Origin of the sequence: Nitrosospira multiformis (assembly GCF_003050865.1) — a bacterium.
GTDB lineage: Bacteria > Pseudomonadota > Gammaproteobacteria > Burkholderiales > Nitrosomonadaceae > Nitrosospira > Nitrosospira multiformis_E.
Map to the genome: position 1 here is coordinate 1 of NZ_QAOK01000026.1, position 41,471 is coordinate 41,471.

At 53.7% G+C, this 41,471-nt stretch carries 35 protein-coding genes; 11 read left to right on the forward strand and 24 right to left on the reverse strand.

All coding sequences use genetic code 11. The features are described 5' to 3' along the window. Positions 1 to 124: 124 nt before the first annotated feature. Both C8R21_RS12195 and C8R21_RS12200 read right to left on the reverse strand, forming a co-directional pair. Positions 125 to 688: a sugar O-acetyltransferase gene (locus tag C8R21_RS12195; protein ID WP_181258929.1), complete on the reverse strand. Its 564-nt coding sequence runs from the start codon at positions 686 to 688 to the stop codon at positions 125 to 127. 87 nt (positions 689 to 775) lie between these two features. Beyond that, entirely contained in the window at positions 776 to 1,189 is a 414-nt protein-coding gene (locus C8R21_RS12200) for a winged helix-turn-helix transcriptional regulator (protein WP_107762952.1), read from the reverse strand. A gap of 206 nt (positions 1,190 to 1,395) precedes the next feature. Between C8R21_RS12200 and C8R21_RS12205 the strand changes: the two genes are divergently transcribed. The 4 genes from C8R21_RS12205 to ahr all read left to right on the forward strand — a co-directional run bounded on the left by C8R21_RS12205 (position 1,396) and on the right by ahr (position 5,534). Beyond that, positions 1,396 to 1,974 carry a hypothetical protein gene (locus C8R21_RS12205; protein ID WP_041352450.1) on the forward strand — a complete coding sequence of 193 codons (579 nt, stop codon included), beginning with the start codon at positions 1,396 to 1,398 and terminating at the stop codon, positions 1,972 to 1,974. Between the two features lie 210 nt (positions 1,975 to 2,184). Further along, a complete protein-coding gene (locus tag C8R21_RS15680) occupies positions 2,185 to 2,376 on the forward strand; it encodes a hypothetical protein (protein WP_146162487.1) in 192 nt (63 codons plus the stop codon). A 604-nt stretch (positions 2,377 to 2,980) separates the two neighbouring features. Beyond that, positions 2,981 to 4,438 (forward strand): patatin-like phospholipase family protein, encoded by a 1,458-nt coding sequence (locus tag C8R21_RS12220; protein ID WP_181258930.1) that lies wholly within the window; start codon positions 2,981 to 2,983, stop codon positions 4,436 to 4,438. Between the two features lie 55 nt (positions 4,439 to 4,493). Then, positions 4,494 to 5,534 carry an NADPH-dependent aldehyde reductase Ahr gene (gene ahr, locus C8R21_RS12225; protein ID WP_107762976.1) on the forward strand — a complete coding sequence of 347 codons (1,041 nt, stop codon included), beginning with the start codon at positions 4,494 to 4,496 and terminating at the stop codon, positions 5,532 to 5,534. Here the strand turns inward: ahr and C8R21_RS12230 are convergent, their stop codons facing one another. The 3 genes from C8R21_RS12230 to C8R21_RS12240 all read right to left on the reverse strand — a co-directional run bounded on the left by C8R21_RS12230 (position 5,535) and on the right by C8R21_RS12240 (position 7,346). After that, entirely contained in the window at positions 5,535 to 6,545 is a 1,011-nt protein-coding gene (locus C8R21_RS12230; protein WP_107762977.1) for a 2-hydroxyacid dehydrogenase, read from the reverse strand. It abuts the gene before it with no gap. 163 nt (positions 6,546 to 6,708) lie between these two features. Next, positions 6,709 to 6,933 carry a GDCCVxC domain-containing (seleno)protein gene (locus C8R21_RS16605; RefSeq protein WP_107762956.1) on the reverse strand — a complete coding sequence of 75 codons (225 nt, stop codon included), beginning with the start codon at positions 6,931 to 6,933 and terminating at the stop codon, positions 6,709 to 6,711. A 59-nt stretch (positions 6,934 to 6,992) separates the two neighbouring features. After that, positions 6,993 to 7,346 carry a hypothetical protein gene (locus C8R21_RS12240; RefSeq protein WP_181258931.1) on the reverse strand — a complete coding sequence of 118 codons (354 nt, stop codon included), beginning with the start codon at positions 7,344 to 7,346 and terminating at the stop codon, positions 6,993 to 6,995. Between the two features lie 85 nt (positions 7,347 to 7,431). On the opposite strand from C8R21_RS12240, the gene glgX reads away from it, so the two are divergent. After that, positions 7,432 to 9,537, forward strand: a complete 2,106-nt coding sequence (gene glgX / locus C8R21_RS12245) for a glycogen debranching protein GlgX (RefSeq protein WP_107762957.1) — start codon at positions 7,432 to 7,434, stop codon at positions 9,535 to 9,537. Positions 9,538 to 9,578: 41 nt separating this feature from the next. Here glgX and C8R21_RS12250 read toward each other — a convergent pair whose 3' ends face one another. The 14 genes from C8R21_RS12250 to C8R21_RS16495 form a co-directional block, all read right to left on the reverse strand. Then, positions 9,579 to 14,762, reverse strand: a complete 5,184-nt coding sequence (locus C8R21_RS12250; RefSeq protein ID WP_107762958.1) for a malto-oligosyltrehalose synthase — start codon at positions 14,760 to 14,762, stop codon at positions 9,579 to 9,581. Between the two features lie 54 nt (positions 14,763 to 14,816). Continuing rightward, entirely contained in the window at positions 14,817 to 16,772 is a 1,956-nt protein-coding gene (treZ, locus tag C8R21_RS12255; protein WP_258192391.1) for a malto-oligosyltrehalose trehalohydrolase, read from the reverse strand. Between the two features lie 21 nt (positions 16,773 to 16,793). Beyond that, positions 16,794 to 20,111, reverse strand: coding sequence for a maltose alpha-D-glucosyltransferase (gene treS / locus C8R21_RS12260; RefSeq protein WP_107762959.1), 3,318 nt, complete (start codon positions 20,109 to 20,111; stop codon positions 16,794 to 16,796). A gap of 1 nt (position 20,112) precedes the next feature. After that, positions 20,113 to 20,274 (reverse strand): small metal-binding protein SmbP, encoded by a 162-nt coding sequence (smbP, locus tag C8R21_RS16700; RefSeq protein ID WP_107762960.1) that lies wholly within the window; start codon positions 20,272 to 20,274, stop codon positions 20,113 to 20,115. Further along, positions 20,210 to 20,509, reverse strand: a complete 300-nt coding sequence (gene smbP, locus C8R21_RS12270; protein ID WP_181258933.1) for a small metal-binding protein SmbP — start codon at positions 20,507 to 20,509, stop codon at positions 20,210 to 20,212. The genes smbP (C8R21_RS16700) and smbP (C8R21_RS12270) overlap by 65 nt, the downstream gene beginning before the upstream one ends. 91 nt (positions 20,510 to 20,600) lie before the next feature. After that, entirely contained in the window at positions 20,601 to 20,939 is a 339-nt protein-coding gene (locus C8R21_RS12275; RefSeq protein ID WP_219906660.1) for a hypothetical protein, read from the reverse strand. A 122-nt stretch (positions 20,940 to 21,061) separates the two neighbouring features. Then, positions 21,062 to 21,190, reverse strand: a complete 129-nt coding sequence (locus C8R21_RS16485) for a hypothetical protein (RefSeq protein ID WP_258192392.1) — start codon at positions 21,188 to 21,190, stop codon at positions 21,062 to 21,064. 120 nt (positions 21,191 to 21,310) lie between these two features. After that, complete coding sequence (locus C8R21_RS12280) at positions 21,311 to 22,201, reverse strand: copper resistance protein B (RefSeq protein WP_107762963.1); 891 nt, start codon at positions 22,199 to 22,201, stop codon at positions 21,311 to 21,313. Then, positions 22,198 to 24,030 carry a copper resistance system multicopper oxidase gene (locus C8R21_RS12285; RefSeq protein ID WP_107762964.1) on the reverse strand — a complete coding sequence of 611 codons (1,833 nt, stop codon included), beginning with the start codon at positions 24,028 to 24,030 and terminating at the stop codon, positions 22,198 to 22,200. Before C8R21_RS12285 ends, C8R21_RS12280 begins: the two co-directional genes overlap by 4 nt. A 40-nt stretch (positions 24,031 to 24,070) precedes the next feature. Next, positions 24,071 to 24,424: a hypothetical protein gene (locus tag C8R21_RS12290; RefSeq protein WP_107762965.1), complete on the reverse strand. Its 354-nt coding sequence runs from the start codon at positions 24,422 to 24,424 to the stop codon at positions 24,071 to 24,073. A gap of 147 nt (positions 24,425 to 24,571) precedes the next feature. Continuing rightward, positions 24,572 to 27,715: an efflux RND transporter permease subunit gene (locus C8R21_RS12295; protein ID WP_107762966.1), complete on the reverse strand. Its 3,144-nt coding sequence runs from the start codon at positions 27,713 to 27,715 to the stop codon at positions 24,572 to 24,574. A gap of 1 nt (position 27,716) precedes the next feature. Then, positions 27,717 to 29,354 (reverse strand): efflux RND transporter periplasmic adaptor subunit, encoded by a 1,638-nt coding sequence (locus tag C8R21_RS12300; RefSeq protein ID WP_107762967.1) that lies wholly within the window; start codon positions 29,352 to 29,354, stop codon positions 27,717 to 27,719. Then, complete coding sequence (locus tag C8R21_RS16490) at positions 29,351 to 30,007, reverse strand: TolC family protein (RefSeq protein ID WP_258192393.1); 657 nt, start codon at positions 30,005 to 30,007, stop codon at positions 29,351 to 29,353. Before C8R21_RS16490 ends, C8R21_RS12300 begins: the two co-directional genes overlap by 4 nt. Before the next feature lie 10 nt (positions 30,008 to 30,017). Further along, complete coding sequence (locus tag C8R21_RS16495; protein WP_258192394.1) at positions 30,018 to 30,800, reverse strand: TolC family protein; 783 nt, start codon at positions 30,798 to 30,800, stop codon at positions 30,018 to 30,020. Positions 30,801 to 31,609: 809 nt separating this feature from the next. Between C8R21_RS16495 and ppk2 the strand changes: the two genes are divergently transcribed. Together ppk2 and C8R21_RS12315 are read left to right on the forward strand one after the other, a co-directional pair. Next, positions 31,610 to 32,428, forward strand: coding sequence for a polyphosphate kinase 2 (gene ppk2 / locus C8R21_RS12310; RefSeq protein ID WP_107762968.1), 819 nt, complete (start codon positions 31,610 to 31,612; stop codon positions 32,426 to 32,428). A gap of 541 nt (positions 32,429 to 32,969) precedes the next feature. Beyond that, positions 32,970 to 33,350: a hypothetical protein gene (locus C8R21_RS12315; protein WP_258192395.1), complete on the forward strand. Its 381-nt coding sequence runs from the start codon at positions 32,970 to 32,972 to the stop codon at positions 33,348 to 33,350. A gap of 151 nt (positions 33,351 to 33,501) precedes the next feature. Here the strand turns inward: C8R21_RS12315 and C8R21_RS15935 are convergent, their stop codons facing one another. Continuing rightward, positions 33,502 to 33,669, reverse strand: a complete 168-nt coding sequence (locus tag C8R21_RS15935; protein ID WP_219906661.1) for a hypothetical protein — start codon at positions 33,667 to 33,669, stop codon at positions 33,502 to 33,504. Positions 33,670 to 33,697: 28 nt separating this feature from the next. Next, positions 33,698 to 33,946 carry a hypothetical protein gene (locus C8R21_RS16140; protein WP_219906662.1) on the reverse strand — a complete coding sequence of 83 codons (249 nt, stop codon included), beginning with the start codon at positions 33,944 to 33,946 and terminating at the stop codon, positions 33,698 to 33,700. A gap of 218 nt (positions 33,947 to 34,164) precedes the next feature. On the opposite strand from C8R21_RS16140, the gene C8R21_RS12325 reads away from it, so the two are divergent. Together C8R21_RS12325 and C8R21_RS12330 are read left to right on the forward strand one after the other, a co-directional pair. Beyond that, positions 34,165 to 36,129, forward strand: a complete 1,965-nt coding sequence (locus C8R21_RS12325) for an ATP-dependent DNA helicase (RefSeq protein WP_107762980.1) — start codon at positions 34,165 to 34,167, stop codon at positions 36,127 to 36,129. An 8-nt stretch (positions 36,130 to 36,137) separates the two neighbouring features. After that, entirely contained in the window at positions 36,138 to 36,848 is a 711-nt protein-coding gene (locus tag C8R21_RS12330; protein WP_258192396.1) for a hypothetical protein, read from the forward strand. 174 nt (positions 36,849 to 37,022) lie between these two features. On the opposite strand, the gene C8R21_RS12335 is transcribed toward C8R21_RS12330, so the two are convergent. Continuing rightward, positions 37,023 to 37,256, reverse strand: coding sequence for a hypothetical protein (locus C8R21_RS12335; RefSeq protein ID WP_074975206.1), 234 nt, complete (start codon positions 37,254 to 37,256; stop codon positions 37,023 to 37,025). A gap of 580 nt (positions 37,257 to 37,836) precedes the next feature. Here C8R21_RS12335 and C8R21_RS12340 point away from each other — a divergent pair. Both C8R21_RS12340 and C8R21_RS12345 read left to right on the forward strand, forming a co-directional pair. Next, positions 37,837 to 38,445 (forward strand): DVUA0089 family protein, encoded by a 609-nt coding sequence (locus tag C8R21_RS12340; protein WP_107762971.1) that lies wholly within the window; start codon positions 37,837 to 37,839, stop codon positions 38,443 to 38,445. 119 nt (positions 38,446 to 38,564) lie between these two features. Then, positions 38,565 to 38,867 carry a hypothetical protein gene (locus C8R21_RS12345; protein ID WP_107762972.1) on the forward strand — a complete coding sequence of 101 codons (303 nt, stop codon included), beginning with the start codon at positions 38,565 to 38,567 and terminating at the stop codon, positions 38,865 to 38,867. Between the two features lie 52 nt (positions 38,868 to 38,919). On the opposite strand, the gene C8R21_RS12350 is transcribed toward C8R21_RS12345, so the two are convergent. Together C8R21_RS12350 and C8R21_RS12360 are read right to left on the reverse strand one after the other, a co-directional pair. Further along, complete coding sequence (locus C8R21_RS12350; protein WP_258192397.1) at positions 38,920 to 40,773, reverse strand: AMP-dependent synthetase/ligase; 1,854 nt, start codon at positions 40,771 to 40,773, stop codon at positions 38,920 to 38,922. A 506-nt stretch (positions 40,774 to 41,279) separates the two neighbouring features. Further along, a partial coding sequence (locus C8R21_RS12360) for an integrase core domain-containing protein (protein WP_146162488.1) occupies positions 41,280 to 41,471 on the reverse strand: 192 nt, incomplete at its 5' end.

Here is a 41,471-nt window from a genome sequence, read left to right on the forward strand (position 1 = left end):
GCTGATATTGGGTTTCGGTGATTTCCATACGGGCGTCGGTAGTTTTTATGCCCCAAGCATATCAGAAATTTAACTGTTAGTGTTAACACACCCTAGTGGCAAGCTGTGCAGGAAGAGTTTCTTCTTACGAAAGGTGACGTATCACCCTGCAAGGATTTCCTGCAGCGAAAACGTTTGCGGGAATATTTCTGGTAACAATGCTTCCCGCTCCGATCGTCGTGCCCCGTCCGATCGTGACACCGGGATTGATGATCGCTCCACCGCCAATCCAGACGCTGTCTTCCACGGTAATGGGTTTAGCGGCTTCCAGGCCGGTATCACGGTCCTTAGCCGCAAGGGGGTGGGTTGCAGTATAGATCTGCACTGCTGGGCCTAGAAAGACATTATGCCCTATGATGACCTGTGCGCAATCCAGCACGATGCAATTGAAGTTGGCGTAGAAGTTATCTCCTACCACGAGGTTGTAACCGTAGTCGCAATAAAACGGCGGCTCGATATGGAGGTTTGACCCCGATGTTCCGAGCAGTTCCCTCAAAATTGCAGATCGTTTTTCAGTCTCGTCCGGAAGGCTGTCATTGAAAGTCTTCGCTAATCTTCTGGCACGCTTTCTTTCCTCGACCAGCAGTCGATCGCTGGAGCGATATAGTTCCCCACTCAGCATTTTCTGCTTTTCGGTCTTATCAATCATGCCATCTATTTAATAGCGTTTGAAGAAGCTTTGGAAAGAAAGCAAAAGAAAGCTTTCTCGAGGAAACACCCGGCACTGCCACTTCAGTCAGGTTTCGGACATTCTGTCGGTATGTTGCAAGGAGCATGGCTGTTTATTGCTCTCGGGGTCATACTTGGCCCCCCAGTGGATGAGCGCATGAAGAGCCGGGGACAAATCCTTTCCTTTTTCCGTGAGCGTATAAATGACTCTTCTTGCATTAAGAGGATCGCGCTGCCTTGAAATGATATTGCACTCCTCCAGCTTTTTCAGACGATCTGAAAGAATATTGGATGCAATTTTTTCGGGTGAAGCGAGAAAATCCCCGAAATGCTGCTTGTCCTTGAACAGGATGTCGCGAATGACAAGCAAAGTCCATTTGTCACCCAATATATCCAGTGCGCAGCTAACGGGACAGGAAGAACGCTTGTTCTGGTCTTTAATCATGCTCACATTATGTTTGATTTTTCCGATACGATTCATTTATTATACTTTCAATATGCAACCAAATACGAGGATTGAGACTCTATCTGTGGTTGCCGATACAATTTTTTTCAGCTCGGAACGGCTTTATTTCTCATATGGCTCAGATAACCCGTTATAGCTCGTCCAGGCAAGGTTATACCTTTCTGGATGGACGATATGAGGCTGAAAGGCAGCGGCAAGCAAATACAAATCAAGAGGAGTAGATGATGAAGCAAGCGATACAAGCCGGTACCTCGATTCTTGTCCTTGTAGCAACGTTGTATAGCGGTTCAGCGACCGCTCATGGAAAAGTCTCTATGGAGGAAGATAGCTGCATGCGACGGCTTGGCGACAGCAGTATGGTTCATTTAAGTGCCTATCAGCCGCAGTATGAGCCTGCAGATCAATACTGCACCGAAATTCCCAAAGGGGGAAACACGTTTCTGGTGGTTGACCTCGTGGATCCCGCATTACGGGATATTCCCATCGGGATGCGAATTGTAAGAGGAAGCAATGAGACAGAAGATGAAACGGTATCTTATGTCAGGCCGAGCTATCACCCCGATGGAGTGATCAAGGGGGAAACCGCCCTGGACAAGGGAGAGTATACGGTTTTCATAACCGGTGAGGCAGTGCCTCCCGTGCGCTACGAATATCCGTTGCGCGTAGAAATGATCAATTACGCAAAAACTTTTCGCGCCGCGGTCGGACCGATGATAGCCGCTCTGCTGCTGACTTTGCTTGGTTACAAGATCATGCAGTCCAAGCGAGTGAGGCAATGGAGATCTTCTCGCGGGTCATAGGCACCCAGAGCCCTAGCGATAAGGGCCGGGCCTTTGCCGCACATTCCTTAATCGGCCATGGCATGGAGGATTTTGAACCCAAGCTTCCATGCCTGCTCGTCGACTGGCTGACTAAATCAGCAGTTGAGCCTAGCACTTGAGCCTTATGGAGGCCCTGTCGTTTCTCTTCCTTTATAAGCAAAAATTCAGTGCAGACTTCAGTGGAGACGAATGCTTGCTGATCAGATTGCAAGCATTGGTTTTTTCTCTGCCTCCCGAACTGAAGAATGGCTTTGCTTCACTCCTCTTGGGCATCCTCCAGATACCCTCCCTGAAGGCGTCAACTTGATTCGATGGGCTTATGGCCCCGGGTCGGGTCAAAACCTGACCGCTTTCTCTTTCTATTCAGAAAAAGCAGGATAGGACCAGATTTGGGCGGAGGCTAGGCGATCAACAAATTCCGCTCGCAGAATAACATCATGAGGACGTGCTGGAGCAGAACCCCCGTTTTCAAGAACGCGGCCAAGTCCCCGGTCATTCGCAGGAAAGTATCTTTCAAGCTCAAATCACGACCTGCCACCATTCCCTTCGCTTCCCCTGGCAAATGCCGTCTAATCCTTATAGTCTCTGAACCAAAGCCCCTGTATCATCTATGACGCGGAAAAAGAAAATGGCGGGAGAAAATGGGGCAGTAAACAATGTGTCTTCTCTCAGATTTTTAATACCCTGTTCCTCGATATGTTAATAAAGGCACTCCCGACGGCCTGAGTTTCCGCATAACTCCAATCTACTCGAAAGGAATAAGTCGTGTGGAGTTCGTAATAGTTAGCTATCCAACTCGGAGGCAGGTATATGTCGACGGCGATCTGACCGGCTATACCAATGAAGTCCTCCAGATGGATCCTGGCACGCACAAATTTACCCTGGGCCCTCCGGAGGATTGTGACCCCGTCTTTTGCGAGGTCATGGTTAAGGGAACCACTGTCCTGCTTCCCATGAAAATTGCCTTTATCAGGAAATGGTAGGTATGAGTATCCGACTTCGCACATGCATGGCTGTGTTTGCTGGAGCCTTATCCTTATTGTTGGCCGGATGTGGCTCCTTTCAGGTAAATCCGCCCTTGGCCAGGTACGATCCTTCCTCAGGTTACCGTTTCGAAAAACTGGAGCCAGGAAGCAATAGCGATAAACTGTTTGTCATTCTGGTTTTCTCGGGGGGCGGTACCCGGGCGGCGGCTTTATCTTATGGAGTGCTGGAGGCTCTCCGCGACACCCAGATCCAATGGGAAAACCGGAGAATATCGCTGCTGGACGAAGTTGATGTAATTTCGTCGATATCCGGGGGAAGCTTTCCTGCAGCCTATTACGCCCTGTATGGGTTACGGATTTTCGACGAATTCCCGAATCGCTTCCTCTACAGATCCATCCAATCCGAATTGATTGACTCGACATTGACTCCAGCGGGGCTGTTGAAGCTCGGCGGGGCGAGCTTCGGGCGCAGTGACCTGGCGGCGGAGTTTTACGACCGGGAGGTATTTGGAGCAGGCACCTATGCGGAAGTAATTGCTCGCGCTCGCCGACCTTTTGTGATCCTGAATGCCACGGATATGACGACGGGGACCCAATTTCCCTTTACCCAAGACCAGTTTGACCTTTTATGCTCCGACCTGTCAGGAATTTCACTGGGGCGGGCAGCAGCCGCATCCTCGGCATATCCGGGAGGACTTACGCCCCTCACTTTTCAAAACTATGCGGGCAAATGCGGCTACCATCAGCCTGAATGGGTGGATCTTGCCGTTCGGGATCATAAATCGCGCATCAATATACGTCGGGCCGCACGCGCGGAAAACAGGCTTTCGTATACCGATACCGAACACAACCCGCGTAAATACATCCACTTGACCGACGGCGGCGTGGCCGACAATATCGGGCTGCGGGAACCGCTCACGGCGATCAACAGTTTAAATAATTCCTGGAGCGTGCTTCGCCTGATAAACCAGAAGAAAGTGGACAAACTGGTGGTAATCGTAGTGAATGCGGGCACAAACCCCACTACCCGCCGGGATCAGACTCCAGAGGTTCCCGGGCTCGTTGATACCCTGACTGCCGCGGCCGTGGTCCCATTGGGCAATTATTCATTCGATACCCTTGAATTGTTGCGGCAGACGGTAAACGAGTTCAACGAATCGATGCGACTGGTATCCGGATGCAAGGAATTGGCTGCCAACAAAGGCCCGCGATGCGAGTTGGATATCCCCGTACCGCACCAGATTGAATTCTTTCCGATCGAGGTGGCGTTTGAATATATCGAAGCCGCCGACGAGCGAAACTGGTTCAAAAATCTTCCTACCACTCTGGAATTGCCCCGGGGAACGGTAGATAAACTACGGAAGGTTGGGCAACAAATACTCAACGAAGATCCCGAGTTCAAAAGACTGATGGAAGCGTTGCATGGATGCATCGCCCTTGCAGGACAGCGTTGCTGATGGAAAAATTCCATGGAATCACATCGCAGCTCACCTGAAAAGAAAAGGAAAGAACATGACGAAGATTCTCGGATTCGCGGCGCACGGCCCAAAACAGAAACTCGAACCATTCACCTATGACGCCGGACCTCTCGCGCCGGAGGAAGTGGAAATCGCAGTGGAGCATTGCGGTCTTTGTCATTCCGACCTTTCAATATTGAATAACGACTGGGGTATCACCCAGTATCCGATTATTCCCGGACACGAAGCCATTGGTCGGGTCGTTGCGATGGGTGAACAAGCGAAGGGATTGCAAATCGGGCAGCGGGTAGGGGTTGGCTGGAATGCCGGCAGTTGTATGCACTGCCATGAATGCATGACCGGTGATCACAATCTTTGTGCAAAAGCCACCGCGACAATCATCGGGCATTATGGGGGGTTTGCCGACAAAGTGCGAGCGCACTGGGCGTGGGCGATTCCCATACCTGAGAAGCTTGAAAGTTCCTCCGCAGGCCCGTTACTCTGCGGAGGGATTACTGTATTTGCGCCCCTGGCGGCCCATGTAAAACCGACCGATCATGTAGGTGTCGTCGGTATTGGCGGCCTTGGTCATCTGGCCCTGCAATTTGCGAATGCCTGGGGTTGCGAAGTTACGGCCTTCTCTTCCAATCCCTCAAAGGCGGAAGAAATGCGCACCCTCGGCGCTCATCGTGTTCTCTCCAGCCGTAAGAGCGACGAAATTCGCTCGGCAGCACGCTCGCTCGACTTTCTGCTGGTGACCGTCAATGTCCCGCTTGACTGGGCATTGCTGCTCCAGACGCTGAAACCGAAAGGACGCATGCATCTCGTTGGCGCAGTGCTCGAACCCCTGCCCATCCCCGCTTTCGAGCTTCTGAGTGGACAGAAGAGCATTTCAGGGTCACCCACTGGCGGCCCTGCGATAACATCGGATATGCTGGATTTTGCCGCCCGTCACGGCATTCGGCCCCAGGTAGAGCGTTTTCCCATGAACAGGGTCAATGAAGCGATTGCGCATCTGGCTGCCGGAAAGGGGCGCTACCGCATAGTCCTGGATGCGAATTTTAATCTGGAGCAGTCAGGAAGTACGAATGCATGATCAGCCGCTTCTTAGCAATTCAACCGTCACTTCATTCGAACACGATCCATCGCGTTCAAATTCCGTAATGTTACGCAGCGTGGTCTGCGCAATGCTTGATAGTGCTTCAGCGGTAAAGAATCCCTGATGTCCCGTTATCAACACATTCGGGAACGTGAGCAGACGTACGAACAGATCATCCTGTATCACCTGGCCGGTTAAATCCTGAAAGAACAAGTCACCTTCCTGCTCATATACATCCAGCCCCAGATATCCGATTCTCGAGGATTTCAATCCGACAATCACTGCTCGTGTGTCGATAACAGCTCCACGGCTGGTATTGATAAGCATCACGCCCTGTTTCATTCGCTCGACTGCGGCGTCGTCGATCAACCGATGCGTTTGCGGATTGAGCGGACAATGCAGCGTAATGATGTCGCTCTCTGCATAGAGCGTCTCCAGCGGAACATATTCGACCCCCAGTTGAGTGCATGTGGAATTCGGCTGCAGGTCGTAAGCAAGCAAGCGGCAACCGAAGCCGCGCAGTATCTGGGCTACCGCGGTCCCAATACGCCCGGTGCCGATAATACCGACAATTTTATTGCGCATTTCAAAGCCAAGCAGTCCCTGCAAGGTGAAGTTCCCATTGCGGACGCGATTATAGGCTTGATGAAGACGGCGATTGAGGGTCAGCATCAGCGCGACCGTATGCTCGGCAACCGAGTGCGGCGAATAGGCAGGTACCCGCACCACACGAATTCCCAGTGCGCTTGCTGACTGGATATCGACGTTGTTGAAGCCCGCGCAGCGCAGGGCGATGAGACGGGTACCCTGCGCTGCCAGCGTTTCCAGCACTCTATTGTCCAACGTGTCGTTGACAAATACGCACACGACGGGGAAACCTGTCACCATCTGCCGCGTTTCTTCGGATAGGTGGGACTCGAAAAATACCAATTCATGATGAGCATCACGATTGGCAGCCAGTAAAAATTGCCGGTCGTAGGATTGAGCGCTGCAAACGGCAACTTTCATTGGTTTCCTGCCTGCTTGTCCCTTCTTCGGGATGTTGAAATCCGATTTGGAGCTCTTTTCCAAATCACGTACACCATCAGCTTAACCTCTTCCAGGCATTACCTGAAAAAACTTTACCGATTTTACCGATGATAGCGACGCTCAGGACAAACTCTTCGGCAAGCTAAGGGGAGGATGAACAGCACGCCTGCATCTGAACCGGAGGGCATTTAATGGACCCGAAGGAACAAAAGACGCAGCAATCACCCGCGCGAGGCCGTAACAGCGCCTTGCAGCCTTCGCATTCATAATAAAACTGGCAGGCGTCAACTGGCATGATCTCTCGCTTGACGTGCTTGCAGTTCGGACATGTCAGTTCCGATTCCAGAAGAGGTGTGTTATTCGTCAAAAGAATTCCCGGGAGTGGTAAAAAATTGTGGCATCATGCCCTCCAGTTTACTGCTACTTCTACTGCTTCACTTCCTCCGCCATCTGACGGTGAGATTCCGCCATCCTCCTGTTTTCCTCTGCGGCTTCTTCATAGAGGTGAGCGAGTGCCTGGGCATGCTCTTTCACATCAGTGGTTTTCCTGCCATAGTAATATCCGTGCTTCCGATATTCGGTCAGACACCTTTTCTGCTCATCTGCCCTCGCCTGCATGGATTCCGCTGCAGCTTGGTAGTGTCGAGCCAGGGCATAATGGTCTTCACTGGTTTTTGCGCTCTGAATGGCACTCGTCATATCCATGGGATGTGGATTGACGTGGGCACAGGATATGAGAGTCAGGGCTGTTAGAATTATGAAACACCACCGAATTTTCATGGACTACCTCACTGTTGGCTTGGTCCAAAAATAATATAGCACTGTAAGTTATAGCAGTATTCCGCAATTTTATGCAGGTATCCGAATGAAAATCTGGCCAGGCACACCCTACCCCCTGGGTGCGACATACGATGGAGCGGGAACCAATTTCTCCCTGTTTTCCGAGGCGGCGGAACGCGTCGAACTGTGCCTGTTCGATGAAGCCGGTCGTGAAACCAGGGTGGATTTGCCCGAGGTGACAGGATACTGCTGGCACGGCTACCTGCGTGGCGTAGAGCCTGGACAGCGTTATGGTTTTCGTGTGCATGGGCCGTGGGTCCCGGAGCAAGGCAATCGCTGCAATCCAGTGAAGCTGCTGCTCGATCCGTATGCAAAAGGGATCGATGGCGACGTTACCTGGGATGAAGCTGTATTCCCCTATCTTTTCGATGACCCCGATGCACGGAATGACAAGGATAGTGCGCCTTTCATGCCCCGCAGTATCGTTCATCAACCGTTTTTCGATTGGTCCGGCGATCGTCAACTCCAGCGTCCCTGGCACGAAACAGTCATTTATGAGTTGCATGTCAAGGGCTTCACGGCACAACATCCGGACATACCCCCTGAACTGCGGGGCACTTATGCGGGTCTCGCACACTCCGCCTCCATCGAGTATCTGAAACAGCTTGGGGTCACTGCTGTCGAGCTGCTTCCAGTGCACTACTTTGTGCAGGACAAACATCTCCTGGATCAGGGTTTGCGCAACTACTGGGGTTATAACTCCATTGCCTATTTTGCTCCCCATAGCGCCTACGCCGCAGACAAGCGTCCGGGGGCCGCGAGTGCCGAATTCAAGCAAATGGTCAAGGCTCTGCATCAAGCCGACATAGAGGTTATCCTCGATGTGGTGTACAACCACACTGCGGAAGGCAACGATCTCGGGCCGGTGTTATGCCTGAAGGGAATCGACAACGCCTATTATTACCAGCTTATGGAGGATAGGCGTTACTACAGGGATTACACAGGCACAGGCAACTGCCTCAATATGAGGCAGCCGCATGTGCTGCAACTGATCATGGATTCGCTTCGCTATTGGGTGCTGGAAATGCACGTCGATGGCTTCCGCTTCGATCTTGCATCCGCGCTCGCACGCGAACTGCATGAAGTGCAAATGCTGAATGCATTTTTCAACATTATCCAGCAGGATCCTGTTACAAATCAGGTCAAGCTGATCGCGGAACCCTGGGACCTGGGAGAAGGCGGTTACCAGGTGGGGAAATTCCCATCAGGCTGGTCTGAATGGAACGGCAAGTACCGGGATTGTATTCGCAATTTCTGGCGCACTCAGGAACCCACTTTAAGTGAATTCGCTTATCGCTTTACCGGAAGCTCAGACCTTTACGAGGGGAATTCGCGTCATCCTTTTGCAAGCATCAATTTTGTCACCTCGCACGATGGTTTCACGCTGCGTGATCTGGTGTCTTACAACGAAAAACACAACCTCTCCAACGGCGAGGACAACAGGGACGGCACAGACGACAACCGTTCCTGGAATTGCGGTGTCGAGGGCCCTACGGATGACACGGAAGTGCTTACGCTTCGCGCCCGGCAGCAGCGCAATTTCCTGGCCACCCTGATATTGTCACAGGGTGTGCCCATGTTGCTCGCAGGGGATGAATCGGGTCGCACCCAGCAGGGAAACAATAATGCGTACTGCCAGGACAATGAAATTTCCTGGGTGGATTGGGGGAAGGTGGAGACCGGTCTACAGGAATTCACCAGACGCCTCGTTCGCTTCCGTCATGATCACCCGGTCTTCCGCCGGCGACGGTGGTTTCAGGGACAACCCATCCACGGCGGGGGTCAGGACGATATTGCGTGGTTCAATTACATGGGAGAACAGGCGAGCGAGGAATTATGGGGGAATGGGGGAATTCAAAGCCTGGGAATTTTTCTCAACGGAGACAGTTTCCCGAATCCCAATGCTCGAGGGGAGCCGGTGAAGGATGACAGCTTCTACCTGATTTTCAACGCGCATTTCGAGCCGATCGATTTCGTTCTGCCCCCGAACCATTGGGGGCTACGCTGGTTGAAAATACTCGACACCAACGAGGGCTGGGTAGAGAATGCAGCAGATAAGCGGGGGCTCGAAGCTGGATCCGCTTTGTCAGTCGCACCCCGGTCACTGGTGCTTTTGCAGCGGCAGGCGTGAAATTCTCTCATCCAGGATGAGCCTCTGCAAATATCCCCGCTTCAGCCAGTTGTCTGCTCGAAAGGGGATAGCAACGCATAAGGAAACGTCCCGAAAAGGTGAGCCAGCTCAAACCTCCTGCACGCCTCCCCCGTCCTCTGCACGGCAAGGATCTCGCCCGTCAACACATTGATCCACTTCTCACGCAACTCGTCTGAAGGCAGTTCCACGCAGGTGTCGGTCCAGATGGATTTACCGACTGGGAACCTGTGTTGCTCTCCGATGAGCCTGCCGAGCAATCGCGGTACAGCAACGACAATAATTTCATTTTCCCGACGCCGTGCAAACACGCATACATGGTCGCTACAATCCCCATGCGCTTTTAGCGGCAGGTAGTCTCCCTCGCGGAAAAGCTGTTCGTGCTCGCGGCGGAATGTAAGCGCTTTCCAGGTCAGATAGAGCTTGATCCCACCGTCCCGCAGGTTCTCCATCAGATGCTGGGTGCATGCGCCAGGGCCTTCTTCAGCATGCATCGAGCGGATAGCCTGCAAGGATCTGCGACGACCCGTGTAGTTCACAGGACGCCTGTTGTCCGGATCCACGAGGCTGAAATCCCAGGTTTCATTGCCCTGGTAGATGTCCGGTACTCCTGGTGACGTAAGTTTGAGTAGCACTTGTGACAAGCTATTGAAGGCGCCCGCCCATGCAACCCCCTGCTGGAAAGGCAAAAAATCGCGCAGGAACAGATTGGTGGGCTGCTCAGAGAGAAGTGCATGCACGAAGTCCTGCATTGCTGCCTCATATTCGCTATCAGGGTTGATCCAGGAGCTGCTCACCTTTGCTTCTCGCGCGGCCTTGCGCATATAGGCAACTACGCGGTCGGACAGCGCTGCCAATTCCTCGCCGTGCGGTATGTCGAAAGGCCATATGCCCAGCAATATCTGGTATAGCAGGTACTCATCATTCCGGCTCGGCGCATAAATGTTGCCCAACTCCCGGCGGCTGCTGCGATTGAGCCTGTGCCATCGTTTAAGAGCCCGTGCCCACTGATCGGGTATTTCGGAGAGAACACTTATGCGCGCCCGTACATCTTCCGACCGCTTGCTGTCGTGACTTGAAGTGGACAGCATGGCATGCGGCCAATGGCTCGCTCGCTCCTGATTTTCCCGGTGAAAGGCTGCGAGCGACACGCCGAACCGTTGCGGCTCGTTGCCGACCTCGTTGAGCGATACCAGACGGTTATACTGGTAGAAGGTCGTGTCCTCCATTGCCTTGGCCATTACCGGGCTGGTGTACTGTTGAAACTTCATGGCGAAGGCACATATGGCGTTTTTGTATGCTTCGCTTTGACCCCTGGCGTGCCGACCCAGCAACACCTCCCGCACGAAATCGAAGATAGTGGTGTCAACTGCCTGGCTGCGCTTCTTGGCTACCTCAACCGCCCAGTCGACGTAGCGGACATCATCAGCGGAACTTTCGCAATTGGATACATAAGTACGATAGACAGGAAAGTTGGCGACAACCTGGGCGAGAGCACTGCGCTGGCTGTTGAAGGTAAAATCGCACGTGCGGCGATCACCTTTGGCAATACGTGCCAATTGTATAGCCAGCACCTGAAGCTCACCTACCAGCGCGCTTTCCATGATCAAGTGTTTGTTCGTTCGTATCATTGCGCCGAGATCCAAACGTGTCCGAATAAAGCGCTCATAAATACGGGTGAAATGGTCGGCAGCGCCAGTGTCGACAAAAAGGCCGGAGCAAACCCCGGCAAAGTTGTATCCGGTAGTGCCGTGGATGGGCCAGCTCTTCGGAAGATGTTCATGGGAGGCGAGTATTTTCTCCGCCACGATGTAGAGCGGCTTGGCTCCCTCCTTCATCGTTCCCGGAAACAATGCTGCGGCGGCCATTGCCTGCAGACGCTCGAAGTATTCCTTGGGCGCGTACAAGCCATCCGGATGATCGATGCGTAAGCCGCTCACATACCCGCGCGCGATCAGTTCGCGAACCAGGTGGTGCGTGCTTTCGAACACTTCCGAGTTGTCCATGCGCAGCGCCGCCAGATCGTTGATATCGAAGAAGCGGCGGTAATTGATCTCGTCCGCCGCAGCGCGCCAGAAAGCCAGGCGATAGGCTTGGACGTCCAGCAGTTCATGTAGCAGATCGAAATTCCTGGGTTGCTCCGGTGCATCACCGTTGAATATGGTGATATTTTCCTGGACGAACTGGGCAATATCGGCGCTCTTCACGTACAGTGAAGCCAGATGGCGCTTGTGTATCTCCTTGTCGCGCGCTCGTTCGGTGATCGCATCGGGGGAAACGCGGTCGCGCAGTGGCAGATGGTTAAACGCCGTGACCAGGGACTGGAGTTCCAGAAACTCCGGGTGCTGCTCCCCCAGTCGCATCTCAAGCCGTCTCAGATCGTGACCAAGAATACGGGGATATTCACGCGGGTCTACAGGAAACCGGTGCTCATGATAAAAAACACTGAAGGAGCCTTGTTCGGTGTCGAACGCGAGTTTGAGCTCGCCGTTCTCCAGAATCGTGCCATAGTGATCGCCTAGAACAGGTAGCAGCACCTGGCCCGGCAGGTGCTCTCCCATCACATACCAGTCAATGTCAAAATAGCTGGCAAAGCGGGACGCCGGACCATTTTCCAGTACATCCAGCCACCATTGGTTATCAGCGCCAGTGATGCACATGTGATTGGGCACCACATCCATGATCTGGCTCATTCCATGACGTTTCAAGGCAGCAGCAAACCGTTCGAAGTCCCGGGCGCTCGTGATCTCCGGATTGAGCCTGCCATGGTCGGTTACGTCATAGCCATGGGCGCTGTCAGGGCGCGCTTTGAGGAGAGGCGAAAGATAGCAATGACTGATACCCAGCTCATCCAGGTACGGGACCAGTTCCGTTGCCTGCCTCAGATTGAAGTCCCGATTCAATTGCAAGCGGTAAGTTGCCCGTGGAATCTGCGCTTGTACATCCTGCGCAACCTCACCCTCTGAGGAGGTGGACGCTTGCGATAAGGGACGCTCCCGGCGCAATGCCAGCATTATCCCATGCAGCCAGGCGCTTCCCTGCCACTCCTCCAGATTGAGGGGCAGTTTGAGACGCCAGGAGGGGTAAGCGCCTCCTGGCGCACCGGGCAGATTCGGTTGCTCAAGGACCCCGAAGCCATCTTCGAGTTGCAGCAGCAGAAGTTTCGACGGTGCACGGGCCAGATAGGTGTACACTGCTGCCGCGAGTTCCGCCGTCATTTCCGGGAAGCCGACCTGATGAAGCCCGCCTCTCGACGGCAATACGCCTTCACTCTCCAATGCCACCAGAAGCTGTGCGCGGTCAGCCGCGCGCTCCACGATTTGCCTGTTCCGCATCTCATCCTCGGGAAACAGATTGTGACGGTCGCGCAAATCAATATCGAGTCCCTGCCAGAATCCCGCCAGGGTCGGAAGGTCGTGGGTTGTTACTGCCACTACGGCATTTGCCGGGTACTCCTGCGGCGACTTCAACTGCCCGTCGTGGCGCCGCTCGAAATATAACAATCGTGTGGACATCACGTTTGCGGGATGCAAAGCTTCGCGTACTTCCGGTGGTACTGTCCCTAAATCTTCACCTACCACCAGGCAGCGGTTGCGCTGGCTCTCCAGTGCCAGAATGCTCAGCATATCTTCAAAGGGATAGCGTATATACGCGCCCTCCGTTGCGGGCAGCCCGCGCACGACCCAGAACAGGCGGCGCAGGCCCATTACGTGATCTATGCGCAGCGAGCCACTGTCCCGCATGTTGGCGCGCAGAACTTCAATGAAAGGTGCATAAGCGGATGCAGTGAGCTGATGAGGAATCCAGGGCGGCAGGCCCCAGTTCTGCCCCAGGCGGTTGAAGTCATCGGGTGGCGCCCCTGCACTGGCTTCAAGTGCGTAAAGTTCACGGCGGGACCACGTTGCCCCACCACCTTCCGCTACGCCGATCGCCAGATCGAACATTAAACCAATGTTGAGACCCACTTCCCATGAGCGTGTGCCGACCGCTCCCAGTTGCAGGGAAACCTGCCACTGAAGGTATTCGAAATATTCTACATGATCGAGATGGGCCTCGCAGAATGCAGCTACCTCCGGAGCTGCAGGATCACGGTATGCCTCGGGCCATACGCGCCACCCCCATACAGAGCTGTCCCCTGCCCGAAAATATTCCTGAAGCGCCTCGAACAGCGCCTGCTTGCGAAGAATTTCGCCGTGCTCTGCCTGGAAAGCACGAAAAGCACGCGCACGACCAGTATTTTGCGCCAGATGGGTACTACGGAAATGCCGGTACAGGCAGACGAGGACTTCCGATTTCGCCTCCGCAACACTTCTATAATCCACCTGTTCGGTAGCACGAAGCGCACGCAGCCGCGCCTGGAATTCCGGCGCGAGCACTATGGAGCGTGCTTCCTCGCATCCCGCAAATTCGGGTATGGCTTCCACATCCAGGTAAAGCGGGTTGAACCAGGTGCGGCTGGAGGGACTGTAGGGACTGGTGTGTTCCGGAGCATCGGGAAATAACGCATGAAGCGGGTTGAGCAGCAGCGTGCTTCCCCCCGCACTGGCATAGAATTCGACTAGGCGCCGAAGATCGCTGAAATCCCCGATGCCATAATTGCGCTGGGAACGAATACCATATAACTGGAGGGCGGGACCCCACACCCGCCTCTCACCTTCGATACCTGGCGGCCAATAACAAATGGCAGGAGCCACAATAAACGGCATTTCAGCCAGAGCGAGGCCATCGCTCTTTTCGATGGAAAGCCGGTGGTACCCTGGTTCCACAGGGAGATCCAGCACCAGAATTCGCCGCACGAATTCCTGGGCGCCGGGATCATCGAAACTGCCGGGAGAGGTGAAGCGATAACGCTCGACCTCTTCCAGGCCGTCAGGAATAAATTCGTCGTGGTCTTCGGCCCCGGATTCCCTGTACAAGCGCCAGCGATGGGTCCCCTTGCCCTCGGCGGCCGGTAGCGAGACTGCAATGCGATAGGGTCGCATCCACTCCCGCACCACTTGTACGGGCGGCAGCACATGCTCCCATTTGCGCCTTATAAAAGTATGCAGGGACGCTGAAATTTCCTCTTCCGTGGCCGTTGCAACCCCCATTGCCCCGAGTAGAGCGCGCTTTGCGTCCTCCGAAGTGTGGCGGGTATTTCCCCAGATATCGCTGTAGCAGGGGAGCACGCCATATAATTCGCACAGCTGGTCAAGCGGATTGCTCATGCTTCTCCCTCGATATTCCCTTGTGCTTTCTCTTCATTTCAGCTTCGGTGGTTGTTACCAGGTAAAACTGCTTTTACTTTTATCGGCAACCGATTCGAGCATCCAAACTACCGAACGAGGCGCCAGGATACTTTTCGGCAGGATACTTTTCGGCAGGGTACTTTTCGGCAGGGTACTTTTCGCCAGGGTACTTTTCGTTGCGCGGGGAGATATTGGTATTGCACCTGGGGATGCAAACACGATCTGCCCGGCAGACTCGGGAGCCGCCACGCTCGCATCGGAAAAGTTCGCCAATAGGCGTAAAGTGGAATTGTCCCCCAATTGCCAGCAGACCCGCAGGCACTCGGACGCGAATACCTCAAAATGAGCCGAATTACCCTTCATTCCGCGAAGACGCGGCACGATAATTTCCCTACGAAGTTTCATCAGGCTGCGGTAATACTCCAGCCAGACAAGGTGCGCTTCATCGTTGAGTGAATCCCAGTCGATTTTCGAGATAAGAAAAGTCTGAACAGCATTCGGATCAGGTATTGCTGTCTCGGCCATGCCTTGCCCAAAATGCGCAAAGCGGGAGAATTCCCTGCGTCGGCCCTGCGTCACGGCTTCGCGCAGATCCCCTCCGAAGTCGCAAAAAAACAGGAAAGGCGATTTTGCGGCAAATTCCTCGCCCATGAACAGCATGGGAATGCTGGGCGCCAATAAATAGATGGCTGCCACCGCGCGTATCAACGCGTCTTCCCCAATATGGGAAATACGCTCGCCGAACGCACGGTTGCCTGCCTGATCATGGGATTGCAGAAAGGAAATGAAAGCCTGGGGCGGCAGATGAATGCTCGCCTCTCCACGCGCCGTATCATCGCGATAAGCGGATATCTCTCCCTGATAGGCAAATCCTTCCGTCAGGCAGCGTCCGAGGTGACGTACCGGGTTGTCGGCATAGTCCGTATAGTATCCATCGTTCTCCTGCGTGGAGAGCACATGCAGGGCGTGATGAATATCGTCATTCCACTGGGCGTCGTACCAGCCGTTTTTCAGGTAACGAGCATTGTTGGCATCGTTTTCCAGGATCAGGTGCACGTGGCGCTCTGCATCGACCTCAGCACGTACACGCTCCGCGATCTCGATAAGGATGTGCGGGCTGGAATGGTCGATGATTGCATGTACCGCATCAAGCCGCAGGCCATCGAAGTGATACTCTTGCAGCCAATACAACGCGTTGTGGATGAAGAAATTGCGTACCTCCTGACTTGCGGGGCCGTCGAAATTTATTGCCGCGCCCCATGGAGTGTGATGGCGCTCGGTAAAGAATTCTTTCGCATAAAGGTGAAGATAGTTTCCTTCCGGCCCGAAGTGATTGTAGACGACATCGAGCAGAACCATGATGCCCCGTTCATGTGCAGCCTGAACCAGTTCCTTAAGATCCTCCGGGCGTCCGTAACGGCTATCCGGCGCGTAAAGCAGGACTCCGTCATAGCCCCAGTTTCGCGAACCCGGAAAATCGGCAACCGGCATGAGCTCGATGACGGTCACGCCGAGTTCGGCCAGATAGTCGAGCCGTTGGGAAACGCCCTTGAAAGTACCTTCGGGTGAGAAGGTGCCTACGTGCAATTCATAAATTACCGCTTCTTCCCATGGTCGTCCATGCCATTTCGCATCCCGCCAGGCGAAAGCCGAAGGATCGATCACCTCACTTAAACCATGCACATCATCCGGATTGAAGCGCGAAGCGGGATCGGGAACGCGGACACCGTTCACGTCAAACCCGTAGCGCATCCCTGCGCCTGCTTCCGCCACAATCGATTCGAACCATCCTCCTGCGCGAGGAGTCATGGGAAGTACCAGTTCGTGCTCATTCGTGCGTCCATCGGCAAGGCACAATCCCACCTGCTTGCAACCCGGCGCCCAAAGACGAAAGCTTACTCCGCCATCCGTAATTTGCGCGCCGTATGGCATCTGATGGGGCATCTCATGAAGCATCTCATGGGGCATCTGATGGATTCTTGTCGGCACGTCTTCCCCTCTTCACCTGTTCTACCTTCTGCGTTGCAACAATCGCATCAGCCGCTGCATGGTTCCACCGACTGACTTCGATTGTTGCGCGAGTGCGTTACTCACGCTGGCAACAGCTTTTTCCACCATGAAAAGTGTAACCAAAGCATCGGCTACTCCGGTATCAGCGGGAAACAGCGAATTTCCCTTCATCGCCCTGCGATAGCTTTTGAGGAAATCGGCGCTGGCAAGCGTCTGCCACTTATCAGCTTGTTGCGCAAGCATAGCGGTTGATTCCGGATATTCATCCGTCACATGCTCCAGTGCCGCTGCCGCCACCTCGGAAAACGAAAACAGCATGCCTGCCACATCGCGGAGAGGACTGTGTTTCCAGCGGCGCTCATGCCATGCGCGTTCGGGGCCGCTGCCGTAATTCGTAATCAGAAAATCATTGTTCGAGAGCCACACCTGTCGCAGGCTGTAATCTCCGTGGCAGCGCGCCTTCAAGGCCTCGGGATGTATGGCTGCCACCCGGGTGATACGACGGTAGAATTTCGGCCGGACTGATAAAAGATCGTTGCCGACGTTACCAATCTCGTGTGCGGAGCTGGGCACATCCGCCCATTTCGCTTCCAGCAATTTGTACATTTCATCCATCTGCGCGCGCGCGGTGTTCACCCACTCCGCAAGATCTTCGGGGGTAATGGGCTCGACGCCGAAAGCCCCCTCCGCATCATCCTGCGCAAGTGCCTGGTGAAATTCAGCTGTACGCAATCCCAGCGTATTGATAAGGGTCATGTAGGCAACATGCCGCGCATCAATGGGACGCTTTTGTTGTGTGCGAAACTCATCCAGGTAGCGTTGCAGATAGTCCTGCGTATGAGCCCAGCCGCTACCCTGATTCTCGGCATAGTGCTCGAGGATTGCCAGAGTGGAATTGCGTCCCTCGCCGTCCATGTACTCCACGGTACCCGCCAGTTGAGCCATGTGGGTAAATTTGGCGGTCTCCGTCAGAAAACGCGACATCTCCAACTCGGGGTGCACGCCGGGAAGAAGCCAACGGTATCCTTTCAGTATCAGGCGGTCGCCCATGTTCACAAACAATCGCCCTCTTTCCGAAACTGTCCGCGTCACCGTTGCTGATGCGCCTGAAATCACCGGACCGGGAAAAGCACTGGTTGCATGGAAAGACACTTGCCCATGATCAAACACGAGTGCTGAGCCATCATGCATGCTGGAGACTATGGCGCGACAGAAGCTGTCATCCCAGAATGCGTCGAACAGCAAACCCGTCCGCTCCCGGCGACGAACCTTAGCAAGCGTGGCATGCAGCAGCGTGCTCACAACCCCTTCATCCTCATCCTCGTCCTCCCACACGAGTGCCAGAGGTACGGCAAAGCGATAAGACTCATCATTGGCCAGCGTTAAAACGACGGTGACCAGCAGCCAGCTTCCCTGCTCCGTCGACCACTCGTGCATCTCCCCGAGCTCAAATTTTCTGACGGGAAGGTTCCTCATCAAAAACCAGGGTTGGGAATAAAAGAAGCGCGACATGATCTGCCCCTCGAGCTGCTCGCGGGCACGGCGAGCCATCAGGTCTTTCATGCCCCCGCTACCATCGCCGCGGTTCAACAGTGTGCCCCAACCCGACTCCATGAGCACAAGGACAGGCAGATCCGGCGATACCTGCCGCTCCTCATGCCAGGCAGGGGCGGCCACGTCGACTGCCAGGCGAAAAGCATAAAAGCCATGAGCGCTCAAGGTAAGGAGATACGGCAGCTCACCCACGGGCGGGAATGCGGTGCGGCCCATCAATTCAACCGGTACCCTTCCTTTGAATTGGCTTAAATCCAGTTCTACTGGCTGCGCGACTCGGGACAGATTAGCCACGCATAGAATCGTTTCATCCTCATGCTCACGCAAATAGGCAAGAATCTTGCGATTGCCAGGCCGCAAAAAACGCAGCGTGCCCCGGCCAAAGGTTCGATGCGCCTTGCGCATCGCAATCAGGCGCTTCATCCAGTTGAGCAGGGATGACGGATTACGGGCCTGTGAATCCACGTTCACTGCACCAAACCCATATACGGGATCGACGATGGCCGGCAGGAAAAGCTGTTGAGAATCGGCTGTGGAAAACCCGCCGTTAACCCCCCCTGACCACTGCATGGGTGTGCGCACACCGTTGCGATCACCGAGGAGGAGGTCATCCCCCATGCCGATCTCATCTCCGTAGTAGAGCACGGGCGACCCGGGCATAGTCATGAGCAGCAGATTCATCAATTCAATTCGGTGGCGGTCATTGTCCATCAGTGGCGCCAGGCGCCGTCGAATACCGAGATGCAGGCGGGCCTGGGGGTCGATTGCATATGTCTGGTGAAGATAGTCCCGCTCGCGATCGGTGACCATCTCCAATGTCAGTTCGTCGTGGTTGCGCAGAAACACGGCCCACTGACAGTTCTCGGGGATGTCTGGTGTCTGCTCCATGATCTCTACAATGGGGTGACGGTCTTCGCGCGCAATAGCCATGTACATTCGCGGCATGAGTGGAAAATGGAAAGCCATATGGCATTCGTCGCCATCGCCAAAATACTCGCGTACATCCTCCGGCCACTGGTTCGCTTCAGCCAGGAACATCCGGTTGCGGTAGTGCTTATCCAGTTCGAAACGCATGCGTTTGATCACCGCATGGGTCTCCGGCAGGTTTTCGCAGGTGGTCCCCTCGCGCTCGCACAGATAGGGCATGGCATCCAGGCGCATGCCATCGACACCCGCATCCAGCCAGAGCCGCATCACATGCATCATGGCGTTAAAGACATGCGGGTTGTCAAAATTCAAGTCCGGTTGATGGAAAAAAAAGCGGTGCCAGTAATAGGCTTTGGCTATATCATCCCATTCCCAGTTGGATCCCTCTGTGTCCGTGAAAATACTGCGCGCACCGCTGTACCTGGTTTTGTCGTCGCTCCATACGTAATAGTCGCGCTTGACGGACCCCGGCGGTGCGCGGCGGGCTGCCTGAAACCAAGGATGCTGATCGGAAGTATGGTTGAGTACCAGTTCCGTGATTACGCGCAAACCCCGGCTATGAGCCTCCGCGATAAACCGATGGAAGTCCTCCAAGGTGCCGACATCCGGGTGCACACTGTGGTAATCGGAAATATCGTACCCGTCGTCCCTTCCCGGAGACGGATAGAATGGAAGAAGCCAGAGTGTAGTGACGCCCAGTTCCGCCAGATAGTCGAGCTTGGAGATCAGGCCCGAAAAATCTCCTATGCCGTCGCCATTGCTGTCGAAGAATGTCTTGACGTGCAATTCATAGATGATGGCGTCCTTGTACCAGAACGGATCTTCTTCTCGTTCCATGCTATTTCGACCGGGCTTTCTGTTTTAGATGAACAGAAGCCCTTCTGACTGCCTCCGCAGCTCTTGTAAAGTGCCCTTTTTTCGCTTCCCCGATCGCCTTATCCATTTCTTCGAATGTTTCCATATGTTTCCATATCATGTTCCGCTTTCGGAAACTGCCCATATATCGATATGAACGGTTGGGTATAAGGATGTTCGCGGTTTTCCTCGATCAGGTGCTTCTTCGCTTTTTCAGTATGGGCGATAACGCCTCCTGCGTCCTCATTTTCAGCACTTCTGACTGCCAGCCCTAATTCCTGAAGCGCCTTGTCCTCATGTTCATCTGTAGCATAATCCATCGTAGAACATCCTGCGAGGAAAGCAAAAGCAATCAAGCTGGACGAGAATGGCTTTTTCATGACATCTCTCCCTGGTGAACGAATCCGAGGGTCCTGCCCCTTCTCGGACTCATTGTAAGGGGCGTAACCAAGGTCCGTACAGTAGTAGTACCTAAGACTCCTGCCCGGACTCATTGCAGAGTTGAATACAGTTCAACCGCAAAGATTGCTGACGATAGACCGAGGATTCATCACCCTCGCGGCGCCGGCAAACATGGGGGATAGCAGAAGTCCGAATGCTGGATAAAAACACCTGCGTCAACGCTGGTGCATCATTGACACCATCGCCCGTCATCGTCAATGTTTGTTTCATTTCCTCCGCCATCTTTCTGTGATCCTTTGCCATATCCAGATTTGTCTCCGCAGCCTGCTCATAGCTGCTTATCAATCTTTGGCAATGCACCTTGCGGTCCTGTCTTCCGCTGCCGCCTCTTAATGCTTGGCAGAGCATGATGGTGGGCTTGGGTTCAGGCGCTCCGAATCGCGCTGGCTACGGAAGAAGGACATTTTATTCCACTTGTTCCTAGCAGCTACGACGTGTATGCCAAGACGATGTGGCACTCATCGGAAATGTTAGCTTACCTCCATCCGGTAACGTTCTGCTACCACCTGTGTATCTTCGGTAACTGCCTTCACGAGCGCAAAGAGTTCGGCAGCATCCAATTGCGCCAACGCCGGTATCGACGTCGCAGCTCCCAGCACCGTGAGAGCTCATAGGTTTCTCCTGATATTCGTAAAAATTCTTGGATGAAAGATCTGTTTTAAAGAGTTTGAGAGGTGTCGGCCTGAATGATTCAAGGCAGTGGCACGTCATACTGGTGATTAAAACCACAGCCGCAGCCCGGCAACGAAGCGAACCTGGGTGGGGTCCCCACCCTCTTCCCGCACAAGATCGGCAGTCTTGAAAAAACTGTGGTCGTATGAGACCCCAACATAAGGTGCCATCTCGCGCCTGATCTCATAGCGCAGCCGCAAACCCAGTTCGATGTTATTGAGTCCCCGCCCGGTAGTGAATTTCTCCACTTTTTGAATTGCAGCGTGAGTTTCGAATCGTCCCTGCAGGATCAGCCGCTGCGTCAGCAAAAAATCACGGGATGTCTGGAAACGAGCAGAAACATCTCCATCCTGGCTGATAAACAGCGCAGACTCCAATTCGTAGCGATAGGGAACGAGACCCTGCAACCCGATGACAGCATGGGCGCGAGCCACGTTTTCCCCCCTGAAGGTTTGCGTCTCTCCGCGCACGCCCACCTGGAAATCATAATATTTCTTGATGAACCGGCCATACAGAAGCTGCATGTCGATGTCGTAGTCTGCCTTGAAGGCAGTATTCCGTTCGCCTTCGCTTTTGACCCATAGGCGGTTGAAGTCCCCTCCGTACCAACCCTGCATGTCCCAGCGGAAATCGCTCTCGTCACTTCTCGGACGGTATTCGAGAACCTCCGCACGAAAGAAAGCATAGTTTTGGTCACTGTGGGTCGGATGGTCGTACTCGCCACCCTCATTCTTCAGGGACTGATGGAGCAGGATGCGCTTTGCTTCGTCCAGCCTTTCCCTGAGAGGGGTGGGGGGCAAGGAGGAAGCGGCCGGCACGGTGGAAGAGTTTGTCGTGGGATGGTGCAAGGCTTGCGCACTTGCTGTCGGTGCCCCGGTACCGACCCCCAAGGCTAGGCCCGCAACAATACCAAGGGTAAGTTGCGGAATCTGTCTCATGATCCCATCTCGGGAATCGCATTCGAAACCTCAATCACGCGGAACATCCCCGTTTCCATATGCAAGAGCAGGTGGCAATGGAAGGCCCAGGGGCCGGGTGCATCAGCGGTGATGGCAACGGAGACGCGCTCCGCGGGTTTGACGAGGACGGTGTGCTTGCGCGGAAGGTATTCACCCGCTCCATTTTCCAGATGCATCCACATGCCGTGCAGATGCATCGTGTGCTCCATCATCGTATCGTTCACAAAGGTCCAGCGCAGCCGTTCTCCATAACGGAAGCGGATCGGCTCTCTAGCATCGGAATATTTTTTGCCATCGAACGACCACATGAAGCGTTCCATATGTCCGGTGAGATGAATCTCGAGCTCACGCTCCGGCTCGCGCTGGTCAGGATAGGGCCTGAGGCTCTTCAAATCGGTATAGACCAGTACTCGGCGGCCATCGCCGCCCAGCCCGATACCCGGATCATCCAGACGGCTCTGAGTGAAATCCGGAACCGACTGATTGCCGGTGCCATGATCGTCTGGCCCATGCTTGACCGGTTTACTGCCCAGGATTTCGAGTCTGCCATGCATATCATGCCTGTCCTGGATGCCTTCCCCCGCACGGTCCCCATGCATGTCATGCTGCATCCTTGTCTCCGGCTCACCCGTGGTTGCATTACCAGGGTTATGGTCGCTATGGTCCATGCCGTTCATATGCTGCATGCCCATGTCCGCCATGCTACGAACCGGATGCCGGCGTTGCGGCGGAATCTCCGCGCTCATCCCGGGACGGGGAGCGAGCGTGCCACGCGCAAAGCCGCTTCGATCCAGCGTTTCCGCAAAAATCGTATAAGCGCGGTCCTCTTTTGGTTCGACGGTCACATCGTAGGTTTCCGCAGGTCCCATGCGGAATTCATCCACTTCGACAGGTTGGACGTTCTGGCCATCGGCTTGCACTACCGTCATCTTGAGCCCGGGGATGCGCACGTCCTGGAAGGTCATGACACCTACCTGAATGAAGCGCAAGCGTATGCGTTCCCCCGGACGAAAAAGCCCTGTCCAGTTTTCTGCCGGTGCAAGCCCATTCATGAGGTAGGTGTAGGCATGGCTGGTTATGTCCGCCAAGTCCGTCGGGTCCATTCGCATCTGCGCCCACATCAGGTAATTGTCGAGTGTCGCGAGCCAGCCCTTCCGCATCCCGTCCCTGATAAAATCGCTTAGTGTGCGTTTCTGGAAGTTGAAATAGCCCGGCTGCTTCTTGAGCTTTCCGATCATTGAGCCGACTGAAGAAAAGCTCCAGTCCGAGAGCATGATCACGTATTCGCGGTCGTACCGGACGGGGTCGGGCTCGGCTGGATCAATGATTATCGAGCCGTACGCGCCTGCTTGCTCCTGGCCTCCAGAATGGCTGTGAAACCAGTAAGTGCCGTACTGCTTGACGGTGAAGCGGTAACGGAAGGTTGTTCCTGGCTCGATGCCCGGGAAGCTCACCCCCGGCACCCCATCCATCCCGGGTGGCAAAAGTATGCCGTGCCAATGTATCGAAGAGGTCTCCGGCAGGCGGTTGGTGACATTAAGGGTGATGTCCTGTCCTTCCCGCAGGCGAAGCAGCGGTCCCGGGACCGTGCCGTTGATCGTTATCGCGGTTGTGACGCGCTCCCCAACGTGAAACGGCGTCTCTGCGATAGTGAGGTCGATTACGTCCCCGCTCAGCTGGGTAGTTGGAGCAACAGCGTTTATCCAACTTCCTCGGGCATAAACTGGCAGAATCCAATCCAGAGCAAATAGTGCTCCCAATGCCCCTGATCCTTTCAGGAAGTGGCGTCTTGAAATTGAGCCTTTCATTCGGAATTGGCCTTCTCCAACCGCTTTCTTCGGCTGCGGATTACTGCCTGGTGTCGGCGGCCATCTTGCGGTGAATTTCAGCCATGGCTGTATTTGCTTCGACAGCTTGCTGGTAAATGTTGATCAAACGATGGCAATGCGCCTTGAGGTCTTGAGCACGCTTGCCATAATAAGGATGTGTTTCATATTCCCCGAGTTCTTTTTTATGCTCCTTCACCTTTACGCGCGCTTCATCGGCCGCCGCTTCATAATGCCTGGCTAACGCATTGTGGTCCGCAGGGGTTTTAGCTTCCCGAATCGCGGTTGTCATATCCATTGGGTGGGGATTCAATTGGGCGCAGGAACTGACTAAGCCCAGCATAGCCAAGGCTACGAAAAATACCGATGTTTTCATGATTTACCTCCTTCAGTTGGGTTTAAAAAAATAAACTACTCCTGTTCACTGGCCTCTCCCTTTGGCCTGATCCCTCCGCAATCCATCGACGAAAAGCCCAATGTCATCGGCAAATATTTGCTCTGATTGCTTCCTTTTTTAGCATCATTATGGCCTCTCAGTTTTAAGTGAGCGCCGGATTGGAACTTCCTTGACCAGAGCGAAGACGGCCGGAAATACGACCAGCGTCAGTACTGTAGTGGAAACCATTCCGCCCACCATGGGAGTGGCTATATGCCGTGTCACCTCGGATCCCGTGCCTGTGCTGAACATGACGGGAAGCAGCCCGACCACGCTTCCAGCGATGGTCATCATCACCGGACGTATGCGGTATACCGCACCCTGGATCACTGCCTCGTAAAGATCTTCAACGGTAACTTTTTCGCCTGGGGCTTGTTGCGTCGCCGTGATACTCGCTAACGCCCGATCAAGGAAAGTGAGCATGACCATTCCTGTTTCAGTCGCGATACCGATGAGCCCGATAAAGCCAACCGCCGCTGCGATGCTCATGTTGTAGCCGAGCAGATACATGAGCCAGATGCCGCCGACCAAGGAAAAAGGAACCGAAAGCATGACGATCAGCGTCTCGGTGAGTCGATGAAAGTTCAGATATACAAGCAAGAATACGATCAGGACCGTGAGCGGCACGACTACCTTCAGTTTTTCGACCGCACGTTCCATGTATTCGAACTGGCCACTCCAGGTTGCATAATACCCCGGCGGAAACCGCACCTGCTCACGTACTGCCTGCTGGGCTTCCGCGACATAGCTGCCGATGTCGCGGTCGCGGATATCGACGAAGATGTAAGCCGACAGCAGCGCGTTCTCCGTGCGGATACTCGGCGGGCCTTGGAGGAGTTTCACCTGCGCAAGTTGCCCGAGCGGGATCATTGCCTGGTCCATGGTGGGTATCAGCACCTGGGTAGGGATTGCCTGGGGATCACTGCGCAATGCACGTGGATAGCGCACGGTGACAGCGAAGCGTTCCCGTCCTTCCACGGTGGTGGTTACCGTTTCGCCACCCAGCGCCACCGAGATTACGTCCAGCAAGTCTCCTACGACCAGCCCATGGCGCGCGAGCGCCATGCGGTCCGGCTCGATATCGAGGTAATAGCCGCCAGTAATGCGTTCCGCATAGACACTCGTCGTTCCAGGCACCGTTTTTACCGTTGTCTCGATTTGTCGGGCAAGGATTTCGATTTCCTCCAGATCCTTGCCGAACACTTTGACGCCAATGGGCGTGCGTATGCCTGTGGCAAGCATGTCGATCCGGTTCTTGATCGGCATGGTCCAGGCATTGCTGACCCCGGGCATCTGGAGCGCCCGGTCCATTTCAGCGATCAATTTATCCACGGTCATCCCGGAGCGCCATTCAGCCTCCGGTTTCAGGTTAATGATGGTTTCAGCCATCTCCAGCGGCGCCGGGTCGGTTGCAGTATTGGCCCGCCCCGCTTTGCCGAGCACTGATGCCACCTCCGGAAAGCTTTTAATGATCCTGTCCTGCGTCTGCAATATCTCAGCCGCTTTCGTCACGGAAATGCCCGGCAAGGTCACTGGCATGTAAAGAAGTGTGCCTTCGTTCAATGTCGGCATGAATTCAGTGCCCAGCTTGAGTGCGGGATAAACGGTTATCCCAAGCACAGCAAGCGCTGCCAGAATGAGTGTCTTTTTCCAATGCATCACCCGGCCCACTACCGGATGATAGGCTCGGATCATGAAACGGCTCAGTGAATTATCCTGCTCCCGCGGAATGCGGCCACGGATCAGAAGCAGGATCAAGGCTGGAACCAGGGTGATCGAAAGCAAGGCGGCACCCGCCATGGCGAAAGTCTTGGTATAGGCCAGTGGCTGAAACATGCGCCCTTCCTGCGCTTCAAGAGTAAATACAGGCAGAAACGATACCGTGATGATCAACAGGCTGAAGAACAGCGATGGACCAACTTCCTTACAGGCATCAATGACGGCCTCTTTGCGTACTGCACCTGAAACTTCCGGGCCAACGCGCGCAAGATGTTTGTGTGCATTCTCGATCATGACGATCGCCGCATCGGTCATTTCCGCAATCGCTAGAGCGATGCCCGCAAGGCTCATGATATTGGAATTGATGCCGAGGAACCGCATTGCGATGAAAGCGATGAGTACGCCGATGGGAAGCATGATGATCGCCACCAGGGCGCTCCGCACATGCATGAGGAAGACCGCGCAAACCAGCGCCACAATAATGATCTGCTCGATCAACACTTCACGCAGCGTCGTGATGGCGCGGTGGATCAGATCCGAACGATCGTAGAGGGACCGGATTGAAACACCTTCCGGCAGGGCCGGCATGATCTCGGCGAGCTTCTTTTCGAGATTGCGTGTGATATCGAGAGCATGTTCGCCATGCCGCGCCACCGCAATACCCGAAACAGCTTCTCCTTCGCCGTCAAGCTCGGCTATGCCGCGACGTTCCTCAGGAACCAATTCCACCCGGGCAATGTCGCGCAACAGCACCGGCGTGCCCTTCTCCGCCTTGACGACGAGTTTTTCGAGATCGTCTATCCCGCGCAGATAGCCTTTGCCGCGCACCACATATTCTCTCTCCGCGAGCTCGATCACACGCCCTCCCACATCGCGATTGCTGGCAGCGATAACCTGAGACACATTCTTTAACGGGATGCCGTAAGCCTGTAGCTGCTGCGGATTCACTGTAACCTGATAGCTTCTTACAAACCCGCCTACGCTGGCTACTTCCGCCACGCCCTCCGCCGCGGTTAGTTGATAACGCAAGAACCAGTCCTGGATGGCACGCAACTCATCGAGGGTACGATTCCTTGCGGTCACGACATATTGATAAACCCAACCTACTCCGGTGGCGTCCGGACCAAGTGAAGGCTTTATATTCCTGGGCAGGCGAGCAGCAGCAAAACTCAAGTATTCCAATATGCGCGAGCGTGCCCAATAGATGTCTGTGCCATCCTCGAAGATGACGTATACGAACGACACGCCAAAACTGGAGAGACCACGCACTACCCTGGATTTCGGCACACTCAGCATGGCAGTGGTGAGTGGATAGGTAACCTGGTCTTCGACTATCTGGGGCGCCTGGCCCGGATATTCCGTGTAAATGATGACCTGCACGTCCGAAAGATCGGGAATTGCATCTATAGGTGTCTTCCATACCGAATACATGCCCCAGGCCATTACGAGGAATGTCCCAACCAGCATCAGGAAGAGGTGCCGCACCGACCATTCGATGATATTGCCGACCATCTCAGTGCTTCTTTCCCTGCCTGGCAGCGGCACTGTCCTGTGACTGTATACGAACGATGACGTACTCACCCGGCGATGCTTCCGTTATCTCGAAAGCAATCTCCTGGCCGGGTTTCAATGTTCGTAGTAACGCGGGATTCAGCACCTTGAGATCCATTACCATCGCCGGCCAACTTAAGCTTGCGATTGGCCCATGGGCAAGGGTTACCGTTGTATTGGCCACGCCTATCGCTTCGATGACGCCTTCTCCGCGATGACTCATCGATGAAGATGGAGACGGAGGTAAAGGTACAGTTGGTACAGTCCCGGATGAGCCAGGGGCGACTTGGCTTCTCTCTCTCGCTTCACCAGGCATTAAGTCCTGGCTGCTGCGGCCAAAACCGCTCAGTGCAGCCTTGAGGTTGCTTTCGGCATCGATGAGAAAATTGGCTTTTACCACAACCATTTCCCCCGCCTTCAGTCCATCCAGAACTTCCACATAGTCGTTCGCGTGCTTGCCCAGCTTCACGAGCCTCGGTTCAAAGCGGCCCTCGCCGAGATCCATCAGCACAGACTGCGTGGTACCAGCATCGAGTACGGCCGATTCGGGGACGGCGAGCACTCTGGCTTCACGTTGGATTGAAACGAACTCCACTTTCCCATACATCGCCGGTTTCAGCAGCTCTTGCGGATTAGGCAACTCGATGCGCACACTGGCAGTGCGGGTTTCTGGATTGACCGTGGGGTATATGAACGTCACTTCGCCCGTGAATATCTCGTCCGGATAGGCTTCAATCCGGATAGTGGCAGTCTGGCCCGCGTGTATCATGACAAGATCCTGCTCAAACACATCTGCGAGCATCCATACTCTGGAGAGATCGGCGATCCGATACAGCGTTTCTCCCGCCATGAAGCGCTGGCCCTGAATAAGGGACTTATCCAACACAATGCCGTTCACTGGGGAACGCAATGTGAGATATTGTCTGATATGACCTTCTTGCCGGAGTGTCTGTAAATCAGCCTCCGATATGTTCCAGTTGCGCAGTCTCTGCAAGGCACTCTCAGTCAGCCGTTCCATCCCCGCCTGAACCTCAAGCCCGCCATCCTCCACGTCCTTGGTTCCTCTCCGGGCGATGAGATATTCGTGCTGTGCCGTGATCAGGTCGGGGTTGTACACGTCCATCAACGGATCACCCTTTCTAACCGCTTGGCCCGTCGTATTGACATGGAGCCGCTCGATCCATCCCTCGAATCTGGGCGCCACGATATGCAACCGCCGTTCGTCCGCCTGCACTGTCGCTACTGCCCTTACGGTGCGGGTGAGTGCGCGCATGCTGACCTGCTCGGTTTTTACTCCCAGTTTTTGTATCCTGTCGATGCTGATCTTGACCGCCGCATCGGCGAAAGCGGATTCCCCGCCTTCGTAAACAGGCATATAGTCCATACCCATAGGATCTTTTTTTGGTATCGGCGAAGTGTCCGGCAGACCCATGGGGTTGCGGTAATAGAGAATTTTCCTCTCACGCTTACCGTCGGCTGAAACCGCACCCGAGGCATTAGCTGCAGAGGTCGAAGGCCGGGTTGCACCCCACCAGTACCCTGCGATGAGTAAGACCGCAGCCAGAGCGACAAAAGTTATTGATTTGACGGCGAGCTTCACATGCGCTCCCTTGACATGAGTTCCCGGGGAGTGGGTGATAAGTTGAGTGGCGATTTACCCGCGAGCAGATCGATCTCCGCGAGTGCCTTGTTGTAACCTGCCATGGTCGTTGCGAGGCTGATTTCGGAGTTGAGCACTGTCATCTGGCTGTCGAGCAGTGTCATGAAATCAACCCGGTTAACCCGATAAGCCGCCAGGGTGGATTCTACGGTAAGCCGGGCCTGTGGCAGGATGGCGGTCTGGTAGAGCCGCGCGGACTTCAGGCTTTGCTCGGCCAGCGCTGTCTGCTGGCGCAGTCTTGCTGCCACCTCATTGCGTTGTGCTTCATAAGTGCTCAAGGCTTGATCACGCATCGCCAGCGACTCTGCTTCCCGTGGCTGGAGTTTGTCGCCGCGCCACACAGGGAGATTCATCGCCACCGTCAGACTCACCATGTCCGGCCGCCGGCTGTTGTCCAGCATGTTGTCACGCTGCCCGTAAGACATGCGCACATCGAAATCGGGATAATAATTTTTGCGCGTAAGTTCCAGCGCTTTGTCGTTGCGGGCAACGAGACTTTGCAGTGCCAACAATTGCGGGCGTTGGGTCAGGGCGGTCGCAAGCAACGATTCCAGGTTCAGGGTTTCCTCGCGCAATTGCGGGGGTGCGGGCACTGGCAGCGGCCTATTCCCGACCCAGCCGAGCGCGTATCAGCTCGGCTTCGATTACCGTTCTTTCTCCTGCAAGCTTCAGCAGTTCATCCCCCATTCTGGATACCTGCGTCTGGGCCTTTAGCACATCGGCCTGGTTTCCTCGCCCTACTGCGTAGTGATCTTCAGCAATGTGGAGAAGCTCTTCCAGGATGAGCTTGTTTTTTTCGACCAGGCGGGTCATTTCAAAGGTGAGGCCCAGATCGAGATACGTGACCTTGATATCGCGCACGACACGGTTCACAGTCTCCTGATAACCATATTCGATAGCCTCTGCATCTCTGGCGGCGACATCTTTACGCAAACCACGTTTCCCTGGAAAAGGGAATCGCTGGGACAGACCAATCATTTTCATGGTCATGTCCTCACGGTTAAAAGTGGAAGATGCTAACGGGGCATTGATCACCCCTGCTTCCAGAACAGGGTCATCCAGCGCTTCCGCGGGCGAGATTCTCTGCTGGGCTGCTTCCCGTTCCCGCAGCGCGGCCTGGATTTCCGGATTATTCTCCAGGGCTTCCGCAATCAGGGTAGACAGGGTAGGAAGGGTAGCCAGCGAAGCCGAGTTTTGGGGATTTGCCGCCGCAAAGGCTTCCGCAAATTGTTCTGGAGCAGCCTGTGTAGACGCTCCTCTACTTGGCCGGGATGAAACTTCCGCGTGGGCCAATGTAGAAACCATGACAGCGGCAAGCACGGGGGCGATGATTCCCATCGGAATCATCGCGAGCTCACCGGTCCTGTTTGAGCTTGCTTCCGCCATTTGACGATGATGTAATCTGAACCTGATTTCATCCTGAGCTCCTTGAAAATATGTAACCACCGGGATTTACCGATTGGGATTTACCGATTCAGCAATAGAAAAATAGCCCGCGGAATTTTCGTCAGGGGCAAATGACCCATACAAAAACGCTGAGCAGCAAAAGACCTGCCGTCTGTGCTGGTGTAATACGAGTAAGAGATTAAACTAGAGGGGGTCGTTGCGGCTGCTGAAGGACCAACGAGGAAAGGCGAAAAATGGGCAAGATGGCGTAAGAAAATCCACCAGGAAGATTGAGTGCAGACGCCGCAGGTGGCAGACCATTACCGCTTATGTGGCAAACGACTCCATCGCAGGAAAGGGTCAAATCCGCCCTACCCTCTGCGTTATCACCATCCGACTGTCTATCCGGCTGTTTGTGATCGCTACTGTCATGCAAGGGACAAGCTGTGGATGGGACTTCATGATCAATTTGATTTTCAGGCCCCCCAGATACAGATATATTTCTGGCTTGAGCGCATAGCGGCATGATAGCGGCTAAGGCACTCTGCAGGGGCAGCGACAATATGATCAGAATCGATAGGAATGTGCGCACGCGCAGCATCATATTATCCAGTATGAGGCATCTATCCTGTCAGAACAAGCGTTACGTGTTATAAAGGAAAATCCATGTCCTGCCATTCCAATTCTTCAACAACTGTTGATCTATCATAGTAGAAGGTTGGATAAATTCAAGTTGAACTTTATCCTATCGGCATTCGGTGTCTTCGCCTCCTCTGGCGATCGGATTTTGTACGGAGAAATACCTGACCATGAGCAAAAAAGAAGGCAAGAAGGAGGACAAGAAGGAAAAAGAAGCACGTGCTCCCGAAATATCCAAGGAAGACTACGAGGACACGCTATATAAACTCCAGATTGAACTTGTCAAGCTTCAACGGCACCTCATCGAATGCGATGACAAAATTCTGATCATCATGGAAGGGCGGGATGCCGCCGGCAAGGACGGCACAATCAAGCGGATCACCGAGCACCTGAGTCCGCGTGAAACGCGCGTTGTCGCACTCGGCAAACCCTCGGACCGCGACCGCAACACCTGGTATTTCCAGCGTTATGTCCAGCACCTTCCCGCAGCGCAGGAGCTTGTGCTGTTTAACCGCAGCTGGTACAACCGGGCGGGTGTGGAGAAGGTAATGGGTTTTTGTACCGATACGGAGTATGAAGAATTCATGGGTTCAGTGGTCGAGTTCGAGCTCATGCTCAGACGCTCCGGTATCAAACTCCTCAAGTATTATCTCGATATCAGTAAACCTGAACAGGAAAAAAGGCTGAGCCAGCGCAGAAAGGATCCTCTGGCGCAATGGAAAATCAGCGCGCTCGACGAGTATGCTCTCGAAAAATGGGATGAATATACATTAGCACGCGACAGGATGCTGACGCATACGCATAATTTGATTACGCCCTGGATCATCGTGCATGCGGACGACAAGCAACTGACCCGGCTGAATGTCATCAAGGACATGCTCAGCCGACTGGATTACAAAGACAAGAACGAGCACCTGATTTTGCCGGATCCGCAAATCATCTCAACATTTACCGCCTCATTCATAGAGGAAGGTCTGCTGGCGGCATAGGCGTACTGTTTTATTGTACGCATAGCCTTTCAGGAAACACTTTCATTTCAATCGGGCTGCTCCCTCCGGGAGTCCATCAAATGGGAGCGGCGGCGTCTCTCCGTCATGATCCGTTAAAGGGGGCCGGGATGCATCTCCTCCCGGCAGATGCAATACCAGCGGAATCACTCCCTGCCTTCTCAAGACCTTGAGACGCCACCGCATTCATTTGCGCAGTCTGATTGCCCTCATTCTATAGGCATATCCCGCGCAATAAACAAGTTATGACTTTCAAAAGCTATGCTGGGTTCTGGTTTTAATGCTCGTCTTTATTTTTGTTTCACCTGCTTCCCTCTACTTTACATCTTCCTTGAGGGTTGAGACACTTTAGACATAAATAAGTTGACAAAGTACCCTTCGATTGATACCCTGTTCCATAAGCAGAACGTCCGTATCGCGCACTTCCCCGGTTCAACTCAGCTTCAGATCAGGCGTCCGTATGACAATAAGAAGTTTTCCAGCGATTGTATTCCTGCTCGTGCTATTGTCTTCATGCGCCCCCATGAGTCCATATGAAGCGGTCAACAGTCCTGCTCTCCTGAAAACGGTGGAGGAGGCCAGAACATATAAGGATCATTGCGCTTTGACAAAGCACTTTGAGAATCTGGCTGAAGAGATGCGCGCGAGAGCAAACGAGCAACGAAAACTGCTCGATCATTATCAGGAAAAAAGCTATCTATACGGACGGCTGGCGCAGGATCAGCAATCGCATACCTGGGCGTTGATGCAGAGGTACGAGCATGCAGCCAAGGCAAGCCTTGGCAAAGCGGCCCTGCATCGTCAAATAGCGGCAAGGCTCGAACAGGAGGGTTACGTTGTATCCTCACACCAGGCAGTCGATGGAATTTCCAATCCACAACAAACCAATAACTGGAGTAATTAAGGTACCGCAAGGCATCTTTTAGCATTGCCTTTGTGTATGCGAGTAACTCGCAGGAAATAAGGCCGCTGACGAAGTCCTGTGTGCTATCCTATCGTCCGGCCTTCAATCGATGATATAAAAACAGTCCAGCATAGCCATGGAGGTATCATTGTTAAAAAGGTGGTTCCCGCTGATAATTCTGGTTATCTTTGCGCTGCTCAGCATTGGAACGCTTAACCGGCTGGCGAGCAATATGGCGCAGAAAAGAGACTTCTACAGCGATCCGTTGTGCTGGACGTTTTGGGATAAAACCCATCAGGGCGCTCTGGATGCTCGCCATGAAAGAGCACCGGAAAAACCTGTGGTAATCAGGAAAGGGCGCTTTCATGAAAAGCGGGGCTCTTATCGCACAGACCTGAATATTTTCCCAAACCATTCAGAACCAAGGTCAACAACAGTATAAAATAACTGTAAGCGGCGTACCTATTAATCAGCGAGCAAACAGTACAAGCATCATACCGGTGGAAGCCGGGAGGCAGCACGTTTAAAGCGTCATTATTGGTTTGGCTGGATTCCGGTTTGCTGGATTCGAGTCGGCCAGGAATGACGAGATTCATAGTGTTTTCTGGCCGGATCAATAAGGAAACGCTGCTGGAGTGCGCCTGCTTCGCTACAGCGGGTCATTTAGCCTGCCTTAGTTTGCCTCAGCCTGCCTTAATCTGCCTTACACATAAATCATTCCAGTTATAGCCACCTGCCCTTGCAATACCCATAGGCCAGGATGTCTTATTCCTGACACTGCGATATCATGGTGGAAGGTCGATTGATACCTTCCATGCCTGATATCAATTCTTTTTTCTCTGCCGACGGTGCTCTGGCCCGTAGTGTGCCAGGTTATACAGTGCGCTCACAGCAGAGGAAAATGGCTCAGGCAATTGCCGATACCATTGCCTCCAACACGATCCTGATTGCCGAGGCGGGGACGGGCACAGGCAAAACCTTCGCCTATCTGGTGCCCGCCTTGCTGACAGGTGGAAAGGTGATTATTTCCACCGGGACAAAAACCCTGCAAGACCAGTTGTTCAGCCGTGACATTCCTACCGTGCGCAGCGCGCTCGAGGTTCCCGTTACCGTGGCTTTACTGAAGGGGCGGGCAAATTATGTTTGTCACTATCATCTGGAACGTACCTTCCAGGAAAGCCGCCCTGCCCTCGCCAGCCGCGAAGAGGTGAAGTATCTGAACTTGATTGAACGCTATGCCAAGGTCAGCAAGAGCGGGGACAAGAGCGGTCTGAGTGAGGTACCAGAAAATGCGTCCGTCTGGCAGTACGTCACCTCCACCCGCGACAATTGCCTAGGTTCGAATTGCCCGCACTACAAGGACTGTTTTGTCATGGAAGCACGCAAACAGGCCCTGTCAGCAGATGTGGTGGTGATAAACCACCATTTGTTCTTTGCCGACGTCATGCTACGTGATGAAGGGCTATCGGAATTGCTCCCCGCCTGCAATACAGTAATATTTGATGAGGCTCACCAGTTACCGGAAACAGCCAGTCTATTCTTTGGGGAATCGGTCAGCACCAGCCAATTGCTGGAGTTGGCCCGTGACAGCGAGGCTGAAGCGCTGCGGAGCGCAAAAGATTTTGCTCCCCTACCCCCTGCTATTGCGGCAATGGAAAAGGCCGCACGCGATTTCCGCTTGACTGTGGAAGGTGAGAATACGCGCCTGCCCATGGCTGCAATCAAGGCAAACGCAAAATTTGCCGGCGCGCTGAGTGATTTGCAGGAAAAACTGGGTAATCTGGTCGATCTGCTCGAAAAGCAGGCTGAACGCTCGGATGGCCTGGAAAATTGCTGGCAGCGTTCGCGGGAAATCGCCAGCTGCATAAAACGCTGGCAAGAGCAGGCTGAAGCCGAAGGCTTCGTGCGGTGGGTGGAAGTATTCAGCCAGGCATTGCAACTCAATGCCACCCCGCTTTCCATTGCGGAGATATTCAACAAGCAATTAGGCGGATCCCCACGCGCCTGGATATTTACGTCCGCAACCCTTTCAGTCAAGGGCGACTTCGCTCATTACAATGATCAAATGGGGCTGAATACGGGAACCATCCCTTCGCATTCCATGTGCTGGGAGAGTCCCTTTGATTTTGCCCATCAGGCTTTGCTCTATGTTCCAACAGGCATCCCGGAACCGAACAGCAGCAGATATACGGAAGAAGTGGTGAAGGCAGCGCTGCCGGTATTGAAGGCCAGCCGGGGGCGGGCATTTTTCCTGTGCACCAGCCTGCGTGCCATGCAAAAGACATATGAACTGCTGCTGGCGGCACTCAAGCAGGAAAGACTCGACTACCCTCTGCTGCTGCAAGGCCAGGGTTCGCGCTCCCACATGCTGGAGCGCTTCCGGAAGATGGGCAATGCGATTCTGATCGGCAGTCAATCCTTCTGGGAGGGCGTGGATGTGCGTGGGGAAGCATTATCCCTAGTGGTGATCGACAAACTTCCTTTCGCTCCTCCCGATGACCCGGTGCTTGCCGCACGTATCGAAAAAATCAACAAGGAAGGCCGTAATGCCTTCATGGAGTATCAATTGCCGCACGCCGTGATCAATCTGAAACAGGGAGCCGGCAGATTGATCCGGGATGAGACTGATCGTGGTGTACTGATGATTTGCGATCCACGCCTGATCAGCAGGCCCTATGGCAGAAAAATCTGGCAGAGCCTGCCACCCATGAAGCGCACACGCAATCTGGCTGAAGTGGAAGAGTTTTTTTCGGCCAATTCCACGGCAACCAAGGTGTGAGGCACATTTTGCCCGCGACTCTGGCGGGGTTTATCCTCATGCAGGATGTGCGTTGCGAAGACAACGATGCGTCTGAGAGTTCCCAAAGCCGAAGACCTGAGCCAATGGTCTTTGACCTGGTCGATCCGATCGACGCAAAGAAGGGTGAACTCGAGATCAATGCCTTGCTGAATCTTTCGCCGCGGGAGGAACAGTTACGCTGGTCGCCCGAGATTGAATACACCTACATGGATGGTCACTCGATCGAGTTGGAACTACCGATCGAGAACGATTTTTTGCAGCAATATAAAGTTTCCCTGCAAGGCTCTCTCGGTAAATTAGCCCAAGGTCGCATGCTGCATGGGTGGCAGGTTATCGGCCGACGGAAAAACGATGAAAAAGTGTTCGCGGCTGAAATCCTCTATTTGAATGATTATAAATTTTCTGACACGTGGAGCATGATGAACATGCTCGGAGTACGGCACACGGCTTTGGGGAAATCCGGTGAGTTCGTCGGCTTGCTCAATAACAGCCTGTTTTACAGTTATTCAAAACATCTCGCCCTGGGTATAGAGTTGAACAGTGAAATAGAAGAGCGACGGTGGCGCTACCGATTGACTCCCCAGCTTCAATACGTCTTCAACAAGCACTCGATCATTCAGGTGGGCGGCGGACCATCGCAGTTGAACAGCGAGCGAACCGAGTGGCTATTGACCTCACGTATCATTTATGATTTCTAATCCGGGGATGCGATCGAATTCCTTTTGCTATTCTGCCACACCCGTATCCCGCACCCTCCCGGATTTAAGGCATTGCAGCGAACAGATCGTGCTGGCAGAACTCACTTTGTCCCAAACCAAGAGAGCCAAAAGGCCGCGGATAAAAATGGAGCAAGAATGAAAGAAGGAGGTTTTCTATGAGCGGTCGCGCAGTTCCGTCACACCTTCTTTTTCTGCACAATGATTGCAGCAGAACATTGCCCCGCTTTTCTCCAGGCCGTGCCCAATAATTCGAACACCGCAGTGCGTGCAGGTGGGCGCAAGCTGGTTGATGGCACATTCAAAGCTGTCGAACGTATAGGTTTTATTCGAAAAGACTACCTGAAAAGCTTTATCGTAGTCGTTCCCGCATCCGTCGCATTTCGGCATACGCTCCTCCTCTAGGGCTGAAAACGAGCCTTCCAATAGGCCCGGCTGCACTGCTGCAATTGAAAGAAATCCGAAAAAACTTCTATTCCACTGCCTCGCCAGACTGCGCGAATCGTTTGCTCTTTCCGGTTATAAAAACAAAATGTGCTTCCCGGAATCGTTGTGGTCCAAAGTGAAGGAAGGACTTATCCTGATGTTGGTATTGCCGCGGACACGAACCCATCAATCCAGCGACCTGGCGAATTGCTTATCCGAGACGAGATTATAGACGGGCACAAATACACTCTATCTCTGCGCGGCTCGGTGCGCTATCGAACATAGTATTCAGGGAGAGGATGGAGGTATTTTAACTTGGACGGTTAATTGGCAGCCTATTCGTTATGAATCCCGGATTATTTGCGATTCTGAGCGGAAGATAACGATAGTCCAAATGGCTCATACAACTTGAAAAGTCTAAATTCTGTTATACATTTAAAAACACCGATGAGGTTATTAGGCGTTTTTTGACGCTAACACCGCTCTTGCCGGTTCAGATCTGGTTATTCACCCCAGCTTTCTTGAGGAGAAATAAAATGAAAAAATGCATATTGCCATTCTTGCTATGGGATTCGTTACTGGTAGCGTAAACGCGGCCGATTTTTCTTTCACGGGAAACTTTGAGCATGATAGTGAGGTACAGGAGTTTAACTTTACCGTGTCCGCACCGACGTCTGACGTTACCTTGCGTACCTGGTCTTACGCGGGAGGAGCAAACGCCGCTGGAGCGGAGGTTGCCCGAGGAGGATTCGATCCCATCGTCACACTATTTGATGCATCAGGAAATTTACTTGGTGAGAATGATGACAGCGGTCTGGTGACAGATTCCGTCAGCGGAAATGCTTGGGACTCTTTGCTGACACGCGATCTCTCGGCTGGAAATTATACTGCGACCGTCACTCAATATGACAGCTTTGCCAATGGACCCTTGTTAGCGGATGGCTTCCAAGGCACTGCTGATATGAACTTCAGCGGTCGTGATCCGCATTGGGCGCTGGATATTTCGAATGTCAGTTCCGCCTCAGTCGGCGCTTCTTATGTCTCTGAAGTTCCTTCTATCCCGGAGCCCGAATCCTATGCTCTGCTGCTGGTGGGCCTCGGCCTTATCACGTTCATGATACGGTACTCTTCAAGGAAGCAAATGCCGGTATGAAATAGGGGAGGAGTGAAATAATCTGTCTTTTTACTCAATCGCGTGCGCCACCGTACAGAAAAACGACAACGTTAGCGATTATAGTGACACCTCGAAAATAACCGGAGGAGGTAATCATCATGAGCTATCTGAAACCTGTTCTTACCGCAACGGTGCTGGCGCTGGCGCTGGGACTTCCCGCTTGTAAATCCGAACAGGAAGCAGCGCGGGAACAATCATTGGAACAGAAGGCCGATACAAAGGAAGATAAGGCGGATGTGATGCGGAAGGAGGGGGAGGCAGCCGCGGACAGGATCGAAAGGCAAGATCCTGGTATGGATTCCAGGAGCACGGATCGAGCCGCCGACGCTGCACGTGAATCCTCTGAGTATCGTGCCGACCAGTTGGAAGATCAAGCCGATCGCCTGCGCGAGCAGAAATAATGGTTATAACGGTTAATCCTGGTTAACGGCACTCAACTGCCGTTAACCAGGGTTATCCTTTTTCGTACAGCTCGGTAATCTGGCTCGCAAAGCATTTTTCGATTTCTAAACGTTTCAGTTTCAGGGTGGGTGTCAGCAGGCCGTCTTCCACCTTCCAGGGTTCCTGCGAGAGATGTACTGCCCGAATTCGAGCGTATTTGGGGAAACCGCGCAAGGTTGCCTTGATCCTTTTCAAAGCGGCTGCTCGGGCAGTTGAATGTGCCAGTGATTGGGGCTCGTCCGCTTTCAGGCCGAGGGTGGAGGCAAGGTTCTGCCACTCCCCCTTGTCCACTACAACCAAGGCTGCCAGATAGGACCTTCCCTCGCCTACCACCATTACCTGGTCAAACAAGGGTTCCTGAACGATAGCCATCTCCAGATCTGCAGGCGGTACTTTTTCACCGCTGGACGTGACCAGAATCTCCTTGATCCGTCCGCTGATAAAAACATGATTGTCAGAAATACGTGCCTGATCACCGGTATGCAGCCAACCCTCTGCATCAATCGCAGCGCGGGTTTCTTCCGGCCTGTTCCAATAGCCGAGCATGACGCCCGGACTACGGGCCAATAATTCGTCCTGCTCGCTGATACGAAGCTCTACGCCAGCCAACGCACTTCCCGTTGATTCCGGCACAATGTCGTGCATGCGATTAGCTGTCAGAACCGGGGAAGCTTCAGTCAATCCATAACCTTGGAGAAGCGGTAAACCCAACCCAATGAAATGCTTTGAAACATCCATGGCAAGTGGACCGCCTCCACTTACCGCAAGCCGGATCCGCCCTCCAAATGCGGCCAGCACCTTGTCAGCCACCAATTGACGCAGAATAGGCCACGCAACGCGCTGCCATAGTCGCTCCTTCCCCTGCCCTTGCACAGCGGTAAAGTGCTCCCAACCAAGTGCAACAGTCCAATCGAACAACAACCTGGCAATCCGTCCTCTTTCCTGCACCTGCTGGTTCATCTTGTTGCGAATACCCGCATAAACCTGCGGCACGGCAACGAATATACCAGGCCGTACGGATTTCAAATCCTCCGGCAAATCTTTCAGCGAACGGGCATAGGCCACGCTGCTTCCTGCCATGAGGGGAACGTAATAGCCAACAGTGCGCTCAAGCATATGGGAAAGCGGCAGGAGCGAGAGATAGACGTCGTCCGGATAGCCGGATATCGCCTGAAGTGTTGCCTCCGCATCCCAAAGCACATTGAAGTGCGAAAGCATGACACCCTTGGGCTTGCCGGTAGTTCCCGAAGTGTAAACAAGTGTGGCAAGTGCGTGAGGATCGGACGGATGATATCTACCTTTGCTACCAGAGTTGCCTCCATCCTCCTGATTGCTGGCATGCTCATCTGTTTCCCTCAGCCATTCATCCACACCCTGTAGTGCCCTGCCCTCGCTACCATCTGCTGACGAGTGTTCAAGGCATAGTATCTTGGCTAATCCGCCAGCATCCTTGCATCGGGAGGCCAGTGTTTCCCAACGCTTTTGAGTGCCCACCAAAAGTAACCGGGTGCCGGAATCCTCGAGAATATAGGCAATGTTATCTGGCGCATCAAAAGGATATAGAGGCACCACCACGAGCCCGACAGCGAGTGCAGCCTGATCAAAGCAGACCCACTCAATGGAATTGCTCAGCAGGATCGCGACACGATCACCCGGTTCGAGATTCTCCCGCATCAGTGCGCGCTTCCAGCGCGCCACCCGCATACCCATTTCCTGCCAGTTGTATTCCCGCCATTTCCCGCTCTCGACATCAAATTGCCGGTACGCTATCGCTTGTGGGTTACGTTTGATTCGGATGGAAAAAAGCCCTGCCAGCGTCTGGGCCTCTTCACATGAAATGATATCTGTCTTCCGCTTTTGCCCCATCTGCACGGCTCCATATATCCTCTTTATCCTCTTGAAATCAAGCCAAGGTGTGACACTTATGGTTTTGCTGTCCCCTCGCTTCTTCTTGGGCTGTGGGTAGTTCCGCTTTCATCATAGATCAGATCGCGGGGAAAACCGTTTTCGACAGAGTTCAAGTACGAAGTCAAATGATGGCCGGCATATATCCCATACAAGCGATATTCGCATCTTTCGATAAGCCATCTCCTGATCTTGCCAAAAGGGCCCGGCTGAACATCAGTTCGACCCTGAAGACAGGCTTGTCGCTCAGGAATGCTTGTCGCCCGTTCAGGCCCCTTCGATCCTTCGACAGACTCAGGAGCAGGGCGAACGGGAGACGAAGTGTCAGGATGAACAGCGACGAAGGGTTTAGAAGAGAAGGGAAGAAGAGATCGAACGAATGGAGAAATGTACCCCTACTCTTAATTGTGAAAGCGGAAATTGAAAGATGAAGATGTGATGAGCACAACCTCGGCTGACCGAAAAAATTATCGCATTTTTTCAACCAGGCGTTCATAGGGAGTTTTCCCGCCCAAGCGTCCGTGAGGCCTGTGATAGTTATAGAAGGCCTCCCATTCGGCTAATTTGGCATTCAGGTCAACATTATCCTTATAAGTTAACAGCTGGTAGAATTCGCGCTGGTCGGTCCCATGGGACCGTTCCACCTTGCCGTTCAGCCG

Bases quoted from the DNA above. Each gene is read 5' to 3' on its own strand.
- C8R21_RS16140 (WP_219906662.1), bottom strand. From the start codon at position 33,946: ATGAATCTCGTCATTCCTGGCCGACTCGAATCCAGCAAACCGGAATCC.
- C8R21_RS12195 (WP_181258929.1), bottom strand. From the start codon at position 688: ATGATTGATAAGACCGAAAAGCAGAAAATGCTGAGTGGGGAACTATAT.
- C8R21_RS12250 (WP_107762958.1), bottom strand. From the start codon at position 14,762: ATGAGCAATCCGCTTGACCAGCTGTGCGAATTATATGGCGTGCTCCCC.
- C8R21_RS12290 (WP_107762965.1), bottom strand. From the start codon at position 24,424: ATGAAAACATCGGTATTTTTCGTAGCCTTGGCTATGCTGGGCTTAGTC.
- C8R21_RS12275 (WP_219906660.1), bottom strand. From the start codon at position 20,939: ATGCTCTGCCAAGCATTAAGAGGCGGCAGCGGAAGACAGGACCGCAAG.
- C8R21_RS15680 (WP_146162487.1), top strand. From the start codon at position 2,185: ATGCTTGCTGATCAGATTGCAAGCATTGGTTTTTTCTCTGCCTCCCGA.
- ppk2 (WP_107762968.1), top strand. From the start codon at position 31,610: ATGAGCAAAAAAGAAGGCAAGAAGGAGGACAAGAAGGAAAAAGAAGCA.
- C8R21_RS12230 (WP_107762977.1), bottom strand. From the start codon at position 6,545: ATGAAAGTTGCCGTTTGCAGCGCTCAATCCTACGACCGGCAATTTTTA.
- glgX (WP_107762957.1), top strand. From the start codon at position 7,432: ATGAAAATCTGGCCAGGCACACCCTACCCCCTGGGTGCGACATACGAT.
- smbP (WP_107762960.1), bottom strand. From the start codon at position 20,274: ATGGGCAGTTTCCGAAAGCGGAACATGATATGGAAACATATGGAAACA.
- C8R21_RS12325 (WP_107762980.1), top strand. From the start codon at position 34,165: ATGCCTGATATCAATTCTTTTTTCTCTGCCGACGGTGCTCTGGCCCGT.
- C8R21_RS12340 (WP_107762971.1), top strand. From the start codon at position 37,837: ATGCATATTGCCATTCTTGCTATGGGATTCGTTACTGGTAGCGTAAAC.
- C8R21_RS16495 (WP_258192394.1), bottom strand. From the start codon at position 30,800: ATGGCGGAAGCAAGCTCAAACAGGACCGGTGAGCTCGCGATGATTCCG.
- C8R21_RS12345 (WP_107762972.1), top strand. From the start codon at position 38,565: ATGAGCTATCTGAAACCTGTTCTTACCGCAACGGTGCTGGCGCTGGCG.
- C8R21_RS12220 (WP_181258930.1), top strand. From the start codon at position 2,981: ATGAGTATCCGACTTCGCACATGCATGGCTGTGTTTGCTGGAGCCTTA.
- C8R21_RS12280 (WP_107762963.1), bottom strand. From the start codon at position 22,201: ATGAGACAGATTCCGCAACTTACCCTTGGTATTGTTGCGGGCCTAGCC.
- C8R21_RS12350 (WP_258192397.1), bottom strand. From the start codon at position 40,773: ATGGGGCAAAAGCGGAAGACAGATATCATTTCATGTGAAGAGGCCCAG.
- ahr (WP_107762976.1), top strand. From the start codon at position 4,494: ATGACGAAGATTCTCGGATTCGCGGCGCACGGCCCAAAACAGAAACTC.
- C8R21_RS12335 (WP_074975206.1), bottom strand. From the start codon at position 37,256: ATGCCGAAATGCGACGGATGCGGGAACGACTACGATAAAGCTTTTCAG.
- C8R21_RS12240 (WP_181258931.1), bottom strand. From the start codon at position 7,346: ATGAAAATTCGGTGGTGTTTCATAATTCTAACAGCCCTGACTCTCATA.
- C8R21_RS12285 (WP_107762964.1), bottom strand. From the start codon at position 24,030: ATGAAAGGCTCAATTTCAAGACGCCACTTCCTGAAAGGATCAGGGGCA.
- C8R21_RS12205 (WP_041352450.1), top strand. From the start codon at position 1,396: ATGATGAAGCAAGCGATACAAGCCGGTACCTCGATTCTTGTCCTTGTA.
- C8R21_RS12295 (WP_107762966.1), bottom strand. From the start codon at position 27,715: ATGGTCGGCAATATCATCGAATGGTCGGTGCGGCACCTCTTCCTGATG.
- C8R21_RS15935 (WP_219906661.1), bottom strand. From the start codon at position 33,669: ATGGCGAGCATCCAGAGCGCCCTGATGGGTTTTATCCCAAAACGTCCA.
- C8R21_RS12200 (WP_107762952.1), bottom strand. From the start codon at position 1,189: ATGAATCGTATCGGAAAAATCAAACATAATGTGAGCATGATTAAAGAC.
- treS (WP_107762959.1), bottom strand. From the start codon at position 20,111: ATGGAACGAGAAGAAGATCCGTTCTGGTACAAGGACGCCATCATCTAT.
- smbP (WP_181258933.1), bottom strand. From the start codon at position 20,509: ATGAAAAAGCCATTCTCGTCCAGCTTGATTGCTTTTGCTTTCCTCGCA.
- C8R21_RS12315 (WP_258192395.1), top strand. From the start codon at position 32,970: ATGAGTCCATATGAAGCGGTCAACAGTCCTGCTCTCCTGAAAACGGTG.